The organism is Azovibrio restrictus DSM 23866 (genome assembly GCF_000429665.1).
Taxonomy (GTDB): domain Bacteria; phylum Pseudomonadota; class Gammaproteobacteria; order Burkholderiales; family Rhodocyclaceae; genus Azovibrio; species Azovibrio restrictus.
In genome coordinates this window covers 1-56,422 of sequence record NZ_AUCH01000006.1, presented here as the reverse complement: position 1 = coordinate 56,422, position 56,422 = coordinate 1, and the positions used below count along the sequence as shown (strand labels likewise).

Sequence of the window (56,422 nt, the reverse complement as noted above, 5' to 3'; positions counted from 1 at the left end):
GCTGCCGCAGTCCTGGGTCGCCTCGATCAGGTTGGGGGCGGTGAGCACCGGCACGCCGCTGATCTCCACCAGCTTGCGGCAGGCAATGGCGGCATAGTCGGGATGGGCGTTGATGCCGGTACCGATGGCGGTGGCGCCCAGGTTGATCTCGCGGATCAGCAGCGCCGCTTCCTTGAGCCGCTCCTCATCCTCACCCAGCATAACCGCGTAGGTGGAGAACTCCTGGCCCAGGGTCATGGGCACCGCGTCCTGGAGCTGGGTGCGGCCCATCTTCAGCACGTCGGCGAATTCCACGGCCTTGCGCTCGAAGGCGGCGCGCAGGTAGGCCATGGCATCCACCAGGCGGAAGATGCCCACATAGGTGGCCAGCTTCAAGGCCGTCGGATAGACGTCATTGGTGGACTGGCTCATGTTCACATGCTCGTTGGGATGCAGGAACTGGTACTCGCCGCGCTGGTGGCCGAGGATTTCCAGGGCCCGGTTGGCGATCACCTCGTTGGCGTTCATGTTGGTCGAGGTGCCGGCACCGCCCTGGATGACATCCACCACGAACTGCTCGTGCCACTGGCCGTCGATGATTTCGCGGCAGGCGGCGACGATGGCATCGGTGCGCCGGGTATCGAGCAGACCCAGCTGCCGGTTGGCCTGGGCAGCGGCCTTCTTGATCTGGGCCAGGGCGCAGATCAGGTCCGGATAGACGGCGATGGAGATGCCGGTGATGTTGAAATTCTCCAGGGCCCGCAGGGTATGGACGCCGTAGTAGGCAGCGGCCGGCACTTCGCGGTCGCCCAGCAGGTCATGTTCGAGGCGGTGGGATGATTTTTGGGTCATGCTGTCTCCTGGCAGTGTTGTCGTCGGACGGGGAACATCCGCTGGCTTCTGCATTGCACAGCCCATGCCAGCGACAACAGATTTGCCGAGCATTGATTTCACGACGGTTTTTCCAGGGGAACGAAACGAAAGTGCCGGTTTTCCGATGCTCCGGCCCGGCCAAGGCTCGGTTTTCCGAAGTCCGAAGACGGCGGACAGGGGCAGGCGGGCCCCGGTTGAAGCGTTTGCGGGAAATCAGCGCGGCGGGAGGCCGGCAGCGGCCCGGCGCCGATGTCCGGCTGCAGCAGGTGTCGTTGGGACAGGCCGGCGGCTCAGGCAGCCCCGGGCTGGAGGCCGGCCAGAATCAGCATTTCCGCCTCGTGGGCGGCCACCGGGCGGGAGTACAGGAAGCCCTGGCTGTAGCCCACGCCCATGGCTGCCAGAATCTCCGCCTGACGGGGCAGCTCCACCCCTTCGCAGATCACGTCCTGGCCCAGACGCCGGGCCAGCTGCACGATGGTTTCCACGAAGTGCCGGTCGTTTTCCTGCTCGTGCAGGTGGCTGATGAAGGAGCGGTCCACCTTGAGGGTGTCGATGGGCAGCCGGTGCAGGTAGGCCAGGGATGAGTAACCCGTGCCGAAATCATCGAGCAGGATGCGGATGCCCATGGCCTTGAGCGCATGCAGCAGGGCAATGGCCCGCTCGGTTTCCTGCATCAGGGCGCTCTCGGTGATTTCCAGCTTCAGGGCCGTGGGCGGCAGGCCGCTCTGGGCCAGGGCACCGCGCACATGCTCCAGGAGCTGGGCATGGACGATCTGCTTGCTGGAAAGATTGACGCTGACGCTGAGCTCCCGGGCCGCCGGAAAACGCTCCCGCCACTGGCGCAGCTGGCGGCAGGATTCTTCCAGCATCCAGCGGCCCAGGGCCACGATCATGCCGGTTTCCTCGGCCACGGGGATGAACTCCAGAGGCGAGATCAGGCCCTTGCCCGGGTGGTTCCAGCGCACCAGGGCCTCGAAACCCGCCAGGGTCTGCCGCTCCAGGTCCACGATGGGCTGGTAGTAGGCCTGGAACTGCCCCCTTTCCAGGGCGTGGCGCAGGTCCATTTCCAGCTCCAGGCGGCGCACCGCCTGGTCGTGCATGTCCTGGTCGAACACCATGTAGGCGCCGCCCCCTTGCTCCTTGGCCCGCACCATGGCCAGGTTGGCGTCGCGCAGCATCAGCTCCGGCTGCTGGTATTCGCTGCCGCTGGCGACGATGCCGAAGGACACGGTGCTGAACACCTCGTGCTCATGGAGGGCGAAGGGCAGCTGCAGCTTCTGCTGGATGCGGCTCACCACATGCAGGGTGGAACTCACGTCGCGGATGTCTTCCAGGAGGATGCCGAACTCGTCCCCGGCCAAGCGGGCCACCATGTCGGTGGGCCGGATGGTGTTGCGGATCAGGTTGGCCACGCTCATCAGGAGCAGGTCCCCCATCCGGTGCCCGAGGCTGTGGTTGATCACCTTGAAACGGTCCACGCCGCAGTGCAGCACGGCAAAACGCATTTCCGGACGCCGCTCCTGGCGGCGGAAGGTGTGCTCCAGGCGGTCCAGGAACAGGCTGCGGTTGGGCAGGCCGGTGAGCCCGTCTACGAACACCTCGGGCAGGTGGGCCTCTTCGGCGCACAGATGCACGGCGGTTTCGTGGGCCGAGGCATAGAACAGGGCCTCGGCCGCGTCGTAGGTGAGGTTCCACACCACGCCCAGGTAGCCCCCCTCCTTACGGCTGCAGCGGCTGGCAAAGCGCAGGGTCGTGCTGCCGCTTCGGCCCATGGCCTCCAGTTTCTCCCGGCAGGCTTCCCGGTCCCCCTCGTAGAGCAGGTCGAGAAAGCTCACCTGCTGCAGCTCCCCCAGCCCGTAACCCAGGGCCTCGGACCAGGCATCGCTGATCAGGTTCAGGTGGCCGCTGCGGTCGAACACCAGCAGCAAGGTGTCCGGCAACTTGAGGAAGGCGCTGCTCAGGGGCGGAGGGTCACTACGGGGTCGATACATGCGTAAGCAATGGGCATCAGGAAGGGCCATTATGTCCCAAGCCGCCCGCCGCTGTGAATGACCGTTAAAATGGCGCCCATGTCGCCCATCCTGCTCGTCCTCACCAACCTGCCCGACCAGGCCAGCGCCGAGCGTCTGGCCGCCACCCTGATCGGCAACGGCCTGGCCGCCTGCGTCAACATCCTCGCCCCCTGCCGCTCGGTGTATCGCTGGCAGGGCCAGGTGGAAAGCGCCACGGAAATCCCCCTGCTGATCAAGACCCGGCCGGAACGCTATGGGGAACTGGAGGCGGCCATCCGCAACCAACATCCCTACGAACTGCCCGAAATCATCGCCCTGCCCGTAAGCAGCGGCCTGCCCGCCTACCTGGAGTGGGTGCACCAAGAAACGGAGGGGCCATGGCCCGTTTGCTGAACTCCCTGCGCCTGTTCGCCGTCCTGGCGACCCTGTTCTCCCTGCTCGGCACCGCCCCGGCCCGGGCCCAGGAATTCCTCGATCCCCTGCAGGCCTTCCAGCCCAGCGTCCGCGCCCTGGATGACCGGACTCTGGAAGTCAGTTTCAAGATCGCGCCCGGCTACTACCTGTACCGGGACAAGTTCCGCTTCAGCGCCGGGGAGCTGACCCTGGGCACGCCGGAACTGCCCAAGGGCAAGGAAAAGCAGGACGACAACTTCGGCCTGATGGAGGTGTATTACAAGGCGGTGAGCCTGCGTCTGCCGGTGGAGCGCAACAGTTCCGGCCCCCTGGCCGTCACCCTGCAGATCACTTCCCAGGGCTGCGCCGACAAGGGCATCTGCTATCCGCCCCAGACCCAGACCCTGACGGCGGAGCTGCCTGCCGAGGGCAGCGTGCCGCCGGCGCCCCCCATGGGCCAGGAGCGCAGCGGCGACGAAAGCGGCCTGATCGCCGCCACCCTGGGCCAGGCCGGTTTCTGGACCAATCTGCTGATCTTCTTCATCGCCGGACTGGGGCTGGCCTTCACCCCCTGCGTCTTTCCCATGATTCCCATCCTCTCGGGCATCATCGCCGGCCAGGGCCGGCAGGCCTCCCGGGGCCGGGCCTTTGCCCTGTCCCTGGTCTATGTGCTGGGCATGGCGCTGACCTACACCGCCGTGGGCGTCGCTGCCGGACTCAGCGGCACCCTGCTCTCCGCAGCCCTGCAGAACGTCTGGGTGCTGTCGGCCTTCGCCGGCGTGTTCGTGCTGCTCTCCCTCTCCATGTTCGGCTTCTACGAACTGCAGCTGCCCGCCAGCCTGCAGAGCAAGCTCTCGGAGGAGTCCGGCCACCTCCAGGGCGGACGGGGCATCACGGTATTCCTCATGGGCGCCCTCTCGGCCCTGATCGTCGGTCCCTGCGTCGCCGCCCCCCTGGCCGGCGCCCTGCTCTACATCGGCCAGACCGGCGATGCGCTGCTGGGCGGCGCCGCCCTGTTCGCCATGGCCCTGGGCATGGGGGTGCCGCTCTTGCTGGTGGGCCTCTCCGCCGGCACCCTGCTGCCCCGCTCGGGTCCCTGGATGGAGGGGGTGAAGCGCAGCTTCGGCGTGGCCCTGCTGGCCACCGCCGTGTGGCTGGTGTCGCCGGTGATCCCGGTCCTGGCCCAGATGCTGGCCTACGCCCTGCTGCTGATCTTTTCCGCCATCTACCTGCACGCCCTGGACCCCCTGCCGCCCCAGGCCAAGGGCTGGCAGCGCTTCTGGAAAGGCCTGGGGGTGATCATGCTGCTGGCGGGCGCCGCCCTGATCCTGGGGGCCCTGGGCGGCAGCCGCGACCCGCTCCAGCCGCTGGCCGTGTTCAAGGGCGGCGCCCAGGCTGCCGAAACCCCGCTGCCCTTCACCCGGGTGGCCGACCTGGCAGCCCTGGAAGCCCGGGTGGCCGAGGCAGCCGCCGCCGGCCGGCCGGTGCTGCTGGATTTCTACGCGGACTGGTGCGTCTCCTGCAAGGAGATGGAGCGCTTCACCTTCAGCGATCCGGCCATCAAGGCCCGCCTGGAGCGTTTCACCCTGCTGCAGGCGGACGTGACCGCCAACAGCCCCGACGACAAGGCCCTGCTCCAGCGTTTCAAGCTGTTCGGCCCGCCGGGCATCATCTTCTTCGACCCCGCCGGCCGGGAAATCCCCGGCCTGCGGGTGGTGGGCTTCCAGGATGCCGCCGCCTTCGGACAGGTCCTGGACCGGGTCCAGTCCCGTTGAGGCCCGGGCGTACGTGCTAAAATCCCAGCCCTCGTCAAGCCTCCAGAAACCCTCCCTATCATGTTCTCCGGAATTGTCGCGGCCGTGGGCCGCATTACCCAGTTGACGCCCCGGGAAGCGGGCTTCCGTCTCACCGTCGAACCCGGCTCCCTGGACATCTCCGATGTGGCCCTGGGTGACTCCATCGCCCATGCCGGCGTCTGCCTCACCGTGGTGGACAAGGCGGCCGACAACAGCTGGTACTGCATCGACGTCTCCCCCGAGACCCTGTCCTGCACCCAGGGCCTGGCCGAACCCGGCGAGGTGAACCTGGAGAAGGCCCTGTGCCTCAACGACCGCCTGGGCGGGCACCTGGTGTCCGGACACGTGGACGGGGTGGGCGAGGTGCTGCGCTTCGACCCCGTGGGCGACAACCGCCTGCTGGAAATCCGCGCTCCCCACGCCATTTCCAAGTACATCGCCAGGAAGGGTTCGGTGACCGTGGATGGCTGCAGCCTGACCACCAACACCGTGGAAGGTGACGTGTTCACCATCAACCTGATTCCCCATACCCTGGAAGTCACCACCCTGAAGCACCTCAAGCCGGGCAGCCGGGTGAACCTGGAAATCGACCTGATCGCCCGTTACACCGAGCGCATGCTGGCCTGGGAAAAGGAAAGCGCCTGATGTCTCCCACCAACCCCGCCATCGCCTCCACCGAAGAGATCATCGCCGAGTTCAAGGCTGGCCGCATGGTCATCCTGGTGGACGAGGAAGACCGGGAGAACGAAGGCGACGTCGTCGTCGCCTCCCAGTTCATCACCCCGGAAGCCATCAACTTCATGGTCACCCACTGCCGCGGCCTGGTGTGCCTGACCATCACCGAGGACCGGGCCAAGCAGCTGGGCCTCACCCAGATGGCCCGGGACAACAAGACCCCCTACGGCACCGCCTTCACGGTGTCCATCGAAGCCGCCGAAGGGGTCACCACCGGCATTTCCGCCCAGGACCGGGCCCGCACCGTGCAGGCCGCCGTGGCCAGGAACGCCGTGCCGGAAGACATCGTCCAGCCCGGCCACATCTTTCCCATCACCGCCCGCCCCGGCGGCGTGCTGGTGCGCGCCGGCCACACGGAAGCCGGCTGCGACCTGGCCATGCTGGCCGGGCTCGAACCCTCCTCGGTGATCTGCGAGATCCTGAAGGAAGACGGCACCATGGCCCGGCTGCCGGACCTGATCGAGTTCGCCCGGGAACATGGCCTCAAGGTGGGCACCATCGCCGACCTGATCCACTACCGGGCCAGCTCGGAAACCCTGGTGGAGCGGGTCACCTCCAAGCCGGTGCAGACCCCGCATGGGGAATTCACCCTGCACGCCTACGTGGACCGGGCCTCCGGCGCCTCCCACCTGGCCCTGGTGAAGGGCGAGATTCCCGCCTCCGGGGAAACCCTGGTGCGGGTCCATGAACCCCTGTCCGTGCTCGACTTCATCGACCCGGCCAGCCACCCGGCCTCTTTCAGCATCGACCAGGCCCAGGCCGCCATCGCCAGAAACGGCCACGGGGTGATCGTGCTCATGCACCGCCCCGAAGGCAGCGCCGAGATCCTGGCCCGCCTCACCGCCGAACCCGGCACCCAGAAGCGCAGCCTCAAGTGGGACCCGCGCATCCACGGCATCGGCGCCCAGATCCTGCGCGACCTGGGCGTGACCCGCATGCGCCTCCTGTCCAGCCCGCGCAAGATGCCCTCCATGACCGGCTTCTCCCTGGAAGTCACCGGTTTCGTCGCTTCCCCCGAGGAGTTGAACTGACATGCCCCGTTTCGACAACGTCTACGAATATCCCGAATCCCTGCACGGCACCGGCCTCAAGGTCGGCATCGTCATGAGCCGCTTCAACCAGGACGTCTGCGAAGGCCTGCTCTCCGCCGCCGTGACCGAACTGAAGCGCCTGGGCGTGGCCGACGCGGACATGCAGATCTGCACCGTTCCCGGCGCCCTGGAAATCCCCCTGGTGCTGCAGACCCTGGCCCAGAGCGGCAAGGTGGATGCCCTGGTGGCCCTGGGCGCCGTGATCCGCGGCGAAACCTACCACTTCGAGGTGGTCTCCAACGATGCCTGCCGGGCCGTGATGGAAGTGCAGCTGCACACCGGCATCCCGGTGGCCAATGGCATCCTCACCTGCGAGGATGACGACCAGGCCCTGGTGCGCATGCAGCAGAAGGGCACCGATTGCGCCCAGGCTGCCGTGGAAATGGCCCGCCTGCTCGAACAGGTGAAAACCCGTACCGCCCGTCTTTGAACCGGAAAGCCCCCATGACCGAAACCCGAGCCGCCCCCACCCCGGAAGCCAAGCAGCCGCCCAAATCCCCCCGCCGCCGGGCCCGTGAGTTCGCCCTCCAGGGGCTCTACCAGTGGCGCGTCGGCGGCGCCGACGAGGCCGCCATCGAGGCCCACCTGCCGGAGCTGGAAGGCTACAAGAAGGCCGACCAGGAACTCTGCCGTACCCTGGTGCGCGGCGTGCTGCGCCTGCGGGAATCCCTGGAAGGCCAGCTGGCCGAAGCCCTGGACCGCCCCTTCGCCGAGCTCTCCCCCATCGAGGCCAACATCCTGCTGATGGCCACCTACGAGCTCACCCAGTTCCCCGAGACCCCCTACCGGGTCATCATCAACGAGGCCATCGAGCTGGCCAAGAGTTTCGGCGGCACCGACGGCCACCGCTACGTGAATGGCGTGCTCGACAAGATGGCCGCCCGCCTGCGCAGCACCGAGGTGGAAGCCCGGCGCAAGCAGAAGTAAGCCGCAGCAGTCCTCCGGCCATGGGTGAATTCGACCTGATCGCCCGCCATTTTGCCCGCGCCACCCCCCAGGCCCTCCTGGGGCCCGGCGACGACTGCGCCCTGGTGCGTCCCGAGCCGGGCATGGAACTGGCCATCACCACCGACATGCTGGTGGAAGGCACCCACTTCCTGCCCGACACCGATCCCCGGGACCTGGGCTGGAAGACCCTGGCCGTCAATCTCTCCGACCTGGCCGCCATGGGCGCCCGGCCCCGCTGGGTGCTCCTGGCCCTCAGCCTGCCCGCTGCCGACGAGACCTGGCTTGCCGCCTTTGCCGAAGGCCTGCATGGCTGCGCCCGGGAATTCGGGGTGGACCTGATCGGCGGCGACACCACCCGGGGGCCCCTCAACCTGTGCGTCACCGCCATCGGCGAAGTGCCCGCCGGACGGGCCCTGCGCCGGGACGGCGCCCAGGCCGGGGACGACATCTGGATTTCCGGCCAGCCCGGCCTCGCCGCCCTGGGCCTGGCCCAGCTCCAGGGCCGCCTGCAGCTGCCGGCGGCCTGGCAGACCCTGTGCATCAAGCGGCTCCAGGCGCCCCGCCCCCGGGTGCAGCTGGGTCTGGCCCTGCGCCCCCTGGCCCACGCCGCCATCGACATCTCCGATGGCCTGCTCGCCGACCTGGGCCACGTGGCCCGCCGCTCCGGCCTCCAGGCCCGGCTGGCCCTGAACCAGCTGCCACGCCTGCCGGAAGGGGTGGACCGGGCCACGGCCCTGGATGCCCTCCTGGCCGGCGGCGACGACTACGAACTCTGCTTCACCGCCCCCTCCAGCCAGCGCCTGGCCCTGGGCTGCATCGCCGCCGACCTGGATATTCCCCTGTGGCGCATCGGCAAGATGGAGGCCGCCGAGGCCAGCGCCGATGCCACCGGCCCGGTACTGCTCCTGGACCCGGACGGCCAGGTGATCGAGTGGGCACGGCTGGGCTACGACCACTTCGCCTGAACTCGGGCCAATGAAAACGGCACCCGCAGGTGCCGTTTTCGCTTAGAGGCCCGGAAGCTCAGCGGAAGATGATCACTTCTTCCTTGCGCTGTTCCCGCTCAATGACGGTTTCCCGCACCGGGTAGTCGCCGCTCAGGGCCGCCAGCTGTTCTTCCAGCTGCTTGATCACGTCCACGCCCAGGCTCTTGGAGACTTCCGACATCACCTTGCCCCGGTTCAGGACCACCCGGCCGCCCCGGGAGGACATGAGCTTGGTGTCCTGCCCCTCGCCCATGGCGGAGAAGGAGGCCTTGACCTGGTAGTTCTTGGTGCTGATCAGGCTGAACTCACCCACCAGTTCCAGGCTCAGGGTGTGGGACACCGTGTCCGTATTGTCGATGGGGTTGGCTTCCTGGCGGAATTCGATGCTGTTGATGGAACCGAACAGCACATAGTCCGCCCCGGGGTACATGCCCTGCTTGATGCGGGCAATGACGTCGTAGAGCTTTTCCGAGTTCTTGGCAGTGAAGGGCTTGGCCTGGCTCAGCTTGAAATAGCCGGACTTGAGCATTTCCCCCTTGATGTCGGCTGTGAATTTGCGTAGTTCGCCCCGGTCGATATAGGAGTAGGTGCCTTCCTCGTAGGAGAAGCTGGACTCGGAGCGGGCATTGACCGAACCGCTGGAGCGACGGGAATAGCTGTAGTCGCTTTCCCGCTCGCTTTCACGGCCGGTGGCCCGCAGGGAGGACTTCTCCGTGGCCTTGATGGAGCGGAAGTACTCCTGCACCCGCTCCTCGTAGGCCAGGTCGGTGACCGCCACCTTGAGGGGGCCGGCGGCCTGGACCGCCAGGGTGCTGCCCAGCAGGGCAGCGCCCAGCAGCAGTTTCTTGAGAAAGGCACTCATGGTTTTCTACCCCCGGCTCAGCGCTTGGCGGACTTGCGGATTTCCTTCTCGTCGGACCATTCGACGATGCCGGTCTCGATCTCGATCAGGCGCAGGTTCATCTTGTAATAGACGTCCTTGACGGTGGAACCCTTCTTGACGATGGAGGAGATGCTGCCGTCCAGGCGGTACTTGGCGCCTTCCATGTTGCCCACCTTGGCGGACTTGGACTTCTTGTAGAGGCCGCTCTGGTTCTGGCGGCGCAGTTCGTCCACCTGGTTTTGCATGTCCTCGCCGCCGATCACGTACTTGACGCCGTTCTTCTGCAGCTGGGTCAGGATGGTGTCGGTGATCAGGCGGGTGTCGAAGTATTCGCTGGTCTTGTTCTGCACCGGGGAGGCCATGAGCAGCTGGCGCTTCTTGATGGCCGTCTGGACTTCCGGCGTCTGCAGCAGGGACTGGGTCATCTTCTCGGCGATCATCTGGATGTCGGTGGAGCCCAGGTCGGTGGTCACGGTTTCCACGGCCTTGGCGTCGCCGTAGCTGACGCTGCCGTCACCGGCGGCAGTGGGGGACGTGGTCTGGCAGGCGGACAGGGACAGGGCCAGCAGGGCGGGCAGCAGCAGGGTCTGGGGCTTGAAAGCGATCATGGGGGTCTCCGAAAAAGGGAAGGGTTCAGGGATTATTGGTTGGTGATGCCGCCCGGGGCATTGTTGCCGGAGAAGGGGGCGCCTTCATTCTCGGGACTTTGCATTTCCAGACGGAAGTCGGTGGCCTTGAAGCTGGGCGAGACGACGCTGATGACCTTCTTCTGCAGGCCGTGGATCAGCTCGGGCTTCCAGGGCTCCTCTTCCCAGACGGTGAAGCCGTCATCATCGAGCCAACGGAAGCGATAGTACAACTGCTGCTTGTCGCTGCTGCTGTTGGCGATGGTCACCTGGATGCGCAGCAGGCCGTCGCGCTTCACGGCACGCATGTCGCTCACCTTGAGGTGGGTCATCTTGCCCAGCTCTTCCACCTTGCTGGCGATGCTGCCCCCTTCGGCAGCCTGGAGGATGAAGGGGGTGCCCAGCAGGGCGAGCCCCAGGGCGGCAGTCATGGCTATCTTCTTCATGGTCGGACTCCGGAACGGTTACTTGGTCTTCCTGGGGGCCTTGCCGCGCGGCTTGGCGGGCGGAGGCGGTTCGTCGGTGAAGGCATCGGCCCAGGCTTCCACCCGGGGTTGCCCCACATAGACCGCCCCGTTGGTGAGGCGGATGGGAATCACGGTGACCCGGTTGCCGACGGTGATCTCGGTCTTGTACACCCCGCTACCGGTCTGGAACTCGATGGGCACGGTGCCCCGGGGCAGGATGGCGCGGGCCACGGCCAGACGCTCGGGCAGGGTGCGCCAGGCCCGTTCGTCGGCTTGCTCGGTGGCCACGGAGGCGATGCCGGCGATGATGCCGGCCACGGCGCCGCCATGCTTCTGGGCCTGGTACTGGAGGGCCGACTTGGCCACGGCACGCACCACGGTACGGCCGATGATGCCGGGCAGCTGGTCCTTCAGCTGGCGGCGGGCCATGGCATCCACATTCACCAGGGTTTCCACCGTCAGCTCCTTGCCGTTGGCCTTGAGGCTGGCGGGCATGTAGCTCTTGCCCTCGGACTTGATCACCGGGAAGGACAGGGGCGTGGCCACCCACTTGCGATTGACCGGGATGGGCAGGGGAATGGTCACCGACTTCCAGGCCGGGGCGAAACCGCTTTCCACCACGAACAGCACGTCGGTCTCGTTGGGGCCGGGCTTGTTGCGGCCCACCTTGCCCACCTTTTCCTTGATCAGCTTGCTGTTGGGCTGCAGGGCCAGGGCATTCCGGTAGCCGGGCTCGGCCAGGGAGTATTCGCCGGTGACTTCGAAGAAATAGCCGGCCAGGTAGTGGGCGAAGGCATTCTGGAAGCCGTTCTTGAGCTGGCGCACCTCGGGGCTGTCCAGCTCGTCCAGGGGATAGCCCTTGGCGGCCAGATCCTTGGTGTCGGTCTTCACCCCCTGCTTGTCCTGCTCTTCCTTGAGCTTGTCGTATTCCTTCTCCCGGAAGCTCTCGATCAGCTTTTCCCGCTCGTAGGTCTTCTTCATTTCCACCCGGGCCAGGTCGAAATTGCCCAGCAGGATGTGGTCCAGGGTCAGCTTGGCGGACAGGAACACCTTTTCATAGTCCTGGCCGTCATAGCGGCGCACCCGGTCGCTCACCAGGAAGGAACCGATCTCGCCCAGCACCTTGGTGGGATTGGCCCGGTATTCGTCTTCCCAGGTGCGCACGATCTCGTCGGCCATCAGCCAGCTGTCGCGGCTGCCTTCATATTCCTTCTTCAGGCAGAGGAGCTCGCCCTTCTCGAAGTAGTAGAGGATGTCCCGGCCATTGACGGAATCCAGCACCGTGCTTTCCTTGGCCTGCCCCTCCTTGTCCTTGGGGGCATCGCTGGCAAACAGGGGCTTGTTGTTGCGCTCCAGCTGGTTCAGGGCATCATCCACCTGACCGCTGCGCACCAGGCTTACGGTACCACGCATTTCCTGATCGTAACTGCGGAGGGGGCTGCCGGCACAACCGGCAAGCAGGAGGGAGGCCGCCAGGGCGGTGAGAAGAAAACCGGGAACAGGAAAGCGCATGGAGAGCCAGGGACCTAGTCGAAAATATGCGGATGATGTAGGAGCGGCCGGGCTTTGTCCATGCCTAGTTTTGTCCCCATGCAAGCGCCACGCCGGGAATCCGGGCTGATGGCATAATCCCGGCAGCCCCCCACGAAAGGAGAATTCCCATGTTCTGTTCATCCTGCGGCGCCCCCATTCAGGAAAGCGATGCCTTCTGCGGCAAGTGTGGCGCCAAGGTCGGCGCCCCGGCGGCCACGCCCCCCACCTCGGCCAGCACCGGCAGCGATGGGGAGACGGACAAGCTGCTGGCCATCCTGGCCCACCTGGGCGGCATCTTCTTCGGTTTCATTCCCGCCCTGGTGTTGTACCTGGTCAAGAAGGATTCCCCGGGCTGGGTCCTGGAAAGCGTGCGCGAGGCCCTGAACTGGCAGATCACCGTGATCATCGCCAGCTTTGCCTGCTTCCTGCTCAGCTTCATCCTGATCGGCATCTTCCTGTTCTGGGTGCTGCTCATCGCCAACCTGGTGCTGTGCATCCTGGCGGCGGTGAAGACCGGCGACCAGGTCGTGTACCGCTATCCCTTCGCCCTGCGCCTGATCAAGTGAACAAGCCCCCCAGCCTGCGCTTCCTCATGGCCCACCCGGCCCATTTCGTCGCCCTGGGCTGCGGCAGCGGCCTGTCCATGTGGGCCCCGGGCACCGTGGGCACCCTGTTTGCCTGGCTGACCTTCGTGCTGCTGCGTCCGCATCTGGCCGACGGCCCCTTCCTGGCCTTCCTGGCCCTGGCCTTCGTCCTGGGCGTGGGGGCCATCCAGCGGACCGGCCAGGCCCTGGGGGAGCCGGACCACGGCAGCATCGTCTGGGACGAGATCGTGCCTTTCTGGTTCGTGCTGCTCCTGACCCCCGCCGGCTTCTGGTGGCAGCTGGCCGCCTTCCTGCTGTTCCGCCTGTTCGACATCAGCAAGCCCCAGCCGGCCCGCTGGTTCGACCGCAACATGAAGAACGGCCTGGGCGTGATGCTGGACGACGTGATGGCCGCCGGCTACACCCTGCTCTGCCTGGCGCTGCTGAAATGGCTGCTGAACTGACCCAGGCGGGCCTGGAGGCCCTGGCCAGCCAGGTGGGGGAAACCCTGCTGGCGCGCGGCGAGATGCTGGCCACGGCGGAATCCTGCACCGGGGGCTGGGTGGCCCAGTGCCTGACCGCCATCGCCGGTTCCTCGGTCTGGTTCGAGCGGGGCTTCGTCACCTATTCCAACCAGGCCAAGATGGACATGCTCGGGGTGCCGCAAACCCTGCTGGAAAAACACGGGGCAGTGGCCGAAGCCACGGCCCGGGCCATGGCCCAGGGCGCCGTGGAGCACAGCCGGGCCCAGTGGAGCCTGGCCATCACCGGCATTGCCGGTCCCGGCGGCGGCAGTGCGGAAAAACCCGTGGGGCTGGTGTGTTTTGCCTGGGCCCGGGCCGAGGGGGGCTGCATCGCCCGCAGCGCCCGTTTTGAAGGAGACCGGGAAGCCGTGCGCCGCCAGGCGGTGGCCTTCGCCCTGAACGGTTTGCTGGAACAGCTGGTGAATTAACCTTAAAACCTTAGTTGAACCACAGAGACACAGAGGCCCTCAGGAAAAACAAAAGCCAGTCTGGATTTCCCTAAGCACCTTCCGGGTGCGGGCTGAAAATCATGCGGGTATTTGTCTTAATGAATTTCTCTGCGCCTCTGTGCCTCTGTGGCAAACAGGTCTTGATGCTCAACCGGGCAGGGGCTCGAACAGGGCGGCCAGATCGGCCTCGCCGAACTTGGTGTCGCTCTGGTGCTGTTCCGAGAGGATGCCGGCGGCCAGTTCCGCCTTCTGTTCCTGCAGGGCCAGGATCTTCTCCTCGATGCTGCCAGCCGCGATCAGTTTGTAGACGAATACCGGCTTGTCCTGGCCCAGGCGGTGGGCCCGGTCCGTGGCTTGGTTCTCCACAGCGGGGTTCCACCAGGGATCGTAGTGGATCACCGTATCGGCCGCCGTCAGGTTGAGGCCGACGCCGCCGGCCTTGAGGCTGATCAGGAAGATGGGCACCTCGCCGGCCTGGAAGGCCTTGATCGGGGTTTCCCGGTCCTGGGTTTCCCCGGTCAGGCGCACATAGCCCAGCCCGATGGCCTCCAGCTCGTCCTGGATCAGGTCGAGCATGGTGGTGAACTGGGAGAACACCAGGATGCGCCGCCCCTCATCCACCAGTTCCGGCAGCATGTCCATGAGCAGGTCCAGCTTGGCCCGCTCCTTGACCTTCCGGGCCACGGCGGACTTCACCAGGCGTGGGTCGCAGCACACTTGGCGCAGCTTCAGGAGCGCGTCGAGGATGACGATCTGGCTGCGCCGGAAGCCCCGGCTGGCGATCTCCGAACGCACCTTTTCGTCCATGGCGGCGCGCACGGTCTCGTACAGGTCCCGCTGGCTGCCCTCCAGCTCCACGGTGCGGACGATGATGGTCTTGGGCGGCAGCTCGGTAGCCACGTCGTCCTTCTTGCGGCGCAGGATGAAGGGCCGCAGGCGCCGGGCCAGCAGGTCCCGGCGCAGGGTGTCCCCCTGCTTCTCGATGGGATTGCGCCACAGGCGGGTGAAGCTCTTGCTGTCCCCCAGGAAGCCGGGCAGCAGGAAATCGAACTGGGCCCAGAGTTCCCCCAGGTGGTTTTCCAGGGGGGTGCCCGTGAGGCAGAGCCGGTGCCTGGCCTTCAACTGGCGCACCACCCCGGCGCTGCGGCTGCGGGAGTTCTTCACGGTCTGGGCTTCGTCCAGCACCAGCAGATGGTATTCGTGCTGCTGCAGCTGCTCCCCGTCCCGCCACAGGAGCGGGTAGGTGGTGAGCACCACGTCGTACTCGGGAATCTGGTCGAAGAACTGCTTGCGCTCCTGGCCGTGCAGGCTGAGGATTTTCAGGTCCGGGGCGAAGCGGGCCGCCTCGCTCTTCCAGTTGAAGATCAGCGAGGTGGGCAGCACCACCAGGGCCGGCTTGTCCAGGCGGCCGGACTCCTTTTCCAGGAGCAGGTGGGCCAGGGCCTGGGCGGTCTTGCCCAGCCCCATGTCGTCGGCCAGGATGCCGGCCAGACCCTGTTCGCGCAGGTACTGGAGCCAGGCCAGGCCGGCCCGCTGGTAGTCCCGCAGGTCCAGCTTGAAACCCCGGGGCGGGTCGATCTCACGCACTCCCTGGCTGGCCTTGAGCCGCTCGGCCATGGCCAGCACCGCCTCGGCGCCGCGGAACTGCCAGCGGCTCCGGTCCTGGAGCTCTTCCAGGCGCGGCGCATCCAGGCGGGACAGGCGCAGGGGACCTTCCCGGTAACCGTCGAACAGGTCGATCAGCAGCCGGGCCAGGGGCTTGAGCCGCTCCGCCGGTACCCGCAGGCGCCGCTCGTCCTCGGTCACCAGTTCAATGGCCTCGTCGGCGGCGATGTCGGCCAGGGAGATGGCGTCCAGCCAGCGCTCGTCGCGCCGGAACAGGTCGGCCAGCAGGGGCGCCAGGGGCAGGCGCTGGCCTTCCACCACCACCCCCATGTCCAGATCCAGCCAGCCGCCGGCTCCTTCATTGATGTCCGCCTCCCAGGCGTCCACCTCCAGGTAATGGTGCCGGAAGCGGGGCGAATACTGGACCCGCCAGCCGCCCTCTTCCAGGGCCTCCAGCCCCGTGTCCATGAACCGGTCCCAGTCATCCTCGGAATCCAGCCCGTAGAGCTTGGGAGGACGCTTGCCAAAGCAGTACAGGGTCTGCCCCGGCACCGGCTCCAGACCCTGGAGGCCCAGCTGCTCCAGCAGCCGGGCTTCGGCCTCGGGCTGGCGCTTCAGGCGCAGCAGCTCGCCGCCGGGCAGGGTCACGTATTCCCGGGGATCGTCGAAGGCCAGGCGCACTTCCCCGTAGCAGAGGGTGGCCTCGGCATAGTCGAAGGCATCGGCATTGAAGTTGGTGGCATAGCCGCGCCAGGCACGGATGCCGTGCACCGCAAGGGTATCGAGCTGCAGCTCGCCCCGGGGCGCCTCGTCCACCACCCGGCAGCGGGCCGCCAGATCGGCAGCCGGCACCGGCACCCCGGGCGCCACCTCGGCCAGGGCGTCGGCCACCAGGGCGGCTTCCTTGGGCGACAGGGGCGGCAGGGTCAGGAGTTTCTGGGCCAGGTCCGGAGAGAGCTCCAGCAGCAGGGGGCCGGCCCAGCCCTCCTCCATGTCCAGATACCAGGGCGGGATGGTGGGAATGATCAGGGTGGCTTCCGGCTGGGCCAGCAGCCGGGGCTGCTGCAAGCCCTGGCCTTCGGCCTGCCAGATGATCTGCCCGGGCCGGGCCGGGCCTTCGGCCAGGATCACCGGGGGCGAACCGGCCACCAGCCGCCCCGAGGCCAGCAGCTTGCCCAGGAGCTCGGCGCCCTTCTGGGGGGTGAAGGCAAAGCCGTCCTGGGCAAAGTAGGGACTGCGCCCGGCCCAGAGCAGGCGCAGGATGGGCAGGTCGTCGTCTTCCACGAACTGGGGCGGCTGCACCAGGGCCTTTTCGGTCAGGGTCCAGGGCCGGGCCGTATCCGGACGCACGCCCTTGAGGGGGCGGATGCGGGATTCCCCGCTCTGCCAGTCGAGCAGGTAGAACAGCCGGGTCTTGCTGGCGGCACCGGACTTGCTACGGGTCTTTTCCACCGCCTGGCTCAGGTGGCGCAGGTCGGTGATCCAGGACAGCACCCCGGGGGAAACCCGTTCCGGGTCGGCGCGCTCCTGCAAGGCATGCAGCAGCACCGCCGCCGCGTGCTTGCACTGGTGCCGCACCGGGCAGGTGCAGCCGGCCATGATGCCGTGTTCGGGCCTGTCGCCCAGGAAATGCACCAGCACCAGGTAGGGATGGGCGGCCGAGCCCTGGACCTCGGCCACGATGCGCCCGGGCTTCACGTCCAGCTTGGACACCTTGTTGAGATAGCCCTCGCCCTTGGCGACGGTGGCCTTGCCCAGCCATTCCAGGACGTGGGCGCGGGTGAAGGTTTCGGAAGCGGTAGATTTACCCACGGGCACCTAGATCAGCAGGGAGGCCGCAATCAGGGCCAGCAATAAGGCAATGACCAACAGCCAGCGATTCTGCTGGTGCTGGACGGCGATCAGACGTTCGAGCTGGGGCGCCAGATCGGCCCGGGGCGGACGGGCCAGGGCCTGGTGCACCAGGCGCGGCAGCTGGGGCAGGGTGCGGGCCCACTGGGGCGCTTCCTGCTGCATGCCCTTCAGCACCCCGCGCCAGCCCAGTTGCTCGCTCATCCAGCGTTCCAGGAAGGGCTTGGCGGTCTTCCACAGGTCCAGGTCCGGGTCCAGCTGGCGGCCCAGGCCTTCGATGTTGAGCAGGGTCTTCTGCAGCATCACCAGCTGGGGCTGGATTTCCACGTGAAAGCGGCGGCTGGTCTGAAACAGCCGCAGCAGCACCTTGCCGAAGGAAATGTCCTTCAGGGGCCGGTCGAAAATGGGTTCGCAGACGGCCCGGATGGCGGCCTCGAATTCATCCACCCGGGTGTCAGCCGGGGCCCAGCCCGACTCGATGTGGGCCTCGGCCACCCGCTTGTAGTCACGCCGGAAGAAGGCGAGGAAATTCTGGGCCAGGTAGTTCTTGTCGTTGTCGTTGAGGGTGGCGACGATGCCGAAATCCAGGGCGATGTAGCGCCCGTCCGCATGGACGAAGATGTTGCCCGGATGCATGTCGGCGTGGAAGAAGCCATCCCGGAACACCTGGGTGAAGAAGATCTCCACCCCGGCCATGGACAGTTTTTCCAGGTCTATGCCCTGGGCCCGCAGGGCGTCGATGCGGGAAATGGGGGTGCCGTGCATGCGCTCCATGACCATCACCGTGGAGGTGCACCAGTCCCAGTACACCTCGGGCACGATCAACAGCTCGGAACCCTCGAAATTGCGCCGCAACTGGGAGCAGTTGGCGGCCTCGCGCATCAGGTCCAGCTCGTCGCGCAGGTACTTGGCGAACTCCGCCACCACCTCCCGGGGCTTGAGGCGCTTGCCGTCGGCCCAGACCTTCTCCAGCAGCAGGGCCGCCGCGTCCATCAGGGCCAGATCGTGCTCGATGACGCCGCGCATGTTGGGCCGCAGGATCTTCACCGCCACGTCGCGGCCGTCGGGCAGGCGGGCAAAATGGACCTGGGCGATGGAGGCCGAAGCCACGGGCACCGGGTCGAACTCGGTGAACACCTCGGCCACGGGCTTGCCGTAGGCCTTCTCGATTTCCTTCAGGGCCAGTTCGGAGGAAAAGGGCGGCACCCGGTCCTGGAGCCGGGCCAGCTCATCGGCGATGTCGGCGGGCAGCAGGTCCCGGCGAGTGGAGAGCACCTGGCCGAACTTGACGAAGATGGGCCCCAGATTCTCCAGGGCCAGGCGCAGGCGCTCGGCCCTGGGCCGGGACAGGTCGCGCCAGAACTGCAGGGCGTTGGCCAGCTTCACCAGGCGCCCCGAGGGTTCCAGGTCGAACACCATCGAATCCAGCCCGTACTTGCTGGCGACGGCGAAAATCTTGAGTAGGCGGAAAAGGCGCATGGCAGGTGGCGGAAATCAAGCGGGCAAGTTTAGCCGGAAAAATGGCCAGAGTCCTGCCTTTTGGGCATTGCCGCCGGCCCCCGGAGGCTGGCCGGGCGCCCCCAGCTTTACGTGGGTATAATCGCCCCTTTGCTTTTCGCCAGAAATTCAATGGCCCACGATTCCAAGACCCAATTGACCGCCCTGCTGCAGCAGGCCCTGGCCAGCGTTGCCCCCGAGGCGGCCGACACCCCGATCCAGCTGGAGCGCCCCCGGGACGCCAGCCACGGGGACTTCGCCACCAACCTGGCCATGCAACTGGCCCGGGCCCTGAAGAAGAACCCCCGCGAGATCGCCCAGCGCCTGGTGGCGGAACTGCCCGTCTCCAGCCTGGTGACCAAGGCCGAGGTGGCTGGCGCCGGCTTCATCAACTTCACCCTGGATGCAGGCGCCAAGACCGACGTGGTCAGGACCGTGCTGACGGCGGGCAGCGCCTATGGCCGCTCCACCCAGGGCGGCGGCCAGAAGGTGCAGGTGGAATTCGTTTCCGCCAACCCCACCGGCCCCCTGCACGTGGGCCACGGCCGCGGTGCCGCCTACGGGGCCAGCCTCGCCAGCCTGCTGGCCTACGCCGGCTGGGACGTGACCCGGGAGTATTACGTCAATGACGCAGGCCGGCAGATGGACATCCTGGCCGTCTCCACCTGGCTGCGCTACCTGGAACTGCACGGGGTAAGCGGCATCGCCTTCCCCCCCAACGGCTACCAGGGCGACTACGTTCGCACCATGGCCGAACAGCTGAAAACCGCCAAGGCCGAGCGCTACGTGCGCCCCGCCGAAGCCGTGCTGGCCGGCACCCCGGGCCTGCCCGAGGCCACCCGGGACGACCCGGAAGCCAAGACCCAGCGCGAACAGCACCTGGACGCCCTGATCGCCAACGGCAAGCACCTGCTGGGCGAGGACTGGCACGCGGTACACCAGCACGCCCTGACCGAGCAGCTTTCCGACGGGCGCAGCGACCTGGAGGAATTCGGCGTCCATTTCGACGTCTGGTTCTCCGAGAAGGCCCTGTTCGACACGGGCCTGGTGGCCCGCTGCGTGGACCAGCTGGAAAAGGCCGGCCACCTGTACGTTCAGGACGGCGCCAAGTGGTTCAAGTCCACCGCCTTCGGGGATGAGAAGGACCGGGTGGTGCAACGCGAGAACGGCATCTACACCTACTTCGCCTCCGACATCGCCTACCACCTGAACAAGTACGAGCGCGGCTTCGACAAGGTCATCAACATCTGGGGCGCCGACCACCACGGCTACATTCCCCGGGTCAAGGGCGCCATCGCCGCCCTGGAGCTGGACCCGGAGAAACTCCAGGTGGCCCTGGTCCAGTTCGCCGTGCTCTACCGCAATGGCCAGAAGGCTTCCATGTCCACCCGCTCCGGCGAGTTCGTCACCCTGCGCGACCTGCGCGCCGAGGTGGGCAACGACGCCTGCCGCTTCTTCTACGTACTCAGGAAGGCCGACCAGCACCTGGACTTCGACCTGGACCTGGCCAAGAGCCAGACCAACGAGAACCCGGTCTACTACATCCAGTACGCCCACGCCCGGGTCTGCTCGGTAATGAACCAGTGGGGCGGCGAGGAAGCCAGCCTGGCAGAAGCCGATCTGGCCCGCCTGGACAACCCCCGGGAGCTGGCGATTGCCGCCAAGCTGGCCCAGTTCCCCGAGATCATCGACGCGGCGGCCGCGGATCTGGCCCCGCATCAGGTGGCTTTCTACCTGAAGGACCTGGCCGCCGAATTCCACGCCTGGTACAACGCCGAGCGCATGCTGGTGGACGACGAGGCCCTGAAGCTGGCCCGCGTGTCCCTCGCGGCTGCCGTCCGTCAGGTGATCCGCAATGGCATGGGCATGCTGGGTGTATCCTGCCCGGCCAGCATGTAAGGAGAACCCATGAGTCGCGACATGAAACCGAAGAAGGCCCCGAGCCGGAAGAAATCCGGCGGCGGCACCCTGGTGGGCATGTTCATCGGTCTGGTCCTGGGCGTGGTCATTGCCGCCGGGGTGGTCTGGTACATGAACAAGACCCCGGTGCCCTTCGTGAACAAGGTCCAGCAGGTCCCCAGCAGCAACGCCAACCCGGGCCAGGCCCCGATGGCCCTGCCCGGCAAGCCCGGGGACCCGGTGCCGGAAAAGCGCTTCCAGTTCTACGACATCCTGCCCGGCAAGGCTGAAGCCGTGCCCGGCAAGGAACCGCCGAAGACGGCCGAGGTCAAACCCGCCGCCCCCGCAGACGCCAAGAAGGAAGAACCCCAAGGCAAGCCCCATTACCTGCAGGCCGGCGCCTTCAGCCGCGCCCAGGATGCGGACAACCTCAAGGCCAACCTGGCCATGATGGGTCTGGAAGCCAACGTGCAACAGGTGATGGTGCAGGACAAGACCTTCTTCCGCCTGCGCCTGGGTCCCTATACCAAGATCGAAGACGCCAACAAGGTCCGTTCCGAACTGGCCAAGGCTGGCGTGGAAACGGCCCTCGTCGGCAAGGAGTAAAGCATGCAGAACAACCGTCGTTCCTTCCTCTCCGCCACCGCCCTGCTGGCCCTGGGCGCCCTGGCGCCCCAGGTCCGGGCCCAGACCCAGGGCAAGGATTACCTGCTGCTGCCCCAGCAGCATCCCAAGGACGACCCGAAGAAGATCGAGGTCATCGAATTCTTCTCCTACGGCTGCGGCCACTGCAACGACTTCCACCCCCTGCTCAAGGCCTGGGTCGCCAAGCAGCCCGCCGACGTGGCCTTCCGCCGGGTGCCCGTGGTCTGGAACGCCGCCTGGGCCAACCTGGCCCGGCTGTTCTACGCCCTGGAAGCCACCGGCGACCTGGCCCGCCTGGACGACCAGGTGTTCGCCGCCCTGCACGCCCAGCGGCTGCGCCTCTACGACGAGAAGAGCATGAGCGAGTGGTACGTCAAGCAGGGAGGCGACGCCCGGAAGTTCTCCGACGCCTTCAACGCCTTCACCACCATGAGCAAGCTCAAGCAGGCCGAACAGCTGGGCAAGGCCATGCGCATCGACAGCGTTCCCGCCCTGGTGGTGGAAGGCAAGTACCTGGTCCAGGGCGGCAACTTCCAGCAGCTGCTCGCCAACACCGACGCCCTGGTGGCCACCTCACGCAAGAAGTAATGCCCCCGGCGGTATTCATCACAGGCGCCTCGTCCGGCATCGGCGAGGCGCTTGCCGTTTACTACGCCGCCCAGGGCGCCCGCCTGGGCCTGGTCAGCCGGCGCGCCGAAGCCCTCGCCGCCCTGAACCAGCGCCTCGGGGGCGGCCACGCCTGCTACGCCCTGGACGTGGCCGACGCCGGGGCCCTGGAAGCCGCCGCCCGGGACTTCATCGGCCGCTGGGGCGCCCCGGACATCGTCATCGCCAATGCCGGCGTCTCCGCCGGCACCCTCACCGAACACCCGGAAGACCTGGCCGCCTTCCGCCGCATCCTCGACATCAACGTCTATGGCATGGCCGCCACCTTCGCCCCCTTCATCGGCCCCATGCGCCAGGCCGGTGGCTCCCGGCGCCTGGCGGGCATCGCCTCAGTGGCGGGCATCCGCGGCCTGCCCGGGGCGGAAGCCTATTCCGCCTCCAAGGCCGCCGCCATCAGCTACCTGGAAAGCCTGCGCCTGGAAATGCGCGGCAGCGGCATCCGGGTGGTCACCATCGCCCCCGGCTACATCGCCACCCCCATGACCGGGGTGAACCCTTATCCCATGCCCTTCCTGCTCCCGGCCCCGGAAGCCGCCCGCCGCTTCGCCCGGGCCATCGCCCGGGGCAGCAGCTACTGTGTCATCCCCTGGCAGATGGGCATCGTCGCCAAACTGCTGCGCCTCCTGCCCAACTGGCTCTACGACCGCCTCTTCGCCCGCGCCCCCCAAAAACCCCGGGGCCTGCTGCGCTGAACACCCCCCGGACCGCCCCGGTACCGCCCGCCGGTTGAGGCCAGCCCCACTCCAGCCTATAATCGCCCTCCACGGGCCGATAGCTCAGCTGGGAGAGCGCTGCGTTCGCAATGCAGAGGTCGGGAGTTCGATCCTCCTTCGGTCCACCAGAATCTCGTGACAAACAGAACTGCTGGAACTGGCAGTCAAAAGTTGCAGGAAATGCAGGGATATCGTTCCTGAACAAACTGCAACAACATCGTTCCACCAGGCTGATGCCAAGAAAGCCACCGGCCAAACCGGTGGGCTTTTTCTTTCATGCCTACATAGGCGTCAAAGTGCTGACGCTTGACTGGAACCCAGTCGGGGGCCGGAAATCGGCCAGAGCAGCCATTGAGGGTGGTGAGGATGTACGGCCGGTGTTGCACAGGTTGCTGTCGTTGGATGTTTGGATCACCCGAATGGCCGCTTCCACCGAAGCCGAACAAGTGCTCCCGACCCTAAGTGGAAATAGCCTGACCAGGAAACCGGACGTTCAAAATTTGACATAAGCGACTAGATAAGCAGATAGGAGAAGGCAGAGTGTTGCACTAGTATATTGAAGTTGCTAGCTCAGCTGCTCAATATTGAATAGGACCGACAGGACACCCTTCGGGGCGCATCCTATTCCAAGTGGCGATGAGTTCTTCCTTGTTTTGCATGTGCCACTTCTTGATATTTTTGAACCATTTCTTGAGATCTCCGTCTGGATACAGCGGAGACGCGTCGTCGATACGAAAGCTATTTTCTTTCCCTTGGTATTTCACGTGGAAGTGCGGAGGTGGGTGCTCATCGGCGTAAATGTACATTTTTAAAGCGCCGAGCATTCCCGCCGCAGCCTTCTCAAGGTAAACAAGTTCACATCCATCGTCTCGCTCCTCCTTCAGTTCGACGATGTATCCATGCTGCATTTCTTGCTCTAAGGAAATAAGCGCGTCGGACTTAAATTCAAAACAAAACGTATTCATACGCGACACTTGCTCAATAAAGCGATAATTTTGCCAGTGACAGCTTCGAGCAGTATTTCCCTTCGTCTGCTTCTAACTGGGAACTGGATCAGAAAAATAGGGGTCAGACCGGGTCAGACCCCAATTATTATTGCCTTTGTGATCTAAACGCTTGCCTCAACGTACGGTGCAACTGCATGGCAAGCAAGTAGCGACTCTGTTGTGCTGTTTGGCGTAAAAGGTTGTTGGGTGATATTAATCCCATTCATTATATTCAACGCACCAGTCATGAAATAGAATAATTTGTTCCAGTTCGTATATAGCTTTTTCAAGATGCCTAATTTCAAGCCTACCACTTCTTCCTCCAGTAATAGACTTAATGATAGCATCATTGGCTAGAAGCTCATGAGCAATATAATTGCGGTGGGTAACGACACTTTCAAGCAGCTTAATAAAATCAGAACGCAGTCCAGAATCTTTAAGATGTTTCGTAGTTGTGCCTAGCGTCCAGCGCTTCATTTTGTCAAAATTATACCCGCATCGCTGACCAAGAAGGTTCTTTAATCCAAATTCCAAAATTTGAGCCTTCCCCATAAACATGGCAAAAAGCTCGAATGTATTAAAACCGTCGTATTTTTTAATACGCTCTAAAATCGCTGACGTAATTTCTTCTTTTTGGATTCCTTGTTCTGTCATTTTCATATCAAAAATAGTTCCTCTAAAGCAAAAGGGGGCAGGCTCAACTTCTCGAAGACGGGCGCATTTAAAACGCCCATAGCATACCGGTGCAATAATCGATTGTCTGCTAACGGGCTGCAAGAGCAACGGCCGCTTCTGGCCGGGTGCCGTCCTACGATTCCGCCGAAAGCGGCCATTGACCACCATCAGTTACTGAGCGGCTGGAAACCGGCGCATTTCTGCCCGATCCCGGCGAGAAGCTCAAGGTCGGCAAAGGCCGACAAGCAGGCAATCAGTCGGTAGCGAGTGAAACCTCCCCGCACTAGAGGCAGCATCTCAGAATTCGCCGGGGGCTTACCGCATACGCAACGCGCGAACTGACGCATCAACGGATGGGGAGTATCCCGATGCTCCCGCAGCAGGGCTTCATGGGGCGGAGCACGGAAAGAGAAAGGGCTGGCACGCTACTCCTGCCCTGCATGAAACCTTGCTTCACATCAGGAATGGAATGCTGAAGTACCCGGCTTGCTTGCCCAATTGCCGCTGGCGCTGACTCCCCGGGAGTACCTCTATCCGGAAGCACTGCAACAGCGGGAGAGCGAGGATCGTCGAGGAACTTGCCGGGGTTTCAGCTTGCAGCCTCCAGGGCATGCCCCACAAAGCGGTCCATGCAATTTGTGATCTTCGCCACCAGGGCCTCCTCCAATTCCAGCATGCCTTTCACTCCGTCGACCTCAGCCTTCCATGCAGCTGGCAAGCGCTTGCAGAAAAACTCCAGGCGCTTTTTGAAAGCCGGATAGGAAAGCTGACAGTCCTCGCAGAACTCTTGCCATGCAACGGACGTGACCGCGTCGAAGGTTTCTGCATACCCGATGAATAATGCCAGCCGCTCATCTCCATACGGAACCACACTGAGAAGATCGTAGAAAGGTGCCAGCTCTAGTCCTTGGGGTGTCACCAGCACAGACAGATTTTTTGCGTGGGCGTCGGCATTGCCGATCAGGTAGTTGAAGATCACCCAATCGACCAGGTGCAGCCTGGCGGGCCCCGGTGTCTGGAACAGCTTGGTCTGATCGAAGATTTCCTTGAGGCCGACCAGATTGCCGTTGCGCTCGTACTTGAAGAAACTGTCTTTGTTGAGCAACTGACAGAAGTCGATTTGATGCAGGCAGGTCACGTAACCTGAAACCATTTCTTTTGGCCCCGGCACATCTGACGTGACATGACCTGACCTCACTTCGCGGTCGTAGCGCTCAACGATCAGCACCGGCTCCGGCAAGCGCTCCAGATACACATTGGGAACAGGCAGCTTCATACGCTTTGCCAGGCGCATGCACAGGTATTCGTTGATGACCGTTGGCACGAAAGCAGGATTGCGGTTCTCAGGCTTCAGAATATGGGTGGATGGCGCGCCACCGACCGGCTCCCATAGTTGCGGGGTCCCTGGATCGTAGCGAACCCCCATCTTGTCCTGGGCCCCTGCCAGGGACATGCTGGCATCGTCGCGGGACTTGATGAGTGGCCTACGGGCACGCGCTGCGATTCTCTGCCTCAAGTCGTCACGGGTGAGCACTTCCCAATGCTGTTCCAGGATCGGGGATTGCCCCTCCGGGAGCAAGGACAAGACTCCTGGACAATCCCTGCCCAGCCTGGCGAAGAATTCCAGCAGGTTATCGAGCGCTACGCCCTCCTCGATGGAAAGGGCCTCTAGGATTTGCCCTTCGGGCAACAGGTTCTTGAAAAAGAACTTGACCGAAGGCCCCGTGACTCGCTGTTGGCCAAGCGGAAAGACCGGCGACAGGGCATACGCTTCTGGCGCGGACAACCAAGCATCGTTGTACTCGAAGAAATAGTCGCCTGCCTCGAAACCGAACCAGCCCAAGGCTTTCTCGTTCGCAAAGACTTGAAGGCGGCTCACTCGGTCGCCTCCCTCTGGCTCGCGCTTGGGTCTGCAGACAAGGCCAGGCCATCAAGCCGGACCGATATGCCAAGCGCCCTCAGCACTTTGAGGGTGGGAGCCAGCTGGCAGGATTCCTTGCCTTTTTCCAGGCCACGAAGGAAAGACATGGACACACCGGAGACCAATGCGGTCTGCTCCAGTGTGAGTTTTAGGCTCTTGCGCTTACGCCGAACCTCGGCGCCTAGAGAGGAGGCTGAAGTCAGTTCCATTTGATATATTTGTCTTGATCGAAACAAAATATAGCAGTCTTTGGCCTCACTTGCTCATTTTTGCTTTGATCGAAACAAAAATGAGCAAACGAGGCCTATGGCGCGCCATTTGTTCCGACCGCGACAAAAGTATTCTCTTCTGCGTAAGCAGGACATTGAACTGGCCACCAAACCTTCTCAGAAGGTACTATTGACACCAATTCGGTAGCCCTTCGGCCACCAATTCGAAGAAGCCAGCCTTGCGCTGGCTTTTTCCTTATCTGCCACAGATGCCAGCGTTGGCCCGGGTTTGGGCCGTGTTACTGTGTTCTTCAAATAGTGACAAGCAGTAGTTGATATGGCCACGAAGAAACTCACCAAAACCACCCCCAGCTGGAGCGACGTCAAAACTAGACTGGCTGATTTCGACCGTGCCGGTCTGCTAGGGCTGGTGCAAGACCTGTACGCGGCCAGCAAGGACAACAAGACCTTCCTGCATGCCCGCTTTGGCTTGGGCGATGACCCGCTGAAGCCCTACAAGGATGTGATCACTCAATGGATTAACCCGCCGGACTACCGCAAGCCGCAGTCGGTGGCCAAGGCGAAAAAAGCCATCAGCGATTACAAGAAGGCGCTGGGTCAGCCTGAGGGCTTGGCCGAACTCACTGTGTTCTACTGTGAGGAAGTGTTCGATTTTCTGGCCGGTTGTGGCATGGACGATGAAGGCTTTTACGACGCACTGGTGCGGATGTTCGAGCAGGCGCTGAAATACGTACTGGCCTTGCCCGCTGTGCAGCAGGTGGCTTTCCTCGCCCGGCTAGACCGGGTGCGCCAACTGGGGCAAGACGTCGGCTGGGGCGTGGGCGATGATTTCGACCATTTCTGGGCAGAAGCCGGCTTAGCGGGTGCCGAATGAAAAAGGCGGAGCAGGCTGTGCTGGGCACTTGGCGCATCACCTGCATGGAAGTCTGGGATGCTGATTACTTTGATATGGAAGTAGCAGCGCACGTCACGATCCGCAACGATTTGACTGGCGAATTCCGGTTTGGTTTGGTGTAAGGCGATATCGATGCCCGGGTCGCTGATATCGGTGGCGTGGCACGTGTTGAGTTTTCCTGGTCGGGCGCTGATGAAAACGATCCGATGAGCGGACGTGGCTGGATGTCTCCCGAGGCCGTCTCCGCACCTTGTCGCAAGACCATAAAAAGACTATATTAAGACCCAATTAAGACAGGAGCACAGCCATGCGCTACTCATCACAAGTCAAGCCGATCAGCTATCTCAAGGCCAACGCTGCGGAGGTTCTGTCGCGCCTCGCCGAGCAGCGTGAGCCCATGGTCATCACCCAAAACGGTGAGGCCAAGGCTGTGCTGCAGGACGTCGCCTCGTTCGAAGAGACGCAAGAAACTCTGGCCCTCCTGAAAATCCTCGCGCTAGGCAATCAAGACGTGGCCGCTGGCAAGGTCAAGCCCGTGGCCGACGTTGTTGCCCGTCTCCGCGCCAAACGAGCCGCAGTCTGATGGCAGGCACGTCCGCCAAGTTCGAAGTCCTGCTTACCGAGGGCGTGGAGCAGGATTTAGAGGCCATCCACGACTACATCTCAGAATTCGATTGCGTGGCCAACGCCAGCTATGTGCTGGACGAGTTGATGGACGTTGTGGAGAGTCTGTCCAAATTCCCGGAACGCGGTAGCTATCCGAAGGAACTGGTCAGTCTCGGCATCAAAGAATACCGCCAGACCTTCTTCAAACCGTACCGCTTGATTTACCGCATCACAGGCAGCCAAGTCATCATCTACCTGATTGCTGATGGCCGCCGCGATATGCAGTCAGTGTTGGCAAGAAGGCTGCTTGGCGCTTGAACCGCAGCAACACGCAGCAGTGCTCATTGGCCCCCAATAGCGAGTGGCTTGGTTGCAAACTCCACGCCATCCCCATTCTAAAGTTCGGACATGTTCCGGGCTTGTTCCTCCCCCCGGGCTGTCCAAACGACCGGGACCATCAGTTTCCTTATCGGCCAGTTGCACCACTCCCAATGCTGGACCGCCCCCCAAGCCGCAATCCGCAGGCCATCACCGCATCTGGAACAGTTCCTGGTGGAAGTGCTCCGGGGGCAGGCCGCTGGCACGGAAGTCCTCCCGTAGCGCCTGGCCGAACCCCGCCGGGCCGCAGAACCAGAGACTGGCGGATTGCCAGTCCGGCACCAGCGCCCGGATGCGTTCTCCATTGAGCCGTCCATCCTTGCCATCGACCAACAGGTGCAGCCTCACGCCCGCAGCGGCGGCATCTGCCGTGAGGCGGTCCAGCGCGGCCTGGTCGTAATCCGCCGTAGGGTGGAACAGGTCGATGATCTTGGCGTCAGGTTGGGCAATGCGCTGCTTGAGCCGGGCGATGAATGGCGTGATGCCGATACCGGCACCGATCCAGATCTGGTGCGGCAGGGCATCTTCAAAGTCGAAACAGCCGTAGGGGCCTTCAACCGTGACCGGCATGCCGATTTTCAAGCGCTCCCGCAGACGGCTGGTATGGTCGCCCAGAGCCTTGGTGATGAAGGTCAGGCGCCGATCTGCCGGGTTCCAGGCGGAGGCGATGGTGTAGGGGTGTGCGCCTTCGCGCTTGTCCGAGGTGGCGAAGGCAAATTGTCCGGCCCTGTGACCGGGCCAGCCTTCTTCGAGGACCACCACGGTTTCGAGTACCCGCAAGGCCGGGTATTCGGTGAGGGACTCGATGCTACCCTGTACCTTGCGGCCTGCGCCGATCTTTCCCACCAGTGAGAGCACGGCAGCCACGCTGCCGCCCAGCAGCAACAGGGCCATGACCCAGCCAACGGGCTGGGTCCAGTAGTCGAACTTGGTGAGGACCACGGAGTGGTAGGCCAGGGCCAGGTAGGCCGCAGCCAGCCACTTGTGGGTCTTGACGAACCAGTGGTAGGGAAAACGCTTGATCAGGGCCAGCACGATCAGGGCGACCGCAATATAGAACACCCATTCACCAATGGATTCCGCCAGGCCTCTCTGGGAACGCAGCCAGCCATCGACGGCGCCCAGGGTGTCTGCCCCGGGACCGGGCTTCCTGGCGGGTCTTTCCAGCCACCCCCAACCCACCATCCATTTCGTGCCTTTGGCCCACCACCAGTGCAGCACGGAAACCACCAGGGCACTGATGCCCAGCCATTTGTGCAGGCGGTACATCTTGTCCAGGCCGTCCAGATGGGGCTCCACCCATTTGGGCCGCAGGGCCAACAGCATGGCGATACTCATCAGCCCCATGCCGAGCACGCCGCTATATTGGACAAATACGGCACGAAAGGCGAAGTAGCTCAGGGGCTGCGGATACAGGGTGTCTGCTGCCAGCCATAGGAATGTCAATAAAAGCAGGATGGCTGCTAGGGCGATTTTGATGCGGTTCATGGAAGACCTCTGGCGGACTGTCGGGCACCATTTACGGATGACCAGAAAGCGGATTCGCTGGCACGGCATCGAACTGCCGATAAGCCATACAGCATACCGGGATGCAGCTCAGGGAGATGTATCAAGAGGTTGCCATTTGTTCGCCCTGAACGCGATCATGGGCACGACAGCAGAAACATCACTCAACGCTCGGGAACCATGAACGTGAAGATTCGCCGATTCGCACCGGGGGAGGAAGCCGCCCTCCTGGCGGTGCATTACTCCGCAATTCATCAGATCGCCGCGCGGGACTACACCAAGGCGCAAATCGAGGCATGGGCGCCACAAGATATTGACCCGCTCGTTTGGGAGCAGCGCATCAGGGCCCTCAATCCCTTCGTCGTGGAGCTGGAGGGCTGCGTCGTGGCCTACGCTGACCTGCAGGCGGACGGCTACATCGACCACTTCTTCGTATCAGGGGCGCACCCAGGCCGGGGCCTGGGAACCCGCCTGATGCAGCACATCCTGAGTGAGGCCAGAGCACGCGGGCTGTCCGAGTTAAGCTCAGATGTCAGTCGAACCGCTCAGGGCTTTTACGCACGCTTCGGCTTCCAGATCGTCGAGCAACGGGAACCCGTGCGGCGAGGTATCGTGATTCCCAACGCCCTGATGCGCCTGAAACTAGATTGAAGGCCGGCATTTGCACCGCGCATACACTGGGAAAACCGGTAGCCTAAGGCAGCATCCGGCGATGCTGCAGCAAGGATGCATTGCGAGAGGGCCCCTGACGGAAAAAGGCCCGGCCAGTCTGACTGGTCGGGCCTTTTGCTGTCTTTCGGGGCGGGCTCGGAAGCAGTGGGCTGCTTCGGGGATCAGGGGAGCCCGGGCCGCGAAATCCTGGGGGCTCTATTGTCCGCCGGGCAGGGGCGCCAGGGAACGGGCGGGAACGATCAGGCGCTTCTTCAGGCCGGTTCCACTTTTTCTTTCGACTTCCCACATGGGGTGCCCCTTCACCAGGGCCACCTGCTGGATGGCCACGACGGCTTCTCCCAGCTTGACATACAAGTACTCTGCACCGCGCTCAACAAGATTCGTGATTTTCATATCCGTTCAACTCCTGTGGTTGGCGAGCCCTCATCCTACTGGAGTGAAACAAAATTTTCATGAAGTAAATTTGATCAAAACCCTCGATAAAACCTATCCCTCCGGCCGCTGCGGCTTCCCGGCCGATCGCCTGTAAGGGCCCCCTGCCTGCGGGCTGAATAGATCTGTCGCAGGCGGGGCGACGTGTTCCACCATCGTTTCTGCTTGGAACGTAAGGACAGTGGGTGATCCCCTTACCTGGGGCCGAGCTCCGCCGGCACCACCGCCAGCAGGGAGGCCATCGCTGCCTGCAGTTCGGCGTGGGTCCTGGCGACCTGGGCGGATTCCGGCCCGGGCTGGCGGAGCAGGACATGCAGCTCGCTGGCCAGGCGGTACACCCCCATGACCCCCAGATTCCCGGCGCTGCCCTTCAAGGTGTGCAGCAGGATGCCGGCTGCCTTGAAGTCGCCTTCCGCCAGGCGGCTTTCCAGGGCTTCCAGGGCGGCGCCCTGGGTCTGGGCGAAAAGGCCCAGGACCTGGAGGTACTTGCCCTTGTTGCCCCGGAACAGGGAGATTCCCCGTTCCAAGTCCATGCCTGGAATCCGGGCCAGGCGCTCCAGAATCTGCTCGGCCGGCTCGGGGCCAGCGGCCACGGTCTGCATCTGTTCCGGCGGCAGCGGCGCCGGGGACGCCGTGACGGCGGCGGGCAGCCACTGGAACAGCTTGCTGTAGAGGGTGTCGGGCGTGACCGGTTTGGCGATGAAGTCGTTCATGCCCGCCGCCCGGCAGGCTTCCTGATCCTCGGCGAAGGCGTTGGCGGTCATGGCCAGGATGGGCTTTTCCGCCCAACCGGGCAGGGCCCGGATGGCCCGGCTTGCCGTCAGGCCGTCCATGACCGGCATCTGCATGTCCATCAGGATCAGGTCGTAGCTGCCGCTTTTCGCCTTGTCCACGGCCACCTGGCCGTTTTCGGCCACGTCCACCCGCATGGCCACCCCGTGCAGCAGTTCCAGGGCCACCTCCACGTTGATGGGATTGTCTTCCACCAGCAGCAGGTGGGCGCCGCCCCGGCTGCGCAGCAGTTCGAAGCCGCGCATGGGAGGAGGCCTGGAATCGGCGGGCATGCTGCCATGGCCGCGCATCAGGCGGCAGGTGAGCCAGAAGCGGCTACCCTGTCCTGGCACGCTCTCGGCCCCCACCTCGCCGCCCATGAGTTGCGCCAGGCGCCGGGTGATGGCCAGGCCCAGACCGGTGCCACCGAACCTGCGCGTGGTGCTGGCATCGGCCTGTTCGAACTCGCTGAACAGGCGCTCCAGCACCTCGGGGGCGATGCCTATTCCCGTGTCCTCCACTTCAAAACGCACCAGCAGGGTGCTGGCGCCTTCTTCCAGCAGGATGGCCCGCAGGAATACCGTCCCCTGGTCGGTGAATTTCACCGCGTTGCTGGCGAAGTTGAGCAGGCACTGGCGGATCCGGGTCAGGTCGCCCCGCAGCCAGTGGGGTACCCGGCCCGCATCCACCTGCAGCCTCAGGCCCTTGCTGCGGGCCGTGTCCGCCAGCAGGGACTGGACATGGTCGAGGACCTGTTCCAGGGTGAAGTTCACGGATTCCAGGGTGAGCTTGCCGGCGTCGATCTTGGACAGGTCGAGGATGTCGTTGATGATGGAGAGCAGGTGCTGGGCCGCCGCGTCGATCTTGTCCAGGCGTTCGCCCTGCAGGGGCGAGGGATTGGCGCTGCGCAGCAGGTGGGTGAGGCCGATGATGGCATTCATGGGGGTGCGGATCTCGTGGCTCATGTTGGCCAGGAAGCGGGACTTGGCCTGGTTGGCGGCCTCCGCCTCCTGGCGGGCCGCCTCCAGGTCCCGGGTACGTTCCGCCACCTGGGATTCCAGGCTGTCGTTGAGGCTGCGGATTTCCTGCTCGGCGGCCACCTGCTCGCTGATGTCTTCGGAAAACACCAGGATGCCACCGATGTTCTGCTCCGCATCGAACCAGGGCAGGATTTCCCAATGCAGCCAGCGCCAGCTGCCATCCTCTGCTTCCACCTTTTCGCCCTCGGCCCGCAACACCTCCCCGGCCAGTCCTTGCTGGAACAGGCTGGGCCAGCGTTCGGGTACCTGGCCGTCACGGGTGTCGTAAGTACGCTGCAGCAGTTCCTCGGAGGAAGTACCTGCACTCTGGGCCCAGCGTTCGCTCACGGCCAGGTAACGCCAGGATTGGTCGAACATGGCCAGGGCCACCGGGGCCTGGACAATGAAACGCCGCAGCCGGGCCTCGCTGTCCCGCAGCAGGAACAGGTTGTGGGCCTCCCGGTAGCGCAGGAGGGCCAGCAGCAACGAGGCCACCACCCCGAGCAGCACCTGCATCCACAGGGTGGAGGAGGTGACACTCTGGATGAAGGCCGGCCGGGCCCAGAACTGGATCTGCCATTCCCGCCCGAAAACACTGATCTGGCGGATGGTGGACAGGCCATCCACCACGACGCCGTCTCCCGGCTCCTTGTAGAAGGTGCGCAGGCGGCCGTCCGGCCCCAGATCCAGCAGATGAAAATCCAGGGCCTCCCTATCCAGTTTCAGGGAGGCCAGCACCTCGTCAATGAGGATGGGCGCGTAGACCGCCCCCACGGCCGCCAGTTGGCGCAGCTCCGGCGTGGCAGGCACCCGGTGCTCGGGATAGAGCGGCAGCAGCAGCAGGAAACCGTGCCCGGGCTTGCCGTTGACCTGGACCAGGGTGATCGGGTGGGTCATGGTCGCGGTACCGCTGCGGATGGCCTGGATGAAGGCCTGGCGCCGGTTGCTCTCGGAAGCGATGTTGAGCCCTACCGCCAGGCGGTTTTTCTCCGTTTCGGGCTCGATGTACTTGATCACGAACAGCTCCCCTTCATGGGGCCCCAGGGTGCTGATCCTGAACGGCTGCTGCCGCTGCCGCGCAGCCCGGAGGAGGAAATCCTGTTCATCTGCGGCAGGCACCCGCTCGATGTAGCCAAAGCCGCGCACGCCGGGAAACTCCACTTCCGGGTTCCGGGAGCTGATCACCATCCGGTAACGCTCCAGGCTCATGGCCTCCACCCCCGTTGCCAGCATGGCGCTGCGCATGCCGCGCAGACCATGCTCGTAGGTGGCGATGCGCTGGGAAAGCTGGGCCGCCGTCCTGTCCGCCAGGGCTTCAAAACGGGCCTTGCGCTCGCTCAGCTCCGTCCGGTGCTGGTAGTAGGTGAACGCCCAGGTTCCCGCCAGCCCCAGCAGCAGAACCAGTAAAGCTCCCCGTATCGGTGTACCTGCCCTGAATACGTGCCACATGATGCCTCCCGATGACAGACCGGCTCCCCGCAATGCCGGAGCCCTGCCATTGACTAGCTGTGCTGTCAGCATACCTGCATCGGCCCCCGGATGGGTGTGGAATCCGGCAGCCGCCCGGGCCGGACCGGGCTTCCCCGGGCTCTCGGGCGCGGTGGACCGGAGCGGCGAGCGCTGCCCTCTACCCCTGGACACCAGAAGCCCCCGCGAACCTGGGCATCAGTAGTAAACTTGGGGCCACTTGTTTCCTGGCAGCCCCGAGGCGGGCACCCCAACAGCCGCCATGCTCGACATCACCCTGAACGGCAGCCGCCGCAGCTTTACCGAAACCTCCCTGACCGTCGCCGCCCTGCTTGCAAGCCTGGGCTACGCCGGCAAGCGCGTTGCCGTGGAACGCAATGGCGAGATCGTCCCCAGGAGCCAGCACGAGAGCACCTGGCTGAACTCCGGCGACACGCTGGAAATCGTCGTCGCCGTGGGCGGCGGCTAGACCTTCCCCCGAATCTTTTCAGGACCCCATTCATGGATCAACTGCACATCGCAGGCCGGGCCTATGGCTCCCGCCTGATTGTCGGCACCGGCAAGTACAAGGACTTTGACGAAACCCGCCGGGCCATCGAAGCCTCCGGCGCCGAGATGGTCACCGTCGCCATCCGCCGCATGAACATCGGCCAGGACCCGGGCCAGCCCAACCTGCTGGAGGTGCTGCCCCCGTCCCGCTACACCATCCTGCCCAATACCGCCGGCTGCTATACCGCCGAGGACGCGGTGCGCACCCTGCGCCTGGCCCGGGAACTGCTGGACGGCCACGCCCTGGTGAAGCTGGAGGTGCTGGGCGACCCCAGCACCCTGTTCCCCAACATGCCGGAAACCCTGAAGGCCGCCGAGGTGCTGGTCAAGGAAGGCTTCCAGGTCATGGTGTACTGCGCCGACGACCCCATCCAGGCCAAGATGCTGGAAGACATCGGCTGCGCCGCCATCATGCCTTTGGCCTCCCTGATCGGCTCCGGCATGGGCATCCTGAATCCCTGGAACCTGCGCCTGATCATCGACAACGCCCAGGTGCCGGTGATCGTGGATGCGGGCGTGGGCACCGCCTCGGACGCCGCCATCGCCATGGAGCTGGGCTGCGACGGGGTGCTGATGAACACCGCCATCGCCCACGCCGGGGACCCGGTGCTGATGGCTTCTGCCATGCAGAAGGCCGTGCAGGCCGGGCGCGAGGCCTACCGGGCCGGACGCATGCCCAGGAAGCTCTACAGCGCCGATCCCTCTTCCCCCACCACCGGCCTGATTGGTTCCTGAACATGAGCGAAATGGAACAAACGGAAGGCGTGTACACCGAAGGCCGGGCCGGGCACGAGCACGGTCACATCCGCAGCTTCGTGCGCCGGGCCGGACGCATGTCGGAAGCCCAGCAACGCTACTACGACGCCCTGCTGCCCAAGATTGGCGTGCCCTACCAGAACGCCCCCCTGGACCTGGCCGCCGTATTCGGCCGGACGGCACCGAAAATTCTCGAAATCGGCTGCGGCATGGGGGAAACCACGGCCCGCATCGCCGAGGCCCACCCGGAAAACGACTATTTCGGCCTGGAAGTGCATGTGCCCGGGGTCGGCGCCCTGTGCAAGCTGATCGCCGAAAAGGGCCTCACCAACCTGCGCATCGGCAACCATGATGCGGTGGAAGTGGTGCGGGACATGCTGCCTGAAGCCAGCCTGGACGGCATTCACATCTTTTTCCCCGATCCCTGGCACAAGACCCGGCACAAGAAGCGCCGCCTGATCCAGCCCGAGTTCGTGGCCCTGCTGACGAGCCGCCTGAAGCCCGGCGGCTACATCCACTGCGCCACGGACTGGGAAAACTACGCCCTGCAGATGCTCGACGTGCTGGGCCGGGAGCCCAATCTGGCCAACAGCGTCGCCAACCCCAGCCCCGAAGCTCTGGCCGCCGCCCTGGAAGCCGACTCCGCCGCCGGCCTGGCCGGCTTCGCTCCCAAGCCCGAGTACCGGCCCCTGACCAAGTTCGAGAACCGGGGCCTGCGTCTGGGCCACGGGGTCTGGGACCTGGTGTTCCGCCGCCGCACCCCCTGAACACGCACCGGCAGGGCCCGGCGCAGCACCGCCTGCCGGGCCCCTGCCGCCAAGCCCTTCATTTTTAGGATTGCCTTCCCATGTGGTTCAAGAACCTGCAACTGTATCGCCTGCCCGCCCCCTGGAAACTGGAACTGGCCGCCCTAGTGGAACAACTGGCCCGGGGCCGCTTCGTGCCCTGCGGCAGCCAGGACCCCATGACCCGGGGCTGGGTGCCGCCCCGGGGCGGTGAGCTGGTCCATTCCGTCGGCGGCCAGTGGCTGCTGATGCTGGCCGTGGAGCAACGGCTGCTGCCCTCTTCCGTGGTCAATCAGGAAGTCCAGGAACGGGCCGAGAAGATCGCCCTGGAACAAGGTTATCCCCCGGGCCGCAAGGCCCTGCGGGATCTGAAGGACCGGGTCACGGAAGAGCTGCTGCCCCGGGCCTTCACCCGACGGCGCAAGACCCCGGTGTGGATAGACCCGGTGCACGGCTGGCTGGGCGTGGATGCCGCCAGCCTGCAGAAGGCCGAGGAGGTGCTGGAGCACCTGCGCCAATGCCTGGACGACTTCCCCCTGGCCCTGGTGCAGACCCAGATGTCCCCCACTGCCGCCATGGCCGACTGGCTAGCGGGCGGCGACGCCCCGGCCGGCTTCACCGTGGACCGAGACTGCGAACTGAAGGCCATGGATGACGAAAAGGCCGCCGTGCGCTACGTGCGCCACCCCCTGGGGGACGAGGTGGGTGCCGAGATCAAGGCCCACCTGACGGCCGGCAAGCTGCCCACCCGCCTGGCCCTGACCTGGGACGACCGGATCAGCTTCGTGCTCACGGAAAAGGGCGAGATCAAGCGCCTGGCCTTCCTGGATGTGCTGCAGGAAAACGCCGAACAGGGGGCCGAGAACGCGGAGGAAATCTTCGATGCCGAGTTTGCCATGATGACCGGCGAATTCGCCCGCTTCATCCCTGCCCTGGTGGACGCCCTGGGGGGCGAACGGGCCGCGCCGGAAGGCGGCGACCAGGACGATCCGCCCTTCTGATCCCTCCCTGGCCGGCCTTCAGGCCAGGGCTGCCTCCAGCCCCAGGGCGCGCAGCTGTTCGCTCAGGGGGCTGCGCTGCCCGGACAGGATCTGCTGACGCTGGCGGTGCCGCTGCATGATTTCCTGCCGGCTCAGGGGCGCCGGGCGGGCGATGTTTTCCCCGCCGCCGCCGCTGTACAAGGGCACCAGATGCCCGTTCCGGCCGCGCCGCCAGGCCGAGATGTGGATGCGCCCCTGCTGCAGGAGCGACTCCATGTAGCCGGCGTTCTTGATGGTGTTGGCGGAAATCTCCGCCAACCCGGCCACCTCCCGGTAATCCAGATTGCGCTTCCCCTTGAGGGCGGCAACGATCCTGGCCATGCCCCGGGAATCGTGGTCCCGGGCGGCAAACCGGGGCCGGGGACAATCGGGGCCGGCGCCCAGGGCATAGAGGGGGGTGGTGAAGCCGTTGTGGTTCTTCAGCCAGCCTTCGATCCGGATCAGTCCCTGCTGCTTCAGCCGGCGCAGGTAGCCGCCCCCTTCCAGGGTGGTGAGCGCCACGAAGGCATCCCGGGCGATTTCCCGGGGCGACAGGGGCGTCTTTTCTCCCAGCAGGGTGAGGATGCGCTGCATGGAGGCGGATAGCGCCGGCCCCCCGACCCCGGCGACAGGCGCCCCCGGGCCCGGCTCGACGCGGTCCAGGGGGGAAATGTTCCGGGCTGCAGTTTTCAAGGTCAGGCTCCTGGGCAACAGCTCAAATACGGAAGCGGGACACCGTGGCCTGCATCTGGCGGGCAGCGTTGTCCAGGGTTTCGGCGGCCCGGGAAGTTTCATGGGCGATGGCGCTGGCTTCCTCGGACTGGGTGGCAATCTGCTCCACCTTGACCGCCACGTCGGTGGAAGCGTTCGACTGCTCCCGCAGGCCGTTATTCACGTCGCTGATCACCCCCGCCACCTGCTGCGCCATGGTGCGCAGCTCGGCGATGGCCTTGCCGGCCTGCTGGGCCAGTTCGACACTGCTGTCGGCCAGGTCCACACCCCGGGAAACCCCGCCCACCACCTGACCGGTGGATTGCTGGATGGCGCCCACCATGTTGGTGATTTCGCCGGTGGATACCGAGGTCCGCTCCGCCAGTTTCCTGACCTCGTCGGCCACCACCGCGAAGCCCCGGCCGCTCTCCCCGGCCCGGGCCGCCTCGATGGCCGCGTTGAGGGCGAGCAGGTTGGTCTGGTCGGCAATGTCGCGGATCACCGAAACGATGCTGGAAATCCGGTCCGACTCGCTCTTCAGCTCGCTGATCTGCACGGCGGCATCCCGCACCACGTCGGCCACCTGGTTGATCCTGCCCACCAGGGCATCTATGGCTTCATGGCCCCGGCTGGCCTGGCTGTCGGACTCCCGGGCCAGGCGCGCCGCCTCGTCGGTGCACTCGGAAACGTGATTGATGGACACGGTGAGCTCCTCCACGTTGGCGGCGATGGCCGAGGCGGCGGAACTCTGGATCGAGGCGGAATCGTCGATCCGCTGCACCGAATGGCCCAGGGAGCGGGAAGCTTCGAGAACCTGGGTGGCGCCCCGCAGGGATTCACCGATGGCCTCGCGCAGGGAGTTCTGCATGCGCTCCACGGCGGTGAGCAGCTGGCCCACCTCGTCGCTGCCGGCGGCAGGCACCTGGCTGGTCAGGTCGCCACTGGCAATGCGCCCGGTGACCTGGACTGCGGTATCGAGCTTCTGCCCCAGGCGATGGGCGATCAGGTAGGAAATCAGCAGGGCCATCAAGGCACCGCCGACCAGGGCTGCCAGAGCCTTGTTGAGGCCGGCCGCCAGCTCGGCACTGGAATGACCGGCCAGCTCGTCGGCCGCCTTGCGGTTGATGTCGGTCAGCTCATCGGTGCGGTCGCGCAGCAGGTTGGCCGTCTTGACCCACTCGGTCTTGCGCAGCTCCTGGGCCCCGGCCTCGTCCCCCGCCGCAGCCAGGGCGATGGCCTTCTCGACGCTGGCCTTGTAGGCATCGGCCGCCTGAACCGCCGCCCGGAACACCTCCCGCTCCTTGTCGGCGGAGATCAGTTTTTCGTATTTGGCGAAGGCTTCGCGCAGCAGCCCATCGAGTTTTTCCAGGTCCTTGGCCAGCTTCACCTTGGCCTCGGGGGAGCCGGGCAGCATGTATTCCAGGCTGCGCACCCGGTAGCGCAGGCGCAGCTGGCTGATTTCTCCGACCGCCTGGACGGAGGGCAGACTGTTGCTGGCCAGCACCGTGATGTCCCGGTCGGCGGCACGCAGTTCGACGATGGCCAGGATGATGGCGGCGATCAGGATGCCGCCGCTGAACAGGAAATTGACCAGCAGCTTGTAGCGCAGTGAAAGATTGTCAAACCAGCCCATGATTTTTCTCCCTTTGGTCATGATGGGAAGCGGATTTCTGCAACGCTCCTAAATCCTGGCCGTAAAAAGTGCGGTACGGCAGCCAGGGTTCCCCAACATTAGCAGGCAAAAATACGCTTATGCAGTGAATTATCTAATATACAAATTATTTCTTTATGGTTAACCGCACTGGCGCTGCAAAGCCCTTCCGGCCAGCCGAAGGGCAAATCTGCCGGGCCCATCCCGCCCGGGGTGGCTGACGCGGGCATTATCGGGCCCGGGCCGGGCGCCGTAACCTGGGGAATACCCCGGGTCCCGCCCCCGGCCATTGCCCGGGGGAGTGGGGATGGGCCGCCCGGGCAGGGCGGCGCCGGACCGAGGCAGCGCCCTCACGGGGCAGCCCCCGGCCCCGCCTCGGCCAGCAGTTCGTCGAGCAGGGCCAGGGCCTCTTCGTAGGAAAAATCCTGGATCAGCTGATCCAGGGCCCCGACCCGTTCTCCCAGGCAGGCTCCGGCATCCTGGCGCAGGGCTTCCCAGACTTCCTGGCTGCGCAGATCGTCGGTGAGCAACAAGCCGTGCAGGTGCTCCAGAGCCAGGCGCAGTTGCGGCCAGGCCAGGGTCGGACGCTGCTCCGGCTCGCCCTGGGCCAGGGCGTCGATAGCCGGGCAACAGCGGCCCAGGGCCGCCTCCAGACGCGCCAGGTGCCCCAGGGTTTCTTCCCGGGGGTGATGCTGGCCCAGGGCCCGGTCCAGCTGTTCCGCCGCCTGCTGCACGGCTTCCAGCCCCAGGGTCCCGGCCAGCCCCTTCAGGATGTGGGCGATCTGCCGGGCCCCGGCCCCATCCCCCTGGGTGAACATCTGCCGGGCCCGCTGGCCGTCTGCGGCGTGCTCGCCGGCAAAACGCCTGAGGTAATGGAGCAGCCGGGGACAACGGCCGCGCACGGTACGCAGGCCCGTTTCCAGGTCCAGCTCCGGCAGGGCTGCCAGCTGCTGGCGCAGGGCCTGGTCCTCGCTGCTGCCCGACTCCCCGGCCGACAGCACCAGATTGGCGGACACGGGACGGCGGCTGGGGGCCGGCAGCCAGCGCAGCAAGGTGGCATACAGGGCCACCGGGTCCACGGGTTTGGCCACGTGGTCGTTCATGCCCGCTTCCAGGCAGCGCTCCCGGTCCTCCTCGAAGGCGTTGGCGGTCATGGCCAGGATGGGGGTGTGCTGATGGGCCTCCAGCAGGCGGATCTGCCGGGTGGCCTCGAGACCGTCCATGCGCGGCATTTGCATGTCCATGAGGATCAGGTCGTAGGCCTTGTTCTGGGCCAGGCGTATGGCCTCCAGGCCGTTTTCCGCCAGGTCCACTTCCAGCCCCTGGTCCCGCAGCAGCTCCAGGGCTACTTCCTGGTTCAGGGGATTGTCCTCGGCCAGCAGCAGTTGCTGGCCCCGGTGCCGGGCCAGCCGGGCTTCCACCTCGGCGGGACTGGCCGTTTCGCCCTGGATGCCCACGGCCCGGTTGAGAGCGGTGAGCAGGCTCACCGGAGTGACGGGTTTGGCCAGGCAGGCGGCAAAGCGGGCGATTTCCGGGCTCGGTTCGCTCACATCCCGGGAGGCGGTGACCAGTAGCTCCAGGGGCCGCACCCGCAGGGGCAGGGCCTCCAGGCGGCGGCTGGTTTCCGGACCATCCAGGCCGGGCATCATCCAGTCGAGCAGCAGCAGACGGTAGGGGTCGCCGAGCTGGTCGGCGGCCGCCAGGGCTTCCAGGGCCGCCGGGCCCGAGGCGCAGGCATCCACCCGGGCGCCCAGGGCGGCCAGGGTGTGGGCCATGGCGTCCCGGGCATCTTCCACGTCATCCACGGCCAGGGCCCGCAGGCCCTTGGGCAGGCTGCCGGGAACTTCCAGGGGGGTGAAATCCGCGACCCGGCCGAAGGGCGCTTCGATCCAGAAGGTGCTGCCCTTGCCCAGGGTGCTCTTCAGCCCCACGTGCCCCCCCATCATCTCCGCCAGCCGGCGGGAGATGGCCAGGCCCAGGCCGGTGCCGCCGTAGTGCCGGGTGGTGGAGGCATCGGCCTGCTCGAAGGCCTGGAACAGGCGGGCCTGCTGGGTTTCGGAGAGGCCGATGCCCGTATCCTGGACCTCGAAGCGGACCCACTGGGTATGGCCGTCTTCCCGGGTCACCCAGCCGCGCAGCACGACGCTGCCGTGCTCGGTGAACTTCACCCCGTTACTGGCGAAGTTGAGCAGGATCTGGGAAAGACGCAGGCCGTCCCCGTGCAGGGCCGGGGGCAGGGTGGCGATGTCCACCACCACCTCCAGCCCCTTGGCCTCGGCCTTGTCGGCCACCAGGTTGCAGACATTGTTGATGACCTGGTCCACCTGGAAGTCGGTGCGTTCCAGGGTCATCTTGCCCGCCTCGATCTTGGAGAAGTCGAGGATGTCGTTGATGATCCCCAGCAGGTGGTGGGCGGCACTGGTGACCTTGTCCAGCTGCTGCTTCTGACGTTCGGTCACCGTGTCCCGGCGGATCAGGTGGGTGAGCCCGATGATGGCGTTCATGGGGGTGCGGATTTCGTGGCTCATGTTGGCCAGGAAGGCGCTCTTGGACTGGTTGGCGGCCTCCGCCGCCTCCTTGGCCTCGGCCAGCTGGGCGGTGCGCTCGGCCACCAGCTGCTCCAGCTCGTTCTGGTAGCGCAGCAGGGCCCGCTCGTTTTCCTTGATCTCGCTGATGTCGGTCCACACGGAGGAGAGCATGTCCCGGCCATCCAGGTGGATCACCCGGATGGTGATCCAGAAATCCCGGATCACCCCGTCCTTGCGCCGGCGCCGGTTCTCGAAGGCGGCGCTGCCCTTGGCCAGGATCTGCTGCACCCGGGCATCCACCTCGTCCCGGGACCACTGGCCCTGGACCTCGTAGAGGCTGACCCGGCCGAATTCCTCGCGGCTGTAGCCCATCAGGTTGCAGGCTGCGTCGTTGAACTCGGTAAACAGCAGGCTGCGGGCGTCGATGAGGACGATGCCGATGGCCGCCTGGTTCACGATGGAGTGGTAGATTTCCTCCCGCCGCCGCAGGGTTTCCTGGGCCTCGTGCAGGGGGGTGATGTTGCGCGCCACGCCCAGGACGCCGATGACCTGACCGCCGGGGCCGAACACCGGGGTCTTGATGGTCTCCACCAGCTCCCGATGGCCGTCATTGGCGAAGGTCAGCCATTCCTCGTTGCTGCAGCTGCAGCCGGCTTCCATGGCGCGGCGGTCGTTGGCCCGGAAAAAGTCTGCCTGCTCCCGGGGCAGGAAGTCGTAGTCGGTGCGCCCCAGGATGTCCGGCTCCGGCCGGCCCAGCAGGTGCTCGAAGCGGGGATTGGCGGCCAGGAACACGCCTTCCGCATCCTTCAGCCAGACCAGGTCGGGCATGCTCTGGATCAGGGACTTGAGCTGCTGCCGCTCGGCTTCCAGGTCTTCCTGCATCCGGCGCCGGGACAGAATCGCGTCACGGAAGGCCAGCACCGCCCGGGCCAGTTCGCCGAACAGGCTGCCGCGCCGCCGGCCCCAGGCTTCCAGATCCTCCAGCCGCGCCTGCTCGGCCTGGTCCGCCGCCAGCAGGTGCAGGGCCTCGGTGAGCAGGTTGAGGCGCCGGCTCAGGCCCACGGCGGCCCACAGCCAGAACAGCATCAGCCCCAGGAAGCCGGCCAGCCCCACCAGCAGCGCCCGCTGCAGATAGGCCTGCAGTTCCGCATTGCTGGCGGCTATGCGCTGCTGGGCGCGCTGGGACAGGACCGCGGAAATGTCCTGGGAATGGCGGGCGAACTTGATGTAATGGGCCACCGCCTGTTCCACGTACTGCCCCGCCAGGCCCGGCTCCACGGCCACGATGTCCGTGGCCATGAGGATGAAGTTGCGGTACTCCTGAAAATCCCGGGCCGCTGCCTGGAACTCCTCGGCCACCCCCTGCCCGTGCCCCGGGGCCAGGAGCAGGTGCTGCATCAGGCCATCCATCTCGGCCAGCTTGTCCACCACCCGGGCGTGCAGGAAATACACCCCGGCCTCGTCGATCTGGCCGGCCTGGGCCTGTTTCAGGGTCTGGCTCACCAAGTTCTGCACTTCGAGCATCTCGAAGCCCAGCCGGGTGGCTTCGCTGACGGTCTGCAGGTCCTCACTCTGCTGGACGTTGGTGGCTTCCTGCTCATGCTGCAGGGCAAACAGCTGCCAGAAATTGACCAGGGCCGCCGCCCCGGCGGTGAGCAGCACCGGGATGAAGATGAACAGGAAGATGGCGCGCTGCTTCATGGCCGGGCGTCAGCGCAGCAGTTCCGGCCACATGCGCGGATGGATGCTGGCCACGTACTCGAACTCCCCGTTACCCTGGGGCCGGATCACCACCACCGTGCCCTCGGGCTTGACGAAGAAGCCCATCAGGTCGGCCATGTTCGGCGCATGGGCCACGATCACCCGGTTCACCCCGGCCGGCACGGGCTCGGACAACAGCTTGCGGGTGGTGGCCAGGATGGGTTTCTTCTGCTCGCTGGTCAGGTTGGCCGTGTACATGAGCTGCTCATGGACCTGGAAATCCTTGCCGAAGGCGGCCTGGGCCGATTCCTTGGCACGGCACAGGGGGCTCACGAAGATTTCCCCCAGGGGAATCCTGGCCTGGCGGATGGCCCGCCCCACCTCGGCCGTGACCCGCCGCCCCTCCTCGTTCAGGGGCCGCTGGGTGGAACAGTCGTTCAGATCCACCTGGGGCGCCCGGTCCGGGCGGCTGTTGTCGGTGTTGCCGTGACGCATGTAGAGCACGTATCCCCCCTGGCGCAGGGCCTCCAGGGTGGCCCGGGTCGCCAGGGTTTCCTGGAAGGCCGGGGTTCCCGGCGGGGGATTCTGGGCCCCGGCACCGACGGCCCAGCAGCATAGCGCCAGCATGGCGATGATTTTTTTCATGGTCTCCTCCCTGTTCTTGATATGAACCTAAAAACCTCACCACAGAGACACAAAGACACAGAGAAATTCAAAAAAACAATGGCTTGCATTATCTTCTGCGCTCACCTAGAAAGTGACCAGGCCTTCCAGGACAAGTCTTTGTTTTTCCTCGGCGTCTCTGTGCCTCTGTGGTTTAACTGAGGTTTTAAGGATGAATTCTGGATCAGCGGCTGTCGTCCTCATAGCGGGCAACAATGGCCTGGAACTCCCCGAGGATTTCCAGGAAGGCGTCCACAATGTCCGGATCGAAATGCTGCCCCCGGCCGGCCCGGATCACATCCACGGCAGTCTCCAGGGGAAACGGCTCCTTGTAGTGGCGGCGGCAGGTGAGGGCATCGAAGACATCGGCCAGGGCCATCAGCCTGGCCGGCAGGGGAATGGCGTCCCCGGCCAGGCCCAGGGGATAGCCGCTGCCATCCCATTTTTCGTGGTGCCCTCCGGCGATCTGGCGGGCCACCTCCAGGAAGGCCAGGGGCGACTCCTCCCCCTGGGGCAGCAGTTCCGCCAGGGCCTCGCCGGCCACCTTGTGGATGGCCTCCTCGATGGCCTCGGCCCCGATCCGGGCATGGGTCTTCATGACCTCGAATTCCTCCGGCGTCAGGCGCCCGGGCTTGAGCAGGATGGCGTCGGGGATGCCCACCTTGCCGATGTCGTGCAGGGGCGCGGCCTTGGCGATCAGCTGCTGCTGGCGGAACCCCAGGGCCTCGCGGAAGCGGGGATGGCGCTCCAGGCGGCGCATCAGGGCCGCCACGTAGGCCTGGGTGCGGTAGAGATGGTTGCCGGTTTCGTTGTCGCGCTTTTCCGTGAGCATGGCCAGGGCGTGCAGGCTCACGTCCTTGATCAATTCGTTCTCCCGGGTACGGCGGGCCACCTGGGCTTCCAGGTAGCCGTTCTGGTCCTTGAGCCAGTCCCTGGCCTCCTTGAGTTCCAGGTGGGTGCGCACCCGGGCCAGCAGGATGGCGGGCCGTACCGGCTTGGTGACGTAATCCACCGCCCCCATGGCCAGGCCGTGCTCCTCGTCGGCATCCCCATCCATGGCGGTCACGAAGATCACCGGAATGTCCCGGGTGCCGGGATCGGCGCGCAGGGCCTGGAGCACGGCATAGCCGTCCATCTCGGGCATCATCACATCGAGCAGGATCAGGTCCGGCCGGGGCTCGCTCTGGGCCACCCGCAGGGCCCGCAGGCCCGAGTTGGCAACCCGCACCCGGTAGAAGGGCTGCAGCAGTTCGCCGATCACGGTGAGGTTTTCACGGGTGTCATCGACCACCAGGATCGTGGGCCCGGAGGGGGGAGGCGCGGCGAAGGGGGTGGTTTCTGGCATGGGCATGCGGTGAGTGAGGGAGTCCTGCGCAATATAGCCGCTGCAGGAGCCGGGAGCCATGGGGCATTCATGCCATCGGCAACATACGCCTAGCCAAACAGGGTGGCGGCGTAACGGAAACGGGCCTCGATCTGGCCCAGGAGGGGGGACAAATCCTCGGACCAGTCCAGCTCCAGGACCTCGCAAACCGTGGGCGACAGGTAAGCCACCTGGTTCTCTTCCCGGTAGGGCAGGTCCAGGGCATTGGCGATCAGTTCCGCCAGATGGGTCAGGGCCACCAGCTTGTTGACCGCCGCCCGCTGATCGGGCGCATGGTGGAAGAAGATGGCGCCCAGGACCTCGGCCGGCAGGCCCCAGTGTTCCGCCACCAGCCGCCCCACCTCGCAATGGTCCAGGCCAAACAGGTCAGCTTCCGCCTGGCACACGGGCTCCCCGTGCACTTCCACGCGCAGGCGGGCCTGCTGGAACTCCAGGGGGTGAAAATAGGCCATCCAGAGCTGGCCGATGTCGTGCAGCAAGCCGGCCACCAGGGCGTAGTCCTGGTTCACCGCCACCCGGCGGGCCAGCTCCTGGGCGCCGATGCCCACGGCCAGGCTGTGTTTCCAGTAATAGTTGCGGCCCCGGAACTGGCTGGTGAAACTGGCAATGCAGGTGGTCAGGACGATGTCGCGGATACGCGCAAAGCCGATCAGGGAGACGGCGGTAAACACGTCCCGGACCTCGGTGCGCCCTTCCTGGCGCAGCATGCGGTTGGCCACCGAGAGGATGCGGCCGGTGACCACCGGGTCGCGCTCCACATGGCGGGCCAGGGTCATCATGCTGGAACTGTCGTCATCCAGGTCCGCCAGCAGGTCGCTGATGACACCGGGGAAAGCGGGCAGGCGGGCAATGCTGGCGATGATGTCGGGGCGCTGGAGCCGGAGTTGCATGGCACGCTCCATCAGCAGGTCCGGTAGGCCAGCACGGCTTCGTACAGAGCCCGGGTTTCCGGATGGCTCAGGTCGGCCTGACGAAAAATCGCCGCCAGGCGGGCTTCTTGCAGGTCCCGTTCCTGGCGGCGCAAGGTCTCATCACGCTCATCCTCTTCACTGACGCAGGCAAACTCCGCATGCCTGACCCGCAGCTGCGTCAGGCTGACCTCGGAGAGCACATGGCCGGCGGGCAGGTTGAGCACCACCACGCCCCGCTCCATCAAGGTGATGGGGCGTCCCAGGGTCATCCCGGCCCGCAACTCGAACAGGGGTAGGTAACGCTGGCGCAAGGCCATGGCAAGTCTCCTCAATATCCGTGGATGGGGCCGGCCCCGGCAGGCCAGGGCAGGTACCGGAGCGCTGCCAGTGCCACAGCCGCAGCATGAAGGATTCCGGCCCCGGGGTCACCCGGCGCAAACCCTGGTCCGGGACCTAGGGTTTGCCCTGGTTTACAGCTTAACGCCTGCGCCCTAGGCTAGCCTCAACTTTCGCAGGAGCCCGCCCATGAACAACGACACAAGCCGCAACTGCGGCCTCGATTCCCTGGTGGAAGTCCTGGGCGGCAACCGGAGCGTGGCCCGACGCCTGGCACAGATGTTTCTGGAAACCTACGGCAGCACCCTGGCGCGCCTGGAAAGTGCCGTGGGGCACGGGGACCTGGCCGCCATCCGGCGCATCGCCCACGACATCCGCGGCACCTGTGCGGTATTCGCCGCCGAGGAATGCCTCTCCATCGCCCGCAAGATAGAAAACGACCTGATCGAAAACCTGGTGGAGGAATGGCCCGCGGACTGCGCCCGCATGCACACAGCCATGGAAACCATGGCCGGGGAACTGCGCCGGTTTGTCAACGCGGCGGACTAAAGCCTCAGTGGACCAGCCCGTTCTGCATGGCGTAGCGGGTCAAGCCCGTCACGTCGTGCACCCCGAGCTTTTCCATCAGCTGGGCCCGGTGAAACTCCACGGTCTTGGGGCTGATGTCCAGCTCCCGGGCGACTTCCTTGGTGGACCGGCCCGAAGCCACCAGGCGCAGGATTTCCGTCTGCCGGGCGGTGAGGCTCACGGCCGCCGCCGCGCCGCCCTCCAGCATGCGGCTGATCAGCCGTTCCTGGAGCCGGGGCGAGAGGAAACGGCCGTTGCGCAGCACCGTCTCCAGGGCCAGCTGCAGTTCCGCCAGGGCGAAATCCTTGAGCATGTAGCCATTGACCCCGGCGGCCAGGGCCTGTTCCACCACCTCCTGGCGTTCGATGCCGGAGAGCACCAGGATCTTGATGTCGGGATCGAAACCCCGGACCCGCTGGGCCACTTCGATGCCGGACATGCCGGGCATGGCGATGTCCAGCACCGCCACACTGGGCTTCAGGGTCCCGATGGCGGCCACGGCATCCGGGCCGTTCTCGCATTCGGCCACTACCTGGTGGCCGGGCTGACTTTCCAGCAGGGCACGGATGCCGGCCCGCACCAGGAGCTGGTCGTCGGCAAGCAGGATGGTGATTTTTTCCATGGCTCAGGCAGGCAGTGGGTCGGCAGTTCCGGGCGCAAGAGATGGGGTGACGCCAGGACCTCGTGCCCCGCGCTCCCGCTGCCGGATTGTAAAGGAAAAGATGACGTTACCAAGCCTGCCGTCACGCCCTCCACATGGCTAGAATGGCGGAGCCCGGGCCCCTTGAGCCCTGGCCCAGCCCCTATGGAGCTTCCATGACCCGCGCCTACCGCCAGGCCCTCGGCATTGCCGCCGTCTATGTGGCCTTCAGCATCTTCTGGATCGTCTTTTCCGATCGGCTGCTGTCCATCCTGGTCCAGGACCCGGCCGAGTTCGCCCGGCTGCAGACCTGGAAGGGGCTGGTCTTCGTCTCCGCCACCGCCCTGCTGATCTTCGCCCTCATCCGCCGGGTGCTCGCCGCCCGGGCCTTGGTGGAGCAGGACCTGCACCAGATCAACCGCATCATCAACCGCTCGCCGGTGGTCACCATCGCCTGGGACAACGCCCCGGGCTGGCCGGTGCGCTTCGTCAATGCGACGGTCAGCCAGTGGGGTTACAGCCCGGAGCAGCTGCGTTCCGGCCAGATTCATTTTGCCGACCTGATCCATCCAGACGACATGCAGCGGGTCACCCAGGAGGTGGCGCATCACCTGGCCCAGGGTCCGGACGACTATACCCAGGAATACCGGATACGCACCGCCGCCGGCCCCTGGGCCTGGGTCAACGACCGCACCTGGCTGGAGCGGGACGAGGCGGGCCAGGTGCGGGGCATCTACGGGGTGCTGCAGGACATCAGCACCGCCCGGGAAGCCGTGGCCCGGCTGGAAGAAAGCGAAAACCGCCTGCGCACCCTGATCGAGACCATTCCCGACCTGGTGTGGATGAAGGATCCGGAGGGCAAGTACCTGGTCTGCAACCCCAGGTTCGAACAATTCTTCGGCGCCCCCCAGGCGCGGATCGTGGGCAGTACCGATTACGACTTCGTGTCCCCGGAGCTGGCCGACTTTTTCCGGGAGCACGACCGCCAGGCCATGGCTGCCGGCCAGCCCTGCATCAACGAGGAGTGGCTGACCTTCGCCGCCGATGGGCGCCGGGGCCTGTTCGAGACCATCAAGACCCCGGTACGGGACGGCCAGGGCCGGCTGCTGGGGGTGCTGGGGGTGGCCCGCGAGGTGACCCAGGCCCGGGAAGCCCAGGAGGAGCTGCGCCTGCTCAACATCAACCTGGAATACCGGGTGGCAGAGCGTACCGCAGAGCTGGAAGCCTTGAACCGGGAGCTGGAGTCCTTCTCCTATTCGGTCTCCCACGACCTCAAGGCTCCCCTGCGCGGCATCGATGGTTACAGCCAGCTGCTCCAGGAGGACTACGGCCAGCAGCTCGGCGAAGACGGCCGCCTGTTCCTGGAAAACATCCGCAAGGGCGTGGCCCAGATGCACCAGTTGATCGAGGACCTGCTCGCCTACTCCCGCATGGAGCGCCGTCCCCTGGAGGCCACGGCAGTGGACCTGCCCCGGCTGGTGCATGAGGTGGTGCAGGCCGAGACCGAATCCCTGACCCGGGCCGGTCTCCAGGTGGAAATCCAGGTGCCGCCCCTGGAGGCCCGGGTGGACCGGGACGGCCTGGCCCTGGTGCTGCGCAACCTGCTGGAAAACGCCATCAAGTTCAGTCCCGGCGCCCAGCCCCCCCTGATCCACATCGAGGCCCGCCAGGAGCAGGGCCAGATTCAGCTGGCGGTGCGCGACCATGGCATCGGCTTCGACATGAAGTACCATGACCGTATCTTCAGGATTTTCCAGCGCCTGCACCGGGCCGAGGACTTTCCCGGCACCGGCATCGGCCTGGCCCTGGTGCACAAGGCCATGCAGCGCATGGGCGGCCGGGTCTGGGCAGAGAGCACCCCGGGAGCCGGCGCCACCTTCCATCTGGAGCTGCCGTCATGAACCAAGCCACCCCACCCATCCTGCTGGTGGAAGACAACCCGGTAGACCTGGACCTGACCCTGCGGGCCTTCAAGCGCAAGCATCTTTCCAATCCCATCCTGATCGCCCGGGATGGGGAGGAAGCCCTGGATTTCCTGCCCCGCTGGGAGGCCGACGAGCCCCTGCCGGCGGTGATCCTCCTGGACCTGAAACTGCCCAAGGTGGACGGCCTGGAAGTGCTGCGCCAGCTCAAGGAACATCCCCGTTTCCGCCGTATCCCGGTGGTGGTGCTCACCTCCTCCGCCGAGGACCGGGACATGGACAGCGCCTATGCCCTGGGCGTCAATTCCTATATCGTCAAACCCGTGAGCTTCGAGCGCTTCATGGAAGTGGCCGAGCACATCGAACTCTACTGGTGCGTCCTCAACCGCAAACCCGAGTAAGCATCATGCGCGTGCTTTATGTGGAAGACTCCGCCGCCGATGCCGATCTGGCCCGCCGGGTCCTGGCCCGCCAGGCGCCCGACATCGAACTGGACGTGGTGTGCTCGCTCCAGGCGGCCCGGGCCCGGCTCGCTGCGGCCCTGCACCAGGTTCCCTACGACCTGCTGCTCACCGACCTGTACCTGCCCGACGGCAGCGGCCTGGAGCTTCTGAGCGGCCTGCGCCTGGAAGGACAGAAGCTGCCGGTGGTGCTGGTCACTGGCCAGGGGGACCAGGATTCCGCCATCGCCGCCCTCAAGGGCGGCGCCCAGGATTACCTGATCAAGCGGGGCGACTACCTGGAGCAGCTGCCCGGGCTGCTGCGGGAAGTGCTGCGCAACAACCAGTTCCGCAGCCCCGCCGCCCACCCTCTGGAAGTGCTCTACGCCGAACCCAACGAAGACGACGTGGCGCTGACCCGCATCCACCTCGCCACCCACGCCCCCCACATCGAGCTGCAGGCCGTGTCCACCGCCCGGCAGATCCTCGAACGCCTGCCCGCCAGTCCGGCTATCACTCCCGAATACCAGGTACTGCTGCTGGACTACCGGCTGCCCGACATGGATGCCCTGGAGCTGACCAAGATCCTGCGCCAGGAACGCCACCTCAGCCTGCCCATCATCCTGATCACCGGCCAGGGCAGCGAAGAGGCCGCGGCCATGGCCCTGCACCTGGGGGTGGACGATTACCTGGTCAAGCACGAGGGCTACCTGCATGCCCTGCCGGCCACCCTGGAAAAGGTCCAGCACCGGGTCGAACTGGCCCGGGAAAAAGCGGCCCTGCAGGAAGCCAACGAGCGCCTCAACCACATCCTCGCCGCCAGTGCCACGGTGCTGTTCAAGCTGCGGGTGGACGGGGAAAAACTGCACCCCCTCTGGGTCAGCCCCAATATCGACCGGATGCTGGGCTACAGCGTCAACGAAGCCCTGGGACCCGACTGGTGGTGGTCCCACCTGCACCCCCTGGACCGGGAGGCTGCCCTGGCGGCCCAGGCCAATTTCATGGCGAGCGACGAACTGCAGCGGGAGTACCGCTTCCTGCATCGGGACGGCCACTACGTCTGGCTGCGGGACCGGCTGCGCCTGCTGCGCGACACGGAAGGGCGGCCCCTGGAAGTGGTGGGCACCTGGGCCGACATCACCCGGGCCAAGGAGGCCACCCTGGTGCGCAACGCCCGCATGGCGGTGCGCAGCCTGATCTTCGACGGGGCCCCCCTGGAACGGGTGCTGGAAGAGATCATCCAGCACCTGGAGGCCATCTTCCCGGCCTGGAACGCCGCCATCCTGCTCCTGGACGAAACGCGCCACTGCCTGACCCTGGGCGCCGCCCCCAGCCTGGGAGAGGACTACCGCCACATCATGGGTCTGGGGGAGCCGGAGGCCCGGGGCTGCACCGTCAACGCCCTGGCCAGCCCCGAACCCCTGTACCTGGAAGACATCCGCAACGCCAGCGACTGCGCCAACTGTCCCCAGCTGGAAAAGAATCTGGGCATCCGCGCCGTCTGGTCCCAGCCCCTCAAGGCCTCCAAGGGCAAGACCCTGGGGGTGCTCAACTTCTACGCCCGCAGCCCCCAGCTGCCGGACCCGGACATCCAGGCCCGGCTCCAGGAGTTCGCCCAGATGGCTGCCCTGGCCGTGGAACGGGTGCAGGTGGAACAGAACCTGCGCCAGGCGGCCGCCGTCCTGGCCAGCACCCACGACGGGGTGGTGGTCACCGACCTCAGCCCCGCCATCATCTCGGTCAACAAGGCCTGGTGCGACATGACCGGCTTCAGCGCCGAAGAGGCCCTGGGGCAGAACCCTTCCCTGCTCAAATCCAACCTGCAGACCCCGGAGTTCTACCAGGAGATGTGGTCCTCCCTGCAGACCCACGGGGACTGGCAGGGGGAAATCTGGAACCGGCGCAGGAACGGGGAAACCTATCCCCAGTTCCTCAGCATCAGCACCGTGCGCGACGGCAAGGGCAACCCCAGCCATTACGTGGGGGTCATGACCGACCTGTCACGCCTGAAGCAGAGCGAACAGGAGCGGGACCGGCTCACCCACTACGACCCCCTCACCCACCTGCCCAACCGGCTCCTGGCCCTGTCCCGCCTGGAACACGCCATCGAACAGGCGGAGCGGGACCGGCACGGCCTGGGGGTGATCTACCTGGACCTGGATCACTTCAAGACCATCAACGACAGTCTCGGCCACCCGGTGGGGGACCAGGTGCTGCAGCTGGTGGCCCAGCGCCTCAAGGAGCGGCTGCGCGGCCGGGACACCCTGGCCCGCCTGGGCGGCGACGAGTTCCTGGTGATCCTGGAACACATGGAAATCCCCGACGAAGCGGCCCGGGTCGGCCAGTGCATCCTGGACATGCTGCACCAGCCCCTCTCCCTCGCCGACAGCCGGGAGATCTACCTGGGCGGCAGCCTGGGCATCAGCCTCTACCCGGAAGACGGTGAAACTCCCCACGACCTGATCCAGCATGCGGACACGGCCCTGTACCAGGCCAAGAAGCAGGGGCGGGACACCTTCTGCTTCTACACCGCCGAACTCTCCCAGCAGGTGCGCCAGCGCCTGAGCATGGAAACCCAGATGCGCCGGGCCCTGGAAAAGGGCGAGTTCAGCCTCCACTACCAGCCCCAGGTGGACATCCGCAGCGGCCGGGTCAACGGGGTCGAGGCCCTGATGCGCTGGGAAAGCCCGGAACTGGGCCGGATTCCCCCGGCCGAATTCATCCCCGTGGCCGAACAGAGCGGCCTGATCCTGCCCATGGGCGCCTGGGCTCTGGCGGAAGCCTGCCGGCAGAACAAGGCCTGGCAGGATGAGGGACTGTCCCCCCTGGTGATGGCCGTAAATGTCTCGGTGCGCCAGTTCAAGTCCCAGGACCTGGTCAGCGTCGTGGAGCAGGCCCTGCAGCAGAGCGGCCTGGCCCCCCATTACCTGGAAATCGAACTCACCGAAAGCGCCTTCCTGGAGGACGCGGAAGACGCCATTGCCACCAGCCACCGGCTGCACCAGCTGGGGGTGAAGCTGTCCCTGGACGACTTCGGCACCGGTTACTCCTCCCTGGCCTATCTGTCCCGCTTCCCCTTCGACAAGATCAAGATCGACCAGTCCTTCGTGCGCGACATCTCCTCCAACCCCACCAACGCGGCCATCGCCAACGCCACCATCGCCCTGGCCGAAAGCCTGCACATGACGGTGCTGGCCGAGGGGGTGGAAACCGAGAGCCAGCTGAACTTCCTGCGCCAGCGGGGCTGCGCCTCCATGCAGGGCTTCCTGTTCAGCCGGGCCCTGGTGCCCGGGGAATTCGCCGCCCTGATACGGGAATCCCGGCGCCTGCCCGCGGCCCCCGAACAGGTGGCCGGCCAGCGCACCCTGCTACTCCTGGACGACGAGCCCAACATCCTGCGCGCCCTGCAGCGGCTGCTGCGCCCGGACGGCTACAAGATCCTCGCCACCACCGACCCCCGGGAAGCCTTCGATCTGCTCGCCCAGCACCAGGTCCAGGTGATCGTCTCGGACCAGCGCATGCCGGAAATGAGCGGCACCGAGTTCCTCTCCCGGGTCAAGGAGCTGTACCCGGACACCATCCGCATCGTGCTCTCGGGCTACTCGGAAATCGAGACCATCACCCAGGCGGTGAACCGCGGCGCCATCTACAAGTTCTTCACCAAACCCTGGGACGACGCCCAGCTGCGGGAAAACCTCCGGGAGGCCTTCCAGACTGCAGAGAAACAGGGCCGCGCCTGAGTCCGCCGGGAAAAATTCAAACGTCATTGAAGCAAATGTCATGAAAGGGCACAATCCGGGTTTTCCCGAAATCCCGGAGTCCCGATGGCTGCCGCCTTCTCCCAGGCCAACCGGCTGCTCAAGCTGTCCTTCGCCGCTGATGCCGGCCTCGCCGATGACACCCTCCTGCCCTTTGAACTCCAGGGCTGGGAGCACTGCTCCGAAGGCTATGCCTACGCCCTGGACTGCCTCGCCGCCGATGCGCACCTGGAACTCAAGCAGTTCATCGGCGTGCCGGCCCAGCTCTCCCTGCGCACCGATGACGGTCAGGAGCGGGCCCTCTGCGGTCTGGTCACCGAAGCCCGGCAGGAGGGCAGCAACGGCGGCTTCGCCCGCTACCGGCTGATCCTGCGGGACCCCCTGGCGGTCCTGGCCCTGCGCCACAACAGCCGGGTGTTCCAGGACCTGAGCGTGAGGGAGTTCGTGGCCCAGATCCTGCGCGAGCACCAGGAGGCCAACCCCGTCCTGCAAGCCTGCTTCGAGCTGGATGACCGCTGCACCGGCAAACATCCGCCCCAGTCCTGGGTCACCCAGTACAACGAATCCGACACCCACTTCATCCAGCGCTGGCTGGCCCAGGAGGGCATCTCCTGGTTCTGCCGCCATGGGGACGGGGGCCGCCCCGGGCAGGCCCCGCGCATCACCCTGGTGCTGTTCGACGATCCCCAGGCCGCCTTCACCGACTCCACCGCACCCCAGGTCCGCTTCCATCGCAACGACGGCAGCGAGACCGAAGACGGCATCAGCGAATGGTTCGCCAGCCGGGAACTGCAGCCCGGCAGCACCTTCCGGGCCAGCTACGACTACAAGCCCGTACAGGTCCAGGACCAGGAGGACCAGGTCAGCTTGGTCCAGGGCAAATACGGGGACAGCCTGGCCGCCACCCTGGAGGACTACCACTACGACACCAGCCACGCCGCCAACGACCCCGGCGACTACGACCGCTACGGGCGCTTGCGCGAGCAGGCCTACCAGATGGCCGGCAAGACCTTCACCGGACGGGGCAGTCAGCGGGAACTGAGTGTCGGCCACTGTTTCGAGCTGCTGGAACACCCGGTCCATGACCAGGGAGGGAGCGAGGCAAGGCGCTTTGCCCTGATCCGCATCAGTCTCTACGTGCGCAACAACCTGCCCGCCGAGCTGGAGGCCTCCCTGGGCCAGGGGCCGGCCCTACCCCAGCCCTTCGACCCCCGCCTGGACGCCCTGCTCGCCACCCTGGCCCGGGCAGAAAACCAGCAGACCCTGCAGGATCTGGAACACCCGGTCCTGCGCAATCAGTTCGACTGCGTCCGGGTCGGCATTCCCATCCTGCCCCTGTTCGCCGGCACCGCCCACGCCAAGCCGGTGGCACCGAGCCTGCTAATCGGGATCGTGGTGGGGCCGGAGGGGGAGGAGATCCACACCGACGAGCTGGGGCGGATCAAGGTGCGCATGCCCTTCACCCGCCAGGCCGACCATGCCCACGCCCAGGGCGCCGGGGCCACCGACTCGGACCGGGATTCCCAGTGGATCCGCGTCGTCCAGCCTTGGTCCGGCACCGAATACGGCGGCCTCTTCATTCCCCGGGTCGGCGACGAGGTGATCATCTCCTACGTGGGCGGCGACATCGACCGCCCCATCGTCACCGGCACCGTCTATAACGGCACCCATCGTCCTGCCACCGCCAGCCACGCCGGCAACCTGCCCGGCAACCGCAAGCTCGCCGCCCTCAAGAGCAAGATGTACAAGGGCAACGGCGCCAACGAACTGCTCTGGGACGACACCACC

Annotated in this window: 51 protein-coding genes and 1 tRNA gene (1 of these 52 cut by a window edge); 29 read left to right on the top strand and 23 right to left on the bottom strand. The window is 65.4% G+C overall.

The genetic code is table 11. The features are described 5' to 3' along the window. Positions 1-831 carry the 5' portion of an aspartate ammonia-lyase gene (gene aspA / locus G474_RS0107665; protein WP_026686456.1) on the bottom strand. 594 nt of this gene lie to the left of the window's left edge, so 831 of the gene's 1,425 nt are visible here — the first part of the coding sequence; the start codon lies at positions 829-831; its stop codon lies off the left edge, out of view. Between the two features lie 311 nt (positions 832-1,142). After that, complete coding sequence (locus G474_RS20040; RefSeq protein ID WP_156919194.1) at positions 1,143-2,843, bottom strand: putative bifunctional diguanylate cyclase/phosphodiesterase; 1,701 nt, start codon at positions 2,841-2,843, stop codon at positions 1,143-1,145. Positions 2,844-2,921: 78 nt separating this feature from the next. Here G474_RS20040 and cutA point away from each other — a divergent pair, with 78 nt between their 5' ends. The 7 genes from cutA to thiL are packed head-to-tail and all read left to right on the top strand — an operon-like array spanning position 2,922 to position 8,792. Further along, positions 2,922-3,257, top strand: a complete 336-nt coding sequence (gene cutA, locus G474_RS0107655; protein WP_026686455.1) for a divalent-cation tolerance protein CutA — start codon at positions 2,922-2,924, stop codon at positions 3,255-3,257. Further along, positions 3,242-5,032, top strand: coding sequence for a protein-disulfide reductase DsbD (locus tag G474_RS0107650; RefSeq protein WP_026686454.1), 1,791 nt, complete (start codon positions 3,242-3,244; stop codon positions 5,030-5,032). The genes cutA and G474_RS0107650 overlap by 16 nt, the downstream gene beginning before the upstream one ends. Before the next feature lie 60 nt (positions 5,033-5,092). Next, on the top strand, positions 5,093-5,698 hold the full coding sequence (locus G474_RS0107645; RefSeq protein WP_026686453.1) for a riboflavin synthase: 606 nt from the start codon (positions 5,093-5,095) through the stop codon (positions 5,696-5,698). Next, positions 5,698-6,819, top strand: coding sequence for a bifunctional 3,4-dihydroxy-2-butanone-4-phosphate synthase/GTP cyclohydrolase II (ribBA, locus tag G474_RS0107640; protein WP_043463645.1), 1,122 nt, complete (start codon positions 5,698-5,700; stop codon positions 6,817-6,819). Before G474_RS0107645 ends, ribBA begins: the two co-directional genes overlap by 1 nt. 1 nt (position 6,820) lies before the next feature. Continuing rightward, positions 6,821-7,309: a 6,7-dimethyl-8-ribityllumazine synthase gene (gene ribH, locus G474_RS0107635; protein WP_026686451.1), complete on the top strand. Its 489-nt coding sequence runs from the start codon at positions 6,821-6,823 to the stop codon at positions 7,307-7,309. A gap of 14 nt (positions 7,310-7,323) precedes the next feature. After that, positions 7,324-7,806: a transcription antitermination factor NusB gene (gene nusB / locus G474_RS0107630; RefSeq protein WP_026686450.1), complete on the top strand. Its 483-nt coding sequence runs from the start codon at positions 7,324-7,326 to the stop codon at positions 7,804-7,806. A gap of 20 nt (positions 7,807-7,826) precedes the next feature. After that, positions 7,827-8,792, top strand: a complete 966-nt coding sequence (gene thiL / locus G474_RS0107625; RefSeq protein ID WP_026686449.1) for a thiamine-phosphate kinase — start codon at positions 7,827-7,829, stop codon at positions 8,790-8,792. Between the two features lie 58 nt (positions 8,793-8,850). Here the strand turns inward: thiL and G474_RS20035 are convergent, their stop codons facing one another. The 4 genes from G474_RS20035 to G474_RS20025 are packed head-to-tail and all read right to left on the bottom strand — an operon-like array spanning position 8,851 to position 12,202. Then, positions 8,851-9,675, bottom strand: a complete 825-nt coding sequence (locus G474_RS20035) for a hypothetical protein (RefSeq protein WP_051282066.1) — start codon at positions 9,673-9,675, stop codon at positions 8,851-8,853. Positions 9,676-9,692: 17 nt separating this feature from the next. Beyond that, a complete protein-coding gene (lpoB, locus tag G474_RS0107615) occupies positions 9,693-10,304 on the bottom strand; it encodes a penicillin-binding protein activator LpoB (protein WP_043463642.1) in 612 nt (203 codons plus the stop codon). A gap of 32 nt (positions 10,305-10,336) precedes the next feature. Further along, positions 10,337-10,768: a DUF1425 domain-containing protein gene (locus G474_RS20030; protein WP_043463639.1), complete on the bottom strand. Its 432-nt coding sequence runs from the start codon at positions 10,766-10,768 to the stop codon at positions 10,337-10,339. 18 nt (positions 10,769-10,786) lie between these two features. After that, complete coding sequence (locus G474_RS20025; RefSeq protein ID WP_156919193.1) at positions 10,787-12,202, bottom strand: COG3014 family protein; 1,416 nt, start codon at positions 12,200-12,202, stop codon at positions 10,787-10,789. Between the two features lie 248 nt (positions 12,203-12,450). Here G474_RS20025 and G474_RS20020 point away from each other — a divergent pair, with 248 nt between their 5' ends. From G474_RS20020 to pncC, 3 genes are read left to right on the top strand one after another with little or no spacing between them, the layout of a single operon-like run. Next, complete coding sequence (locus G474_RS20020; protein ID WP_084513644.1) at positions 12,451-12,888, top strand: zinc ribbon domain-containing protein; 438 nt, start codon at positions 12,451-12,453, stop codon at positions 12,886-12,888. Between the two features lie 26 nt (positions 12,889-12,914). After that, positions 12,915-13,370: a phosphatidylglycerophosphatase A family protein gene (locus G474_RS0107595; RefSeq protein ID WP_043463711.1), complete on the top strand. Its 456-nt coding sequence runs from the start codon at positions 12,915-12,917 to the stop codon at positions 13,368-13,370. Further along, positions 13,355-13,858: a nicotinamide-nucleotide amidase gene (gene pncC, locus G474_RS0107590; protein WP_026686446.1), complete on the top strand. Its 504-nt coding sequence runs from the start codon at positions 13,355-13,357 to the stop codon at positions 13,856-13,858. The genes G474_RS0107595 and pncC overlap by 16 nt, the downstream gene beginning before the upstream one ends. Before the next feature lie 168 nt (positions 13,859-14,026). Here pncC and G474_RS0107585 read toward each other — a convergent pair whose 3' ends face one another. Continuing rightward, entirely contained in the window at positions 14,027-17,296 is a 3,270-nt protein-coding gene (locus G474_RS0107585; protein ID WP_043463709.1) for a DEAD/DEAH box helicase, read from the bottom strand. Positions 17,297-17,302: 6 nt separating this feature from the next. Beyond that, positions 17,303-18,814: a ubiquinone biosynthesis regulatory protein kinase UbiB gene (gene ubiB, locus G474_RS0107580; protein ID WP_026686444.1), complete on the bottom strand. Its 1,512-nt coding sequence runs from the start codon at positions 18,812-18,814 to the stop codon at positions 17,303-17,305. Positions 18,815-18,964: 150 nt separating this feature from the next. Here ubiB and argS point away from each other — a divergent pair, with 150 nt between their 5' ends. The 5 genes from argS (at position 18,965) to G474_RS0107555 (ending at position 22,883) form a co-directional block, all read left to right on the top strand. Beyond that, complete coding sequence (gene argS, locus G474_RS0107575; RefSeq protein ID WP_026686443.1) at positions 18,965-20,731, top strand: arginine--tRNA ligase; 1,767 nt, start codon at positions 18,965-18,967, stop codon at positions 20,729-20,731. Between the two features lie 9 nt (positions 20,732-20,740). Continuing rightward, the gene (locus G474_RS0107570) at positions 20,741-21,337 is read left to right on the top strand and encodes an SPOR domain-containing protein (RefSeq protein ID WP_026686442.1); all 597 of its coding nucleotides are present in this window, start codon (positions 20,741-20,743) and stop codon (positions 21,335-21,337) included. Positions 21,338-21,340: 3 nt separating this feature from the next. Then, positions 21,341-21,964 (top strand): thiol:disulfide interchange protein DsbA/DsbL, encoded by a 624-nt coding sequence (locus G474_RS0107565; RefSeq protein WP_026686441.1) that lies wholly within the window; start codon positions 21,341-21,343, stop codon positions 21,962-21,964. Beyond that, a complete protein-coding gene (locus G474_RS0107560) occupies positions 21,964-22,734 on the top strand; it encodes an SDR family oxidoreductase (protein ID WP_026686440.1) in 771 nt (256 codons plus the stop codon). The genes G474_RS0107565 and G474_RS0107560 overlap by 1 nt, the downstream gene beginning before the upstream one ends. Before the next feature lie 73 nt (positions 22,735-22,807). After that, positions 22,808-22,883, top strand: a tRNA-Ala gene (locus tag G474_RS0107555). Positions 22,884-23,333: 450 nt separating this feature from the next. Here the strand turns inward: G474_RS0107555 and G474_RS20015 are convergent. From G474_RS20015 to G474_RS20010, 4 genes are all read right to left on the bottom strand, one after another. After that, complete coding sequence (locus G474_RS20015) at positions 23,334-23,720, bottom strand: DUF4160 domain-containing protein (RefSeq protein WP_043463636.1); 387 nt, start codon at positions 23,718-23,720, stop codon at positions 23,334-23,336. Positions 23,721-23,954: 234 nt separating this feature from the next. After that, positions 23,955-24,401, bottom strand: coding sequence for a hypothetical protein (locus G474_RS22705; RefSeq protein ID WP_211228080.1), 447 nt, complete (start codon positions 24,399-24,401; stop codon positions 23,955-23,957). Positions 24,402-25,005: 604 nt separating this feature from the next. Next, entirely contained in the window at positions 25,006-26,295 is a 1,290-nt protein-coding gene (locus tag G474_RS0107540) for a HipA domain-containing protein (RefSeq protein ID WP_026686439.1), read from the bottom strand. Then, positions 26,292-26,546: a helix-turn-helix domain-containing protein gene (locus tag G474_RS20010; protein WP_156919192.1), complete on the bottom strand. Its 255-nt coding sequence runs from the start codon at positions 26,544-26,546 to the stop codon at positions 26,292-26,294. Before G474_RS20010 ends, G474_RS0107540 begins: the two co-directional genes overlap by 4 nt. Positions 26,547-26,883: 337 nt before the next feature. Here G474_RS20010 and G474_RS23895 point away from each other — a divergent pair, with 337 nt between their 5' ends. The 4 genes from G474_RS23895 to G474_RS0107515 all read left to right on the top strand — a co-directional run bounded on the left by G474_RS23895 (position 26,884) and on the right by G474_RS0107515 (position 28,386). Next, on the top strand, positions 26,884-27,441 hold the full coding sequence (locus G474_RS23895) for a hypothetical protein (protein ID WP_026686438.1): 558 nt from the start codon (positions 26,884-26,886) through the stop codon (positions 27,439-27,441). After that, a complete protein-coding gene (locus tag G474_RS23890) occupies positions 27,438-27,584 on the top strand; it encodes a hypothetical protein (protein WP_211228079.1) in 147 nt (48 codons plus the stop codon). The genes G474_RS23895 and G474_RS23890 overlap by 4 nt, the downstream gene beginning before the upstream one ends. A gap of 185 nt (positions 27,585-27,769) precedes the next feature. Beyond that, on the top strand, positions 27,770-28,045 hold the full coding sequence (locus G474_RS0107520; RefSeq protein ID WP_026686437.1) for a type II toxin-antitoxin system Phd/YefM family antitoxin: 276 nt from the start codon (positions 27,770-27,772) through the stop codon (positions 28,043-28,045). Next, positions 28,045-28,386: a type II toxin-antitoxin system RelE/ParE family toxin gene (locus G474_RS0107515; protein WP_026686436.1), complete on the top strand. Its 342-nt coding sequence runs from the start codon at positions 28,045-28,047 to the stop codon at positions 28,384-28,386. The genes G474_RS0107520 and G474_RS0107515 overlap by 1 nt, the downstream gene beginning before the upstream one ends. 210 nt (positions 28,387-28,596) lie before the next feature. Here the strand turns inward: G474_RS0107515 and G474_RS0107510 are convergent, their stop codons facing one another. Continuing rightward, positions 28,597-29,934 (bottom strand): ferredoxin reductase family protein, encoded by a 1,338-nt coding sequence (locus G474_RS0107510; RefSeq protein WP_026686435.1) that lies wholly within the window; start codon positions 29,932-29,934, stop codon positions 28,597-28,599. A 198-nt stretch (positions 29,935-30,132) separates the two neighbouring features. On the opposite strand from G474_RS0107510, the gene G474_RS0107505 reads away from it, so the two are divergent. Then, complete coding sequence (locus G474_RS0107505) at positions 30,133-30,603, top strand: GNAT family N-acetyltransferase (RefSeq protein WP_211228078.1); 471 nt, start codon at positions 30,133-30,135, stop codon at positions 30,601-30,603. A gap of 216 nt (positions 30,604-30,819) precedes the next feature. Here G474_RS0107505 and G474_RS23290 read toward each other — a convergent pair whose 3' ends face one another. Together G474_RS23290 and G474_RS20000 are read right to left on the bottom strand one after the other, a co-directional pair. Further along, positions 30,820-31,017 carry a hypothetical protein gene (locus tag G474_RS23290; RefSeq protein ID WP_156919191.1) on the bottom strand — a complete coding sequence of 66 codons (198 nt, stop codon included), beginning with the start codon at positions 31,015-31,017 and terminating at the stop codon, positions 30,820-30,822. 233 nt (positions 31,018-31,250) lie between these two features. Beyond that, positions 31,251-34,295, bottom strand: a complete 3,045-nt coding sequence (locus tag G474_RS20000) for a CHASE domain-containing protein (RefSeq protein ID WP_051282062.1) — start codon at positions 34,293-34,295, stop codon at positions 31,251-31,253. 280 nt (positions 34,296-34,575) lie between these two features. Here G474_RS20000 and thiS point away from each other — a divergent pair, with 280 nt between their 5' ends. The 4 genes from thiS to G474_RS19995 all read left to right on the top strand — a co-directional run bounded on the left by thiS (position 34,576) and on the right by G474_RS19995 (position 37,404). After that, complete coding sequence (thiS, locus tag G474_RS0107490) at positions 34,576-34,782, top strand: sulfur carrier protein ThiS (protein WP_026686433.1); 207 nt, start codon at positions 34,576-34,578, stop codon at positions 34,780-34,782. 32 nt (positions 34,783-34,814) lie between these two features. After that, positions 34,815-35,597: a thiazole synthase gene (locus G474_RS0107485; RefSeq protein ID WP_026686432.1), complete on the top strand. Its 783-nt coding sequence runs from the start codon at positions 34,815-34,817 to the stop codon at positions 35,595-35,597. A gap of 11 nt (positions 35,598-35,608) precedes the next feature. Continuing rightward, positions 35,609-36,385, top strand: a complete 777-nt coding sequence (gene trmB, locus G474_RS0107480) for a tRNA (guanosine(46)-N7)-methyltransferase TrmB (protein ID WP_245589329.1) — start codon at positions 35,609-35,611, stop codon at positions 36,383-36,385. Between the two features lie 80 nt (positions 36,386-36,465). Then, the gene (locus G474_RS19995) at positions 36,466-37,404 is read left to right on the top strand and encodes a recombination-associated protein RdgC (protein WP_051282059.1); all 939 of its coding nucleotides are present in this window, start codon (positions 36,466-36,468) and stop codon (positions 37,402-37,404) included. A gap of 18 nt (positions 37,405-37,422) precedes the next feature. Here the strand turns inward: G474_RS19995 and G474_RS0107470 are convergent, their stop codons facing one another. The 7 genes from G474_RS0107470 to G474_RS0107440 form a co-directional block, all read right to left on the bottom strand. Next, positions 37,423-38,115, bottom strand: a complete 693-nt coding sequence (locus G474_RS0107470) for a hypothetical protein (protein ID WP_026686430.1) — start codon at positions 38,113-38,115, stop codon at positions 37,423-37,425. Positions 38,116-38,137: 22 nt separating this feature from the next. Continuing rightward, positions 38,138-39,766, bottom strand: coding sequence for a methyl-accepting chemotaxis protein (locus G474_RS0107465; protein WP_026686429.1), 1,629 nt, complete (start codon positions 39,764-39,766; stop codon positions 38,138-38,140). Between the two features lie 368 nt (positions 39,767-40,134). After that, entirely contained in the window at positions 40,135-44,013 is a 3,879-nt protein-coding gene (locus tag G474_RS21975) for a hybrid sensor histidine kinase/response regulator (RefSeq protein ID WP_051282057.1), read from the bottom strand. Between the two features lie 9 nt (positions 44,014-44,022). Further along, on the bottom strand, positions 44,023-44,658 hold the full coding sequence (locus G474_RS0107455) for a histidine phosphatase family protein (protein ID WP_026686428.1): 636 nt from the start codon (positions 44,656-44,658) through the stop codon (positions 44,023-44,025). A gap of 202 nt (positions 44,659-44,860) precedes the next feature. Next, on the bottom strand, positions 44,861-46,021 hold the full coding sequence (locus tag G474_RS0107450) for a response regulator (RefSeq protein ID WP_156919202.1): 1,161 nt from the start codon (positions 46,019-46,021) through the stop codon (positions 44,861-44,863). A gap of 89 nt (positions 46,022-46,110) precedes the next feature. Beyond that, entirely contained in the window at positions 46,111-46,950 is an 840-nt protein-coding gene (locus G474_RS0107445) for an HDOD domain-containing protein (protein WP_026686426.1), read from the bottom strand. An 11-nt stretch (positions 46,951-46,961) separates the two neighbouring features. After that, positions 46,962-47,288 carry a hypothetical protein gene (locus G474_RS0107440; protein ID WP_026686425.1) on the bottom strand — a complete coding sequence of 109 codons (327 nt, stop codon included), beginning with the start codon at positions 47,286-47,288 and terminating at the stop codon, positions 46,962-46,964. A gap of 208 nt (positions 47,289-47,496) precedes the next feature. Between G474_RS0107440 and G474_RS0107435 the strand changes: the two genes are divergently transcribed. Beyond that, positions 47,497-47,856 carry an Hpt domain-containing protein gene (locus G474_RS0107435; RefSeq protein ID WP_026686424.1) on the top strand — a complete coding sequence of 120 codons (360 nt, stop codon included), beginning with the start codon at positions 47,497-47,499 and terminating at the stop codon, positions 47,854-47,856. 4 nt (positions 47,857-47,860) lie between these two features. Here G474_RS0107435 and G474_RS0107430 read toward each other — a convergent pair whose 3' ends face one another. Next, complete coding sequence (locus G474_RS0107430) at positions 47,861-48,496, bottom strand: response regulator (RefSeq protein WP_026686423.1); 636 nt, start codon at positions 48,494-48,496, stop codon at positions 47,861-47,863. Positions 48,497-48,690: 194 nt separating this feature from the next. On the opposite strand from G474_RS0107430, the gene G474_RS0107425 reads away from it, so the two are divergent. The 4 genes from G474_RS0107425 to G474_RS0107410 all read left to right on the top strand — a co-directional run. After that, entirely contained in the window at positions 48,691-50,415 is a 1,725-nt protein-coding gene (locus tag G474_RS0107425) for a sensor histidine kinase (RefSeq protein WP_026686422.1), read from the top strand. Next, the gene (locus G474_RS0107420; protein WP_026686421.1) at positions 50,412-50,837 is read left to right on the top strand and encodes a response regulator; all 426 of its coding nucleotides are present in this window, start codon (positions 50,412-50,414) and stop codon (positions 50,835-50,837) included. The genes G474_RS0107425 and G474_RS0107420 overlap by 4 nt, the downstream gene beginning before the upstream one ends. Before the next feature lie 5 nt (positions 50,838-50,842). Then, a complete protein-coding gene (locus tag G474_RS19980; RefSeq protein WP_084513640.1) occupies positions 50,843-54,616 on the top strand; it encodes an EAL domain-containing protein in 3,774 nt (1,257 codons plus the stop codon). 84 nt (positions 54,617-54,700) lie between these two features. Beyond that, a partial coding sequence (locus G474_RS0107410; protein WP_026686420.1) for a type VI secretion system Vgr family protein occupies positions 54,701-56,422 on the top strand: 1,722 nt, incomplete at its 3' end.

Excerpts from the sequence above, each read along its gene's own strand:
- G474_RS20040 (WP_156919194.1), bottom strand. The coding sequence starts at position 2,843 with ATGTATCGACCCCGTAGTGACCCTCCGCCCCTGAGCAGCGCCTTCCTC.
- cutA (WP_026686455.1), top strand. The coding sequence starts at position 2,922 with ATGTCGCCCATCCTGCTCGTCCTCACCAACCTGCCCGACCAGGCCAGC.
- G474_RS0107650 (WP_026686454.1), top strand. The coding sequence starts at position 3,242 with ATGGCCCGTTTGCTGAACTCCCTGCGCCTGTTCGCCGTCCTGGCGACC.
- G474_RS0107645 (WP_026686453.1), top strand. The coding sequence starts at position 5,093 with ATGTTCTCCGGAATTGTCGCGGCCGTGGGCCGCATTACCCAGTTGACG.
- ribBA (WP_043463645.1), top strand. The coding sequence starts at position 5,698 with ATGTCTCCCACCAACCCCGCCATCGCCTCCACCGAAGAGATCATCGCC.
- ribH (WP_026686451.1), top strand. The coding sequence starts at position 6,821 with ATGCCCCGTTTCGACAACGTCTACGAATATCCCGAATCCCTGCACGGC.
- nusB (WP_026686450.1), top strand. The coding sequence starts at position 7,324 with ATGACCGAAACCCGAGCCGCCCCCACCCCGGAAGCCAAGCAGCCGCCC.
- thiL (WP_026686449.1), top strand. The coding sequence starts at position 7,827 with ATGGGTGAATTCGACCTGATCGCCCGCCATTTTGCCCGCGCCACCCCC.
- G474_RS20035 (WP_051282066.1), bottom strand. The coding sequence starts at position 9,675 with ATGAGTGCCTTTCTCAAGAAACTGCTGCTGGGCGCTGCCCTGCTGGGC.
- lpoB (WP_043463642.1), bottom strand. The coding sequence starts at position 10,304 with ATGATCGCTTTCAAGCCCCAGACCCTGCTGCTGCCCGCCCTGCTGGCC.
- G474_RS20030 (WP_043463639.1), bottom strand. The coding sequence starts at position 10,768 with ATGAAGAAGATAGCCATGACTGCCGCCCTGGGGCTCGCCCTGCTGGGC.
- G474_RS20025 (WP_156919193.1), bottom strand. The coding sequence starts at position 12,202 with ATGCGTGGTACCGTAAGCCTGGTGCGCAGCGGTCAGGTGGATGATGCC.
- G474_RS20020 (WP_084513644.1), top strand. The coding sequence starts at position 12,451 with ATGTTCTGTTCATCCTGCGGCGCCCCCATTCAGGAAAGCGATGCCTTC.
- G474_RS0107595 (WP_043463711.1), top strand. The coding sequence starts at position 12,915 with ATGGCCCACCCGGCCCATTTCGTCGCCCTGGGCTGCGGCAGCGGCCTG.
- pncC (WP_026686446.1), top strand. The coding sequence starts at position 13,355 with ATGGCTGCTGAACTGACCCAGGCGGGCCTGGAGGCCCTGGCCAGCCAG.
- ubiB (WP_026686444.1), bottom strand. The coding sequence starts at position 18,814 with ATGCGCCTTTTCCGCCTACTCAAGATTTTCGCCGTCGCCAGCAAGTAC.
- argS (WP_026686443.1), top strand. The coding sequence starts at position 18,965 with ATGGCCCACGATTCCAAGACCCAATTGACCGCCCTGCTGCAGCAGGCC.
- G474_RS0107570 (WP_026686442.1), top strand. The coding sequence starts at position 20,741 with ATGAGTCGCGACATGAAACCGAAGAAGGCCCCGAGCCGGAAGAAATCC.
- G474_RS0107565 (WP_026686441.1), top strand. The coding sequence starts at position 21,341 with ATGCAGAACAACCGTCGTTCCTTCCTCTCCGCCACCGCCCTGCTGGCC.
- G474_RS0107560 (WP_026686440.1), top strand. The coding sequence starts at position 21,964 with ATGCCCCCGGCGGTATTCATCACAGGCGCCTCGTCCGGCATCGGCGAG.
- G474_RS20015 (WP_043463636.1), bottom strand. The coding sequence starts at position 23,720 with ATGAATACGTTTTGTTTTGAATTTAAGTCCGACGCGCTTATTTCCTTA.
- G474_RS22705 (WP_211228080.1), bottom strand. The coding sequence starts at position 24,401 with ATGAAAATGACAGAACAAGGAATCCAAAAAGAAGAAATTACGTCAGCG.
- G474_RS20010 (WP_156919192.1), bottom strand. The coding sequence starts at position 26,546 with ATGGAACTGACTTCAGCCTCCTCTCTAGGCGCCGAGGTTCGGCGTAAG.
- G474_RS23895 (WP_026686438.1), top strand. The coding sequence starts at position 26,884 with ATGGCCACGAAGAAACTCACCAAAACCACCCCCAGCTGGAGCGACGTC.
- G474_RS23890 (WP_211228079.1), top strand. The coding sequence starts at position 27,438 with ATGAAAAAGGCGGAGCAGGCTGTGCTGGGCACTTGGCGCATCACCTGC.
- G474_RS0107520 (WP_026686437.1), top strand. The coding sequence starts at position 27,770 with ATGCGCTACTCATCACAAGTCAAGCCGATCAGCTATCTCAAGGCCAAC.
- G474_RS0107515 (WP_026686436.1), top strand. The coding sequence starts at position 28,045 with ATGGCAGGCACGTCCGCCAAGTTCGAAGTCCTGCTTACCGAGGGCGTG.
- G474_RS0107510 (WP_026686435.1), bottom strand. The coding sequence starts at position 29,934 with ATGAACCGCATCAAAATCGCCCTAGCAGCCATCCTGCTTTTATTGACA.
- G474_RS0107505 (WP_211228078.1), top strand. The coding sequence starts at position 30,133 with ATGAACGTGAAGATTCGCCGATTCGCACCGGGGGAGGAAGCCGCCCTC.
- G474_RS23290 (WP_156919191.1), bottom strand. The coding sequence starts at position 31,017 with ATGAAAATCACGAATCTTGTTGAGCGCGGTGCAGAGTACTTGTATGTC.
- G474_RS20000 (WP_051282062.1), bottom strand. The coding sequence starts at position 34,295 with ATGTGGCACGTATTCAGGGCAGGTACACCGATACGGGGAGCTTTACTG.
- thiS (WP_026686433.1), top strand. The coding sequence starts at position 34,576 with ATGCTCGACATCACCCTGAACGGCAGCCGCCGCAGCTTTACCGAAACC.
- G474_RS0107485 (WP_026686432.1), top strand. The coding sequence starts at position 34,815 with ATGGATCAACTGCACATCGCAGGCCGGGCCTATGGCTCCCGCCTGATT.
- trmB (WP_245589329.1), top strand. The coding sequence starts at position 35,609 with ATGGAACAAACGGAAGGCGTGTACACCGAAGGCCGGGCCGGGCACGAG.
- G474_RS19995 (WP_051282059.1), top strand. The coding sequence starts at position 36,466 with ATGTGGTTCAAGAACCTGCAACTGTATCGCCTGCCCGCCCCCTGGAAA.
- G474_RS0107465 (WP_026686429.1), bottom strand. The coding sequence starts at position 39,766 with ATGGGCTGGTTTGACAATCTTTCACTGCGCTACAAGCTGCTGGTCAAT.
- G474_RS21975 (WP_051282057.1), bottom strand. The coding sequence starts at position 44,013 with ATGAAGCAGCGCGCCATCTTCCTGTTCATCTTCATCCCGGTGCTGCTC.
- G474_RS0107455 (WP_026686428.1), bottom strand. The coding sequence starts at position 44,658 with ATGAAAAAAATCATCGCCATGCTGGCGCTATGCTGCTGGGCCGTCGGT.
- G474_RS0107450 (WP_156919202.1), bottom strand. The coding sequence starts at position 46,021 with ATGCCAGAAACCACCCCCTTCGCCGCGCCTCCCCCCTCCGGGCCCACG.
- G474_RS0107445 (WP_026686426.1), bottom strand. The coding sequence starts at position 46,950 with ATGCAACTCCGGCTCCAGCGCCCCGACATCATCGCCAGCATTGCCCGC.
- G474_RS0107440 (WP_026686425.1), bottom strand. The coding sequence starts at position 47,288 with ATGGCCTTGCGCCAGCGTTACCTACCCCTGTTCGAGTTGCGGGCCGGG.
- G474_RS0107435 (WP_026686424.1), top strand. The coding sequence starts at position 47,497 with ATGAACAACGACACAAGCCGCAACTGCGGCCTCGATTCCCTGGTGGAA.
- G474_RS0107430 (WP_026686423.1), bottom strand. The coding sequence starts at position 48,496 with ATGGAAAAAATCACCATCCTGCTTGCCGACGACCAGCTCCTGGTGCGG.
- G474_RS0107425 (WP_026686422.1), top strand. The coding sequence starts at position 48,691 with ATGACCCGCGCCTACCGCCAGGCCCTCGGCATTGCCGCCGTCTATGTG.
- G474_RS0107420 (WP_026686421.1), top strand. The coding sequence starts at position 50,412 with ATGAACCAAGCCACCCCACCCATCCTGCTGGTGGAAGACAACCCGGTA.
- G474_RS19980 (WP_084513640.1), top strand. The coding sequence starts at position 50,843 with ATGCGCGTGCTTTATGTGGAAGACTCCGCCGCCGATGCCGATCTGGCC.